General features: G+C 70.7%; 33 protein-coding genes. 2 read left to right on the top strand and 31 right to left on the bottom strand.

Annotated elements, in window-relative coordinates; genetic code table 11:
* The 23 genes from GPA27_RS29375 to GPA27_RS20265 all read right to left on the bottom strand — a co-directional run.
* Positions 1-2,296: eCIS core domain-containing protein (locus GPA27_RS29375; protein WP_169142318.1), on the bottom strand; the 2,296-nt coding region annotated here is incomplete at its 3' end.
* A complete protein-coding gene (locus tag GPA27_RS20370) occupies positions 2,293-4,356 on the bottom strand; it encodes an ATP-binding protein (RefSeq protein ID WP_169142317.1) in 2,064 nt (687 codons plus the stop codon). The genes GPA27_RS20370 and GPA27_RS29375, both read right to left, overlap by 4 nt.
* Before the next feature lie 106 nt (positions 4,357-4,462).
* Positions 4,463-6,142 (bottom strand): hypothetical protein, encoded by a 1,680-nt coding sequence (locus tag GPA27_RS20365; RefSeq protein ID WP_169142316.1) that lies wholly within the window; start codon positions 6,140-6,142, stop codon positions 4,463-4,465.
* A 72-nt stretch (positions 6,143-6,214) separates the two neighbouring features.
* Positions 6,215-8,119: a hypothetical protein gene (locus GPA27_RS20360; protein WP_169142315.1), complete on the bottom strand. Its 1,905-nt coding sequence runs from the start codon at positions 8,117-8,119 to the stop codon at positions 6,215-6,217.
* On the bottom strand, positions 8,116-9,852 hold the full coding sequence (locus tag GPA27_RS20355; RefSeq protein WP_169142314.1) for a hypothetical protein: 1,737 nt from the start codon (positions 9,850-9,852) through the stop codon (positions 8,116-8,118). The genes GPA27_RS20360 and GPA27_RS20355 overlap by 4 nt, the downstream gene beginning before the upstream one ends.
* Positions 9,853-9,870: 18 nt before the next feature.
* Positions 9,871-12,420: a coiled-coil domain-containing protein gene (locus GPA27_RS20350; RefSeq protein ID WP_169142313.1), complete on the bottom strand. Its 2,550-nt coding sequence runs from the start codon at positions 12,418-12,420 to the stop codon at positions 9,871-9,873.
* A gap of 11 nt (positions 12,421-12,431) precedes the next feature.
* Positions 12,432-13,370, bottom strand: coding sequence for a hypothetical protein (locus tag GPA27_RS20345; RefSeq protein WP_169142312.1), 939 nt, complete (start codon positions 13,368-13,370; stop codon positions 12,432-12,434).
* 23 nt (positions 13,371-13,393) lie between these two features.
* The gene (locus GPA27_RS20340; RefSeq protein WP_169142311.1) at positions 13,394-15,862 is read right to left on the bottom strand and encodes a phage tail protein; all 2,469 of its coding nucleotides are present in this window, start codon (positions 15,860-15,862) and stop codon (positions 13,394-13,396) included.
* A 1-nt stretch (position 15,863) separates the two neighbouring features.
* The gene (locus GPA27_RS20335) at positions 15,864-18,065 is read right to left on the bottom strand and encodes a putative baseplate assembly protein (protein WP_169142310.1); all 2,202 of its coding nucleotides are present in this window, start codon (positions 18,063-18,065) and stop codon (positions 15,864-15,866) included.
* A 13-nt stretch (positions 18,066-18,078) separates the two neighbouring features.
* Entirely contained in the window at positions 18,079-18,474 is a 396-nt protein-coding gene (locus GPA27_RS20330) for a GPW/gp25 family protein (RefSeq protein ID WP_246261293.1), read from the bottom strand.
* 16 nt (positions 18,475-18,490) lie between these two features.
* Positions 18,491-20,143 (bottom strand): hypothetical protein, encoded by a 1,653-nt coding sequence (locus tag GPA27_RS20325; protein ID WP_169142309.1) that lies wholly within the window; start codon positions 20,141-20,143, stop codon positions 18,491-18,493.
* On the bottom strand, positions 20,137-20,778 hold the full coding sequence (locus tag GPA27_RS20320; protein ID WP_169142308.1) for a phage baseplate assembly protein V: 642 nt from the start codon (positions 20,776-20,778) through the stop codon (positions 20,137-20,139). The genes GPA27_RS20325 and GPA27_RS20320 overlap by 7 nt, the downstream gene beginning before the upstream one ends.
* Positions 20,775-21,824 carry a phage late control D family protein gene (locus tag GPA27_RS20315; protein WP_169142307.1) on the bottom strand — a complete coding sequence of 350 codons (1,050 nt, stop codon included), beginning with the start codon at positions 21,822-21,824 and terminating at the stop codon, positions 20,775-20,777. The genes GPA27_RS20320 and GPA27_RS20315 overlap by 4 nt, the downstream gene beginning before the upstream one ends.
* On the bottom strand, positions 21,811-21,975 hold the full coding sequence (locus GPA27_RS20310; RefSeq protein WP_018988770.1) for a hypothetical protein: 165 nt from the start codon (positions 21,973-21,975) through the stop codon (positions 21,811-21,813). The genes GPA27_RS20315 and GPA27_RS20310 overlap by 14 nt, the downstream gene beginning before the upstream one ends.
* Positions 21,975-22,694, bottom strand: a complete 720-nt coding sequence (locus tag GPA27_RS20305) for a CIS tube protein (RefSeq protein WP_076604081.1) — start codon at positions 22,692-22,694, stop codon at positions 21,975-21,977. Before GPA27_RS20305 ends, GPA27_RS20310 begins: the two co-directional genes overlap by 1 nt.
* A gap of 11 nt (positions 22,695-22,705) precedes the next feature.
* Positions 22,706-23,170 (bottom strand): phage tail protein, encoded by a 465-nt coding sequence (locus tag GPA27_RS20300; RefSeq protein WP_076604082.1) that lies wholly within the window; start codon positions 23,168-23,170, stop codon positions 22,706-22,708.
* Entirely contained in the window at positions 23,163-24,770 is a 1,608-nt protein-coding gene (locus tag GPA27_RS20295) for a hypothetical protein (RefSeq protein WP_169142306.1), read from the bottom strand. Before GPA27_RS20295 ends, GPA27_RS20300 begins: the two co-directional genes overlap by 8 nt.
* A gap of 4 nt (positions 24,771-24,774) precedes the next feature.
* Entirely contained in the window at positions 24,775-25,233 is a 459-nt protein-coding gene (locus GPA27_RS20290; protein ID WP_169142305.1) for a phage tail protein, read from the bottom strand.
* A gap of 19 nt (positions 25,234-25,252) precedes the next feature.
* Entirely contained in the window at positions 25,253-27,433 is a 2,181-nt protein-coding gene (locus GPA27_RS20285) for a phage tail sheath family protein (protein WP_169142304.1), read from the bottom strand.
* A 30-nt stretch (positions 27,434-27,463) separates the two neighbouring features.
* Complete coding sequence (locus GPA27_RS20280) at positions 27,464-28,231, bottom strand: hypothetical protein (protein ID WP_169142303.1); 768 nt, start codon at positions 28,229-28,231, stop codon at positions 27,464-27,466.
* Entirely contained in the window at positions 28,228-28,824 is a 597-nt protein-coding gene (locus GPA27_RS20275; protein WP_169142302.1) for a Pvc16 family protein, read from the bottom strand. The genes GPA27_RS20280 and GPA27_RS20275 overlap by 4 nt, the downstream gene beginning before the upstream one ends.
* 408 nt (positions 28,825-29,232) lie before the next feature.
* Positions 29,233-29,955, bottom strand: a complete 723-nt coding sequence (locus tag GPA27_RS20270) for a uracil-DNA glycosylase family protein (RefSeq protein ID WP_169142301.1) — start codon at positions 29,953-29,955, stop codon at positions 29,233-29,235.
* A 17-nt stretch (positions 29,956-29,972) separates the two neighbouring features.
* Positions 29,973-31,301 (bottom strand): AmpG family muropeptide MFS transporter, encoded by a 1,329-nt coding sequence (locus tag GPA27_RS20265; RefSeq protein WP_444541845.1) that lies wholly within the window; start codon positions 31,299-31,301, stop codon positions 29,973-29,975.
* 178 nt (positions 31,302-31,479) lie between these two features.
* On the opposite strand from GPA27_RS20265, the gene GPA27_RS20260 reads away from it, so the two are divergent.
* The gene (locus GPA27_RS20260) at positions 31,480-31,797 is read left to right on the top strand and encodes a hypothetical protein (RefSeq protein WP_169142300.1); all 318 of its coding nucleotides are present in this window, start codon (positions 31,480-31,482) and stop codon (positions 31,795-31,797) included.
* Positions 31,798-31,860: 63 nt separating this feature from the next.
* On the opposite strand, the gene metW is transcribed toward GPA27_RS20260, so the two are convergent.
* From metW to GPA27_RS20225, 7 genes are all read right to left on the bottom strand, one after another.
* On the bottom strand, positions 31,861-32,448 hold the full coding sequence (gene metW, locus GPA27_RS20255; protein ID WP_169142299.1) for a methionine biosynthesis protein MetW: 588 nt from the start codon (positions 32,446-32,448) through the stop codon (positions 31,861-31,863).
* A gap of 2 nt (positions 32,449-32,450) precedes the next feature.
* Positions 32,451-33,578: a homoserine O-succinyltransferase MetX gene (metX, locus tag GPA27_RS20250; protein ID WP_169142298.1), complete on the bottom strand. Its 1,128-nt coding sequence runs from the start codon at positions 33,576-33,578 to the stop codon at positions 32,451-32,453.
* A gap of 176 nt (positions 33,579-33,754) precedes the next feature.
* Positions 33,755-35,485 carry a phosphoenolpyruvate--protein phosphotransferase gene (ptsP, locus tag GPA27_RS20245; protein WP_169142297.1) on the bottom strand — a complete coding sequence of 577 codons (1,731 nt, stop codon included), beginning with the start codon at positions 35,483-35,485 and terminating at the stop codon, positions 33,755-33,757.
* Positions 35,486-35,489: 4 nt separating this feature from the next.
* Entirely contained in the window at positions 35,490-35,759 is a 270-nt protein-coding gene (locus GPA27_RS20240; RefSeq protein WP_169142296.1) for an HPr family phosphocarrier protein, read from the bottom strand.
* A 7-nt stretch (positions 35,760-35,766) separates the two neighbouring features.
* Positions 35,767-36,150 carry a PTS sugar transporter subunit IIA gene (locus tag GPA27_RS20235; protein ID WP_169142295.1) on the bottom strand — a complete coding sequence of 128 codons (384 nt, stop codon included), beginning with the start codon at positions 36,148-36,150 and terminating at the stop codon, positions 35,767-35,769.
* A gap of 108 nt (positions 36,151-36,258) precedes the next feature.
* Entirely contained in the window at positions 36,259-36,768 is a 510-nt protein-coding gene (locus GPA27_RS20230; protein ID WP_169142294.1) for a hypothetical protein, read from the bottom strand.
* A gap of 161 nt (positions 36,769-36,929) precedes the next feature.
* A complete protein-coding gene (locus GPA27_RS20225) occupies positions 36,930-38,555 on the bottom strand; it encodes an ABC-F family ATPase (protein ID WP_169142293.1) in 1,626 nt (541 codons plus the stop codon).
* A gap of 301 nt (positions 38,556-38,856) precedes the next feature.
* Between GPA27_RS20225 and GPA27_RS20220 the strand changes: the two genes are divergently transcribed.
* Positions 38,857-40,533, top strand: coding sequence for a diguanylate cyclase domain-containing protein (locus tag GPA27_RS20220; RefSeq protein ID WP_169142292.1), 1,677 nt, complete (start codon positions 38,857-38,859; stop codon positions 40,531-40,533).
* A gap of 36 nt (positions 40,534-40,569) precedes the next feature.
* On the opposite strand, the gene trhP is transcribed toward GPA27_RS20220, so the two are convergent.
* Positions 40,570-41,906, bottom strand: a 1,337-nt coding sequence (gene trhP, locus GPA27_RS20215; protein ID WP_246261291.1) for a prephenate-dependent tRNA uridine(34) hydroxylase TrhP, incomplete at its 5' end; no start/stop codon positions are given.

Raw genomic sequence — 41,906 nt, 5'->3', positions numbered from 1 at the left:
AGAGACAGGTCCCGGGGGTCGGCGGGTTCGGGGTCGGCGTCGGCCAGTCGCCCTTCGGTGAGGGGGTGCCGCATTCCATTGCGACCTGCCACTTGGGCTTGTGCAGGCCCAGCGACCATGGCGACTGCGCGGTGACGGTGGTCAGCGCGTGGTGGAAGGTGGCGTAGTGCTGCGGCCGCACTTCGGTGCCGAAGGACATGATGCCGCCGTTGTGTTCCTTGATCGCGCCGGGCAGATGGACGCCGTTGGCGTCGGTCATCGCCTTGGTCATGGCGTCGTGGTCGACCGGATCGCCGATGCTCGTGCCGCCGGTCACGTACTCGTCGTCCACGCCGAAGGCGTGCCCCCATTCGTGCGCGGCCGTGATCATGCGCTCGCCGCCATCGACGATGAGGTCCGCGCGTTGGTCGGTGGCGCGCTTCGGTTGGGTCTGGTCGGCTTCCGATTCGCCGCGCGGCGTGATGGTCACGCGTGTTGCGGTGTTCGCGAAGCCGTTGTTGGCGAGGTAGTCGCGCACCGCGTTGGCGCGCCGTTCGGAGAGGTCGAGGTTGTACTGCTCGGTGCCGGCGGCGCTGGTGTGGCCGACGATCTCGACACGCACTTCCTGATGCGCGGCATTCCCGACCGCACCGTTGAATCGCGCGATGAAACCGTTGAGCTGGCCAATCGCGGCCCCCGTCAGCACGTCCGAGTTGTAGCCGAACTCGACGGACTGGCGCAGCAGGTCGTACTCCTTCGGCCCGGTGGTCGTGCTGGCGAGCCGCATGGTCTGGTCGGCGGGGTCGGCCTTACTGCCCGACCCGACTTCGTGCGAGATGTCGAAGGTGCGCAGGCTCTCGCCGGGGGGCGTCTTGAAGATCTCCGCCGTCATGTGGTCGCCGGCGGCCTTTGCGCGGCGGCCGATGTCGAGGGCCACCTTCACCTCAGCGCCCAGCCAGGTCCAGCGCGGCTTGTTGAGGAAGAAGCTGTGCTTGCCGCCCCACGTGGATTCGATCAGCGACTTCAGGTTGGCGAGCCAGGGCGCTTGTTCAGCAGGTGTCCACTGGTAGAGCGACAGCAGCGCGTTGCGCACGATCGCGACGGGGATTGCGTTGATGCGGGCGGCGAGCGCGGTGATTTCCGGAGTGGCCGAGAGGTCCGGGTGCGGGGCGACGACGCCCGCGTTCTGCACCAGGGTGTCCTTGAATTCGGCGGCGACGCCCTGCTTGATGTCGAGCACACCCTCGCCTTCGACGGCGTCGGGGCGGTACTGCGCGTCGAAGCCGCCGAAACCCGCCGCGCCGACGATGCCCTTCGGCGCGGCCGGATAGGGGCCGGCCTTGGCCCATTTTTCCGCCTTGTCGAGTTCCTTGTTGCACGCGGCCATCGGGTCGGCGGGGTCGCCGCCGCCGCCGAAAAGGTCGTCCCAGAAGTCGCGCTGCAGCTTCGGCGCGGCGCTCTGCGGGCCGCCGGCTTCGGCCTGCTGGCCGACGTGGGCGAGCTCGTGGGCGAGGAGTTCGAGGCCCGCATCGCTCTCCGGCGCGTAGCTGCCGGCGGAGAAATACACGTCGTTGCCGACGGTGAAGGCGCGCGCGTGCATCTCGACGCACATCGCGTCGGCTTCGGCATCGGTGTGGATGCGCACGGCGGAGAGGTCGCGGCCGAGCTGGGCTTCGAGCTTCGCGCGCAGCTCGGGGTCGAGCGGCGCGCCCTGGCCCTGGCGGGCGGCGACACGCTGTTCGGTGGCGGGGGGCGCGGACTTGCCGGCGAGGGCGTCGGCGCCGCCGGCGGCGGTCTTGGGGGCGTCCGCGGCGGGTTTCGCGCCGGGGGTGGTGCCGGCCTTTTCCGCCTCGCCGGTCGCCGCGGTAGTTTTTTCCCCGTCGCCGGCTGCGGCCGCGCGCAGCAGCTTGGGCGCGAGGACTTCCTTCTTCGGCGGGGTGATCGCGGGTTCGAGGCTGCCGCGCGGGGCGGCGCCGCTGCAGGTGGGGCATGGCGCGCCGGCTGCGGCGTCCTGCGGCGTGCGCAGCGCCCGGCGCACTTCGCCGGCGACCTGGTCGGCCTCGCGCTCCTCGGGATCCTGCGGGTGGCTGACGGCGAGCTTGGCCTGCAGGTAGCCGGGGGCGCCGGGGCGCGTTTCCTGCGGCGTGCCGGCTCCGGTCGCGCCGTCGGGCGATTGCGGCGCCGCGCCGGCGGCCGGATCGGCGGGGGCCTTGCCTGCGGCCGTTGGTTTCCCGGCGGGCTTGGCCTCGGGGGCGCCGCCCGGCGCCTTCCTTTCCGGTGCGCTCTTGCGGCGCAGGCCGGCGGCGAGGCTGCTCATGACGTGCCCCGCGCGTGCATCAATTGCGGCGGCGGGGTGCGGCCGATCTTGCGGTATTCGTCGATCAGCGCGGCGACGAGCTGCTCGGCGGCGATCGGGCGGGTGGCGTCGCCGGCTTGCTTCCCGGCTGCGGCGGGGTCGAGCGCCGCGGCCTGCAGCACGGCGTTGCGGATGTGGCCGCCGGGCAGTGTGCAGTAGCTTGCGAGCTGACGGCACAGGGCGGCGTCGGGGGAGCGCTGCCCCAAGTGCGACTGCCAGATGCGCAGGCGTTCGGCCACGCCCGGCGGAGGAAACTCGATGATCGCATCGAAGCGGCGGGTGAAGGCGCTGTCGATGCGGCCGCGGTTGTTACTCGTTAGGACCACGATGCCGGGGTGCTGTTCGATGCGCGTGAGCAGGAAGTTGGTGAGCATGTTGGCGTAGCGCTCGCCGGTTTCCTTGCCTTCGCCGCGGCGGCCGAAGAGGGCGTCGGCCTCGTCGATGAGGAGCAGCACGTCGAGCGCGGCGGCTTCGTCGAGGAGCCGCCCGAGGTTCTTCTCGGACTCGCCGATGTACTTGTTCATCACCGCGGAGAGGTCGACGCGGAACAGCGGCGCGCCGAGCAGCGTCGCCAGCCGGCTCGCGGCGAGCGTCTTGCCGGCGCCGCTTTCGCCGCAGAACAGCGCGCGCACGCCGGGCGCAGGGTCGGCGAGGCTCGCGCCGAGACCGTCCGAGAGGGATTCGCGCTGGCGGCAGCGGGCGACGAGGGCGTCGAAGCGTTCGAGGAGTTCGTCGGGCAGCACCAGCTCGTCGGGGCCGACTTCACGCGTGACCGGCTGGGCGAGCTGGCGCAGGCGTTCGCTGCCGAAGCCGGCGCGGGCGCGGCGCAGGTGGGCGAGGCCGGGCGTTTCGCCGCGCACCTGGGCGTCGAGGCGCACGCGTTCGGCGAGCGTGTGCACGGTGGGACCGTCGAGGAGCGCGTGGCCGGCGAATTCGCGCAGGCGGGTCTCCAGCTGGGTGTCGCCGGGCCTTTCGCTGGAGGTTTCGTCGGAGGTTTGGTCGTTGGAGGCGAGCGCGCTGCGCCAGGCGTCGCGGCGTTCCTGCGTCGTGAGCGGGGGCAGGTCGATCTCGACCAGCGCGGGGGCTTCGATCGCACCGTCGCGGCCGGTGACGAGGAGCAGCGGCACGGTGAGCGCCGGGTGCTCGGGCAGCACGTGGCGTTCGCCGGGGCCGAGCTCCAGCGCGAGCGCCGGCAGCCAGCCGGCGTAGCGGCACGCGGCGGCGAGCGCGGGCTGGCGCGTCCAGGTGGCGGCCTCCATCTGCAGCGGCGGGCGGCCCACGGCGGCGGCGAGCCGTGCAGCGGCGGCGAGGCCGGCGGCGCGTGCACCGCGGAACACGACATGGCGGGTGGCCCCGGTGCGCAGCATGGTGGCGAGCGAGGGCAGTTGTTCGCAGAAGCTCTGCGGCAGCACCGCATCGCTGACCGGCAGCGGGGCGGTGTCGCGCCACGCGCTGGTGTCGCCGCATAGCAGCGCCCACAGTTCGGGCGTGACGGCCAGCGTGCGCGTGGGCATCGGGCCGTCGCCCACCACGTCGAGCACGCCGGCGCGCACGAGGCGGTGGTTGGGGAGCGCCAGCGGCGGCAACTGGGCGCCGAACAGGGCGTCGCTCGCAGCGGCGACGAGGTGCAGGCCGGGGCGCAGCGCGCCGGGCGATTGCAGTTCGGCGAGCGCGAGGTTGAGGAGGTAGCTCGATTCGTTCTCGCCGCACAGTGCAAGCGCGAACCATTCGTGGAGCTGCAGCTGCAGGTCGGCGAGCAGGCGCCCGAGGGGGCCGCGCAGTTCGGGGGCGACGCGTGCGAGCGCGACGCAGGCTGCATGCCAGTCGTCGCGCGGAGTGTCGAGGAGGGTCGCGAGATCTTCGCCGGCGTGGCTCGCGGCGAGGGCGTCGAACACCGCCGACGGGGCGCCGAGGCTCAGCTTCGCGAAGTGGGCGATGCCGGCATGGACGAAGGCGCGCGACAGGCGGGCGCCGTCGATGTGGGGAGCGGACTGCGGAACTGGCGTCGCGGGTGCGTTCATGACTGGATACCTCCGAACCTGCGAACAAATCTGCTGCGCGTGTCGATTGCTGCGTTGCCCACTCGCTCTCTCCTCGCCTATCTGCCTGATATGTCTCGTCGTTCGCTCATTCGCGCCTTGCACTCGACCCTGCCCGCGACAATTTCTCCGCAAGTTCTCCGCTGTCGTAGTGGAAGCGCACGACGCGGCCGAGCCAGGGCAGCCAGCCGGGGTCGAGGTCGAGGCCGGTGCGGCGGATGTCGAGGTGCACGTCGCGGTGGACGTCACTGAGGCGCAGATGCACGTCGAGATGGCTGCGGGTCGCGCGGACGCGGCCGGGGCGCTCGGCGAGTGCGGCGGCGAGGGCCGTTGCGCCGTAGTGGCGGAAGGCGGCGTCGCGTACCGGGGCAAGGTCGGCCCCTGCGGGAAGGGCCGCGAGCGCGGCGGCGGGGTCGCCGTCCGTTGCGAGGTCGCAGGTCGCGGCGAGAAAGGCGGCGAGCGGGGCGTCGGGGGAAAAATCCAGGCTGCCGGCGAGGCGGACGAGTTCGCGCCATCCGGCCTGGGGCTCGACGAGCGTCGCGCGCCAGTCGCGCAGGGCCGGCAGGTTCAGCACGTTGAGCAGGAAGAAGAAACCGCCGCCGCGGGTGTGGAAGTCCACATCCGCGGCCGGCGGAAGGGTCGCGGGCGAAGCCGCGACGGAGGAGACTCGGGAGGGCGTGGCGGGGGCGCGCGTCGGTGATTTGTCCGGCATATCCCCTGCCGGGGTGTTTCGGGTGACAGCGTTTGCGTCGTGGTCGGGCGGTGCTGTCCCTTGCGGCGGGCTCGTTGGCGGCACCGGCGTTGCGGCGGTGCCGGCCTGCGTCGAGTCGGACGCGGGTTCGCTCGCCTCGCGGGACGCTCCTGCGCTCGGAGTGTGCGGTTCGCGCGGGTCTTTCGTCTTGGGTTCGGTGCGCGGCGCAGCAGGTACGAAGGTTTCGGCCGTGGCACGCAAGATTTCGCCGGCGGTGGCGGCGGCCAATGTAGCGGGGGCATGCGTCCACAGTGCGAGCACGGCCTGCAGGACGACGCGCGGGTCGGACGGGGGCAGGTCGATAGGTAGCGCGGATCGTAGGGCGGATGAGCCGAAGGCCGAGCTTGCCCCATGCCCCACCGCATGCACCGGCGAAGAGCCCAAGGACGCCTCGCCAAATCCATCGCCATCCATGCGGCGGAAGGCGCTTCGCTCTTCCGCCCTGCGTTCATGGGTCGGATCGAGTGCGCTGATGATGGCCTCTTGCCAGCCGGTCGCGGTGCCGATGGCGTGCAGGAGGGTGCGGGCGGCGGGGGCGTCGAGGGTGCGCCAGAGTGCGGGCAGGTGGTCGCGTAGCGCGGGGCGTTCGAGCAGGGCCGGCAGGGCGAGGGCGTCTTCGGCGAACAGGTCGGCGACCGCCTGTGCCGCGGGGCGGGCGAGCAGGCTTGCACGGTGGCGCCATAGCCAGCGCCGCGCGGCGGTGCCGCTAAGGAGGTCGCGCACGAGGCAGGCGCGGTAGTCGAGCGCATCGCGGAAGCGTACGGCCTCGGCGGCGTCGGCGGCGGGGCTCCAGGGGTCGGCGGCGCGGCGGGTAAGGTGTTCGGCCGCGGCGGCGGCGCGGGCGGGCAGTTCGCTCGCGGTGCCGTCGACGGTGAGGCGGCGGACGACGACGATGGCCTCGTCGGCCGGCCAGTGCGTGCGCGCGAGCGCCGCCGGGAGCGTCGCGCGGGCGTGGTCGATCGCGCTGGCGGTGCCGCGCAGCACGACGCGGCCGATGTGGAGGTCGGCGGTGGTCATGGGGAGGGGGCGCCGACGAATGGCGGGATGCGCTGCGCTCCTCCCGCCCTACGGTTCATTGTTCCCATCGCGTCAGCCCCGGTTCAGCCCGCTGATGCGCAGCGCGGTGTTGAGCACCGCGCCCGGATTGCGCTCGACTTCGGGGTCGAGGATGCTCGCGACCGAGGCGACGGTGCCCTGGTCGTCGTGGTCGTCGACGCGCAGGGTGGCGATGACGCGCTGGCCGTCGTCGAAGAGCTGCAGCAGCGTGCCCGGCGCGGCCTCGCGGTTGAGCGTGAGGCGCAGCGCCTCGCCGATGCGGAAGCGGCCGGGAATCGTCTTGAGGGTGCCCTGGATGAGTTGCCGCGGGTCGTCGCTGGCGGCGAGCAGCAGGCAGGCGCGCACAAGGTTGCGCATCGCGGTGCGGGCGACGCCGGAGGCGTCGGTGTCGAGCTGGCGGAACCACCACGCGACGAGTTCGACCAGCGTGCGCACGCCGTTGAAGTCGCGCTCCTCGGCGTCCGCAATGCCGGGCCAGCGTTCGGGGGTCTCGACGGCGAGGCGGTTGGCTTCGGCAAGGGTGGACCACTGCAGGCGGATCGACGGGGCGATGGTGCGCAGGCGCGCGAGCAGGCAGCCGGCGGCGGCGTCGAGGCGCTGGTGCAGCGCGCGCGCGGGATCGCGCAGGAGCGGCGAGGGGATCGCGAGGAGGTCGTCGAGCGCGAGGATCGCGTTGCCCTGGCGCTGCAGTTCGCTGAGCGCGCCGGCATTGAACGGGCGGGCGGCGACTTCGCGCACGAGGGCGTGGTTCTGCTGCACGAGGCTGGTGAGCACGGGTGTTTCTGCCGACACCGCGCGGTTGAGGCGCAGCGCGAGCTTCTGGCGGCGCGTGTCGACGAGGCCGGCGAGGATCGCGCGCCCGGGCAGCAGGTGGCCGAGCGGGCGCAGGCTCGCCCAGTCGCCGGCGGGGATGTCGTAGACGGCTTCGATGAAGGGCGCGAGCGCGGCGGGCAGCGCGGTGTCGCGGTTGGCGCAGCCGGGGACGAGGTCGTCGGGGCTCGCCGGGCGCAGGTCGAGCGGGTCGGGGAGGGTGCGGCCGAGCGGGGTCTCGCGCACCTTCACGTAGAACAGGCCGCGGTGGCTTTCGATGACGCGCTTGCGTTCGGCGTAGGCGGCCTCGACCTCGCGCCAGTGTTCGGCGAGCAGGCGCTGCGCGACCGCGTAGTCGTCGAGCGCCTCGACACGGGCGCGTTCGCGCACGTCGAGGCTCCGGATCTCGTCGGGGATGTCGGTTTCGAGCGCGGCGAGGCGCGCGCGGAGGTCTTCGAGGGCCTGCTGGTGGCGGCGCCTCAGCGTGGTCAGCGCGCCGCGCAGGGCCTCGATCTTGCGGATGTCGTCGGCGACCGCCTTGCCGGCGGAAAAGAGGGCGGATTCGTCGTTGTGCTTGGTGCCGTCCGGCCCGTCGTCGCCGGGGCGCACCAGCGCGAGGTCGAGTTTCGGGCGCAGCAGGAAGCCGTCGGTATTGTGCAGGTCGGGGGCGACCATCAGGCGGAAGGCCGGCGCCTGGTTGTCGCTGTCGATGACCCCCAGGCGGCGCAGCTCCTCCGGCTTCAGGTAGTCGTCGAGGAAGTCGCACAGGCGGTCGATCAGCGACTTTGCCTGGTTCTGGCGCGCGTTGGCCTTGTCGCGCAGGTCGAGGACATCGCGGCGCACGTTCACGAAGCTGTCGCGGATCAGCTCGACGTGCGACAGCATGCCCTTGCCGGTGGTCGGCGCCTTGCTGAAGACCGGGTCGGTGAGCGGCTCCTTCGGCTGCGCCTCGAATTGGAGCGCGCCGAGCGCGGCCAGCGTGCCGGCGGAGATCGTCGGCTCCATTTGCACGGCGCCGGCGAGGTTCAGATTGCCCGCCGTCGCGTTGATCAGGGGCGTGTCGGCGACGAGCTTCACTTCGGTGAATTCCGTGGTGTTCGCCGTGATGCGGTTGAGGAACTCGCTCATGTCGGGTTCTCCGGCGTGGTCGCGATCTTGGGCACGAAGTTCGCCTTGGTGGTCCAGCGCACGAGCTTCGCGCCGAGGCCGTCGCCGGGCACGCCGCCGGCGAGCGCGCTGAAGGACACCGTCAGCGCATCGAGCTGCTGGCGCTGCAGGCCGAGGAAGTCATTGACCTCTTCGAGCAGGCGGAAGCTCTTGTCGAGCGCGGCTTCGAGGTGGCGGATGTCGGCGCGCAGGTCCTCGCGCTGGCGGAAGAGGCCGTTGTCGCCCGGCTGCGTGTCCTCGACGAGGTCGTAGTCTTCGGGCGCGGGATGGGGCTCGGCGAGGTGGCTGGCGTAGGGTTCGGGCAGGTTCGGGGTACCGACCGCGGCGGCGACGTGGGTCAGCACCATGGGCGCCGCGGGTGGCAGCGTCTTCGCGCGGTCCATGACGAGCTTCAGGCGGTACTGCTCGGGGTCGGGCGGGGCGTTCGCGATCAGCAGCGGTGCGCGCAGCGCCTGCAGCTGCTGCGCGCTGAGGCCATGGAAGAGCGCGTACCACTGTGCCTTCCACGCCTGGTAGGCGCGGGTGGCGGCTTCGGCGCGGCGGAAGAGTTCGTCCTCCAGCCGCGTGTCGCGCTGCGGCAGATCGAAGAGGTCGCGGCGGTAGTCTAGGTCGGGGATCGCCAGTAGCAGGCGGATGCGCTCGCCCAGCCCGTGGATGAGGTCCACCGTGCCGCGCGAGAGTTCATCCGCGACGACGCCTTCGATGGTGTTCGCGGGGATCGGCGCGAGTTCGACCTGCAGGTCGGCGGGCAGGAAGGCCAGCGTCGGCGTCTTGCCGGCCGGATCGCGCAGCAGCGCCGCGGGCAGCGGGCCGGCGGCCGGGAGGTAGTCGAGGCCCAGCAGTTCGGCGAGCGTCTGCGTCGCGACGTTCGGCAGCGGCGCGGGGTGCTCGCGCTGCCACGCTTCGAGCGCGGCGACGGTGTGCGCGAGTAGCGTGTGCGCGGCGGCGTCCGGTTCGGCGAGGAGCCGCCCGGCGCGCGGGTCGAACCACACCGGCAGCTTGCCGACGACCTTCACGAGGCCCAGCGGCACGGCGCCGCTATCGGTCCGGAACGGCGACTCGCGCAACAGGCGCGCGCCGATGCGGTTCGCGGCGCGCTGCTGCGGCATCGCCATCAGCCGCGGGCTGCCGGAGATGCGCTGCAGGCCGAGCAGGCACACGGTCTCGATGCGCCGCTCGCGCAGCGGGTCGGGCTCGGTACGGGTGCAGGGCTCCTGGTCGGTCGGATCGTCGATGGGCTCGACGGCACTACGGATCGTGACGAGGAAGAGGCCGTCGCGCAGCGGCGTGTCCTGGTCGCGCTCGGCCTGCGCGGCGAGATCGGTCCAGGCCTGGTCGAGCGGGTAGAAGAGGCGGATCAGCTGCCCCGCCGCCCCTACGGCGAGCCCCGGCTGCACGCGCACGCGGGTGTCGGCGCCGCTGCCGAAGAAGGTGCAGGGCAGGCCCTCGACGATGCCCGGCGCGAGGCTCGCCAGCAGCGGCGCGACGCGGTCATCGACATAGGCCTGCAGGCGTTCGAACTCGCGCTCGCCGAGCGCGCGGCCCGGGAAGAGGTTGAGCCGGCGCGGATCGTCGGGGCGCTTTTCGGGTTCGTGCAGGCGGATCTCGACCGGCACGCGCGGCAGCAGCGTCAGCGCCGGCCGCAGCGCGAGCGCGGCGAGCAGGCTGGGCGAGAGGAAGGACGTGATGGCCATGATGCGCTCCGTGGCGAATTAGCCGGCGACCTGCTTCCAGAGTTCGATGTGCTTGTCGGTGAGGCCGAAATCCTTGCCCTCGGCCATGAAGAACTCGGGCAGATTGATGTTGCCGGCGGCGTCGACGAAGCGGTCGCGCAGCTTCTGGAACAGGACCACGTCCTTGCGGGCGATGGCCATCATGCTCGGCCACAGCGCGGGGTCGAGGCGGCGGTCGGCGAGGCCGACGAGCTGCACCGCGGCGATGCGCGCGGCCTCGTTGCCGGCGATCAGGGTGTCCGCCGCGGTGGCGGACTTGATGCCGGCCGCATCGGCGCCGCGTGCCCGCGCGAGGCGTTCCAGCGTCAGTTCGGCCGCGAGATCGGTGCCCTGTGCGGCTTCGGTCTTGAGCCGCTCGATCGTCGTGTTCGCGCTGCTGAGCTGGGTTTCGAGCGTGCCGACGCGGTTGCGCAGGGTGGTGATTTCGGTGCTGCTGGTGCTGCCCGTGGTCTGCAGTTCGTCGATGCGCCGGAGTGCGTCGGCGAGCGACGCCACCGCGGTGGACTCGCGGGCGACGCTCGCGTCGAGCTTGGTCCGCGTGTCGGCGAGTTCGGCATTCGACGTCGCGAGCGTGCCGCGCGTCGCATCGAGTTCGGCTTTCAGCTTCGCCAGTTCCTCGCGCACTGCCACCAGGTCGGCGTCGGTGCTGCTGACGCTGCCGCTCGCCGCTTCGAGCTTCGCGAGCGCGTCCTTCAGTTCGGCTTCGAGCTGGGTGATGCGCCGCTGCGCGTCGTTGAGCTGCGCGGTGAGCGTGGTCCGTTCCTGCTCCAGCGCGGCGGATTTCGCGCGTTCGGCTTCCAGCGCCGCGGCGAGTTCCTCGATGCGCTGCTTGAGGGTTTCGTCGATCGGCGAGCTGGTCGTCTTCAGGCGCTCGATCTCGGCGCGCGCGGCGTCGAGTTCGGCCTTCAGCTCGTCGATGCGGTCGCTGGAGGCCTCCAGCGCGTTGGCGAGGATGACCGCGTTGCGGTCGTCGGCCTTCAGCGCCTCGATTTCCTTCTGCGCGGCGTCGAGCGCGAGCTTGAGCCGTTCGATCTCGGCCAGCGCGTCGGTCAGGCTCTGGTCGCCGCCGCCGGCCGCGACCGCCTTTTCGAGTTCGGCGATGCGGACCTTCAGGCGCGCGATCTCCGCCTCCAGCGCGGCCTGCGCCTCCTCGGCAGCGTCCACGTCTTCGAGCGCGGCATCGAGTTGCTCTTCGAGGGCCGCGGCGTCGGGCGGCAGCGCGCTGCCCGGGGGCGGCAATGTCATGCCGAGCGCGAGCACGACGGCGCTGACGCCCGTTTCGGCGGTGCGCGGCGGGCGGCGCACGTACATCAGCTCGGCCGGATTCACGTCGGCCCAGATCGTGCGCCACACGTCGGCGTCGGTGTCGATGCGGTGGATTGGCGGCTGCGGCAGGATGCGCAGCGCGAGGCGGTCGAGGCGCGCGAGCCGGCCCAGCGAACGCGGCGTGAAGCTCGCCGGCGCTTCGAGCTGGCGCGCACGCAGCGCGAAGGCGGTGTCGCTCATCGGCACCAGCACCATCACGTCGCAGTCGGCGTCGCGTTCGAGGTCGATCGGTGCGAGGTGGGCGGAATCGGCGAGCACGGCGGCGAGCTCGCTGCGGCGCACCGGCGCGATGCTGACCTCGTAATCCTTGGGGAAGTATTGCTGGCGTCCGCCAATGGGGTCGATCGAGTCCTGCGGCAGCGGCCCCCACGGCGGCAGCACGCGGAAGTACTGGCTCGCCGCGAAGGCGCCGCGCAGCCCCGCGCTCTGGCGCATCGTCAGCACCGTTTGCATCAGCTCCTGGTAGTGCGCCGCGAGGTCCTGCTGGATCGCGTTGGGGGTGTTCAGCGCGCGCTGCGGGCGGCGCAGCAGGCCGCGGTCGATCCACAGGATGCGGCCGCGCTCGACCGCGATCAGGCCCAGCGCGACGGCGTCGTCGGACGGCAGCGCGAGGCGGTCGCCGCCGGACAGGAGCTCACGCGCGAGCGTCGCGCGTACCGCGATCTCGTCCTGGCGCGGCAGGGGCAGCGGCAGCGGCATCAGGCGCAGCTCGACCCCTTCGGCCCACGCGGCGACGTGCGGGACGCGCGGCGCGGCAAGGTCCTTGGGGAAGGCCTCGGCGACGCCGTCGACGACCTGGGCATGCGTGAGCGCGAGCGCGTACAGGCCGCGCGCGTAGCTGCGGAAGCGGCCGTCGTTGAGCGTCGCGATCAGGCCGCTGTTGAGGAGGTCTATCGTCAGCGGCGTGTTCGCGAGCTGCAGCACGCGGCCCGACGGCGCGATCGCGATGCCGGGCTCGACCCGCAGGATATGGCCGGACTGCAGGCTGAGGTCGAGCCCGCGCACGATGCCGGCGCCGAAGACCTGGCCGAGCTCCAGCAGGCGCTCGTCGAGGTAGATCTGGTCGCGGTTGAGGTCGGACGCCTTCAGCAGCTGGCCGTCGAAGTAGTTCGTGCGCGACAGCAGCGGGTCGATGCTGGAAATGCGCTCGCCGGCCGCGTTGGTCGTGCCGATCCGGAGCGGAGTGAAGCGAATGTTGGCCATGGCGGTTCCCTTTATGCGCGGATCAGCCGGGCGAGCGCGGCGGCGTTGAAGAGGAAGGGGCGCACGAGGTTGTCGACCTCGATGCGGCGCGGATTGACGATCAGGTCCGGCTCGGGCGCGGGCGGCGTGAGGCGGATCGCGATGCGTGCGAGGAGCGTGCGGGCAAGCTGGGCGGGGTCGGTTAGGAAGGCCTGACGGGCGACCAGCGCCTGGTTGTCGTCGCCGAGCGAATGCAGCAGACGCGCGCCGAGTTCGAGCTGGGTGCGCGCGGCGCCGGCGGCGGCCTCGACCTGCGCGCGTTCGCGTTCGCCGAGATTCGCCTCGATTTCGTCGTAGGCCTTGATGCGGCTGTGCGCGGCGAAGAGGTGTTCTTCCGCGGGGACGTCGGCGGGGCGTTCGGCGACGAGCTCGAACAGCACGCAGTCGGCGACGCGGCTGGGCTGCACCGGGTCGGTGCCGGCATTCACCTCGGTCGCGAGCACCGGCTGCAGGCCGCTCGGGCAGTCCTGGTAGCGCATCGTGACCTTGAGCCACAGCAGGTTGTCGGCTTCGGCGTAACCGTCGCGGATCAGCGCGCCCCACAGCTCTTCGTCCTCGTGCTGGGCGGTGAGCCAGGCGCCGAGATCGACGCAGTAGGGTTCGGGCACGCCGATCTCGCGCCCGAGGCCGTCGACGCCGACGCCGGGGCTCACCACCAGGCGCACACGCACAGGGTCGGTGTCGTTGCCGGGGTCCTCGGCGCGGATGCTCACGCGCAGGCCCGCGACGGTGCCGGCGCCATGCAGCCAGTAGCCGTGGCGCGTCGCGCGGCGGCGGTGGTAGTCCTGCTCGGCGCGCGTCGCCTCCAGCCCCAGCAGCATGCCGGGTTCGTAGCTGACGCGCTTCAGCGCCTCCTCGAAGCGGCCGTCGCCGGCGAGGCTCGCGTCGCAGTTGTTGTCGGGCTCGCTCATGCCACTTTTCCCCTTATGATCCTTTACTGTCCGTCACTGACGGCCGTATCGATCGGCACGGCGTGCTCGGGATCGAGTGCGACCGGGTTGTGCAGCAGGTCTCCGCGGCCGAGGCGGGTGCGGTCGAGCACCACGGGTCGCGGCGGCGGCTGGGTTTCCAGCCAGGTGTCGATGCCCAGCAGCGGCGACAGGCCCAGCACGAAGGGGTGCTCGCTCGTGCGGATCGCCCATTGCACGGTCGCCGGCACGAGCGACGGCAGCGCGTCGCGCACGACCGCGGCGAGGCGCTTCGCGGGGCCGTGCAGGATCACCGTCATGCGTCGCGCGGCCTCGTCGAAGAAGCGGTCCACGACGGCGGTCTCGCCCGTGCGCTCGGCCACTTCCGGCGCGAACAGCGCGAGGAATTCGCGTGCCTGGTCGTCGGAGAGGATCAGGCTGTCGCCGACGATGCTGTTGCCGGAGAGCCCGGTGCCGAGCGTCAGCGGATGGTCGCGGTCGTCCATGTCGATGCCGAGGATGGTCGCCATCGTGCGGCGCAGGCGGAAATGCTCGACCGGAATCACCGCGCCGCGCGCGACCGCGCCGTCGGTCAGGATGTCGAGCGCGAGGAGCAGGCCGCGGTAGCTGCCGTGCGCCTGCTGCATCGCCCCCTGCGCGGCGAGCCAGCGGCGGCGGCGCGCCTCGGGCCAGTGGCGTGGCAGCGTCGTGCCGAGCAGGCCGGCGAGCCAGGGCAGGCGCGCGGCGGGCGTCGCGGCCGGTTGCAGCAGGATCTCGCTCGCCGCGATGCGGTCTTCGAGCGGCGTCAGCACGCCTTCCAGGCTCGCGAGCAGGCGTTCGCGGAAATCGGCGCCGTTGGCGGGGATAGTGTCGGCGTCTTCCAGCGGCAGCGGACGCTCCTGCTGCTGGAAGTGGTCGGGCAGGTAGTGCGTCTGCCACGAGAAGCGCGGGTAATACACGCGCAGCGCGAAGATCGCCGGGCTGTGGCGGCCGTCGCCGTGCATCGTGATGCGTAGGCGCAGGTAGCGCCCGCGCACTTCGCGCACCGCGCCGTTGCCGCGCTGGATCAGCAGCTCGTACAGCCCGGCGTGGTCGTCGTGTTCCTCGCCCTGCGGCGCGCGGCCGGGTGCAAAGGGGAGCTCGGACGGACGCGGCGTGAGCACCGGCTGCGGCTGCGCGATCCATTCATCGGGCAGCTCGTTGCGGTCGTCGCCCGCCTGCACGGCGAACTCGATGCGGCAGCCGGGCGGGATGCAGGCGTCAAGGCACAGGCGGTCCCACAGCGTGTCGGGCATCGTCGAGTCGAGAATCTCGCTCAGCGTGACCGTGCCGCGCGCGGCGAAGTGCGCCTGGGCGAGGCGGTAGAGGCGGATCGGGCCGTCGGCGGTCAGCGTGCGCGGCGCGCCGTCGCGGTGGCGCACGAAGCGGACGGCGGCTGGGAGCGCGGCTTCGGAGCGCCGCGGCCAGCGTTCGGCGACGAGTTCGGCGGTGGTCTCGTCCTCGTCCTCCGGAATCGACAATAGCGGGCAATCGCGGCGCTTGCCGCGCTCGGCGCCTTCCTCGAAAGGCAGGAGCAGCAGGAAGCGGCCGTCGCCGAGCGCGGCGAGGTCGGTCGCCAGGGGGAGACCATCGGGCAGCGCGTCGGGCAGGCGATGGACGCGGAAACCTTCCGTGGGGCCGGCGGCGAGCGGGCGGCTGAAGACCTGCATGTGCGGCGCGTCGGCCGTGCTGTCGGTCGCTTCGCTCAGCACGTAGAGGCGCTCGTCGTCGGCGGCCAGCCCCAGCAGCCCGCCGTGCGGCGGCAGGGCGATGTCCCACAGGAGGCGCAGCGGGTCGGGGTTCGCCTGCAGCGGGTCGAAGCGCTCGGGGCGGCCGACGTAGGGCTGCGGCAGCGGCGCGCCGACGGCGAGTCCCAGGCGCGTTTCGCCGAGCAGCCAGATCCGGTCGGCGCCGGTCGTTCCCCCGCTTGCAGCCTCCACCCATGCGCGGCGCGGCGCGAAGGGCAGCGTGCAGCGGGTCTGCCAGCGCCGGCGCAGATGCACCGTGGTGAGGCCGTTGCCGACGCCGCCGTCGCTCCACGGCAGCGCGACTAGCCCGCTGCCGCCGAAGGCGAGGTCGGTGAAGCGGCCGGCGGGGGCGTCGACCGGGTCGAGCACCAGCGCTTCGAGGTTCGGCGCACCGGTCTCGGCGTCGTCGAGCGCGGCGAGCACCGGCTGCCAGTCGCTCGCCGCCTCCGCCGGCCAGCGCAGCGCGCATTCGAAGCGCCGCCCGTCGTCGGACAGGCGGCCGAGCTGGCCGTGGTCGTCGAGGATCCAGGGCGTCGCGGCGGCGAGCAGCGCGCGGGCGCGTGCCGGCGGCATCTGCGGCAGGCGCGGGGCGTCCTGGCGCGTGAGCGTGAAGGCGCGCTGCTCGACGTCCCAGCTGCACTGGCGGCTCGCGTTGCGGAAATCCGACGCGCCGTCGAGGAGCAGGAAGCGGGTGCCGTTGCTGTTCATGTCAGCACAGGTCGGGGATCACGGGGACGGGCACGGCGCGCGGGCCGTCTTCGGTCGGACGGCCTGGCCCGAAGCCACGCGGCGGCGCGGGGCGGTCCTCGCCCGGGCGGATCGCGACCGCCATCAGCTCCGGCAGCTGGAAGTCCAGCAGCGGCAGCGCCTGCGCGCCGGTGAGTTCCAGCCACAGCGGCGGGTTCTGCTGCTGGTCCTGGTAGAAGAGGCGCAGCGCGTTGACCGCCTCGACGCCCTCGACGCGGCCTGCCTGCGTGCGCAGTTCGTTGATCTCGACCGCCTTGCCGCGCGGCCAGCCGGCGCCGCGCGGCCCGCCCGGCGGCAGTGCCCACAGGTAGCGCAAGAGCGCCCGCTCGACCTCGGCATGGACCTGCTGCTCGGTCGCCGGATCGACGACTTCGAGCGACGCCGCGACGGCGACCGGCACGAACTGCGGCGACAGCACGTAAAGCTCGGTGCCCAGCATGCAGCGCGCCGCGAGGTAGTCATGCACGTCGGCGAGCAGGCCCGCGTTCGGGCGCGGCGCGGCGGCGAGCGCCTGTGGCGCAGGCGGCATCACGAACACCGCGACGACGCCGGGGATGTTGCGGCGCACCGCGGTGAGGCTCGCGCCGGGGAAGAAGCCCGCGACGGCTTCGGCGCGCGCGACCGGGTTGACCGGGTTGTCGCGTGCGAGCACACCGAAGTCCTCGGCGGTGACCGCGCGGTCGCGGTGGCTGAGGAAGGCCGGGATGCGGCGCTCGGCCTCGTCCAGCGTCTCGGCGTCGACGCCGCCGCGCGTCGGCCATTCGTGGCGCAGCGCGAGGCGGGCGCTGTTGCCGTGGATCTCCTTGATGCTGTCGGGCGGCAGGTTGCCCCGGCTACCGCCGCCGTGGCGATAGAAGGCCGCGCGAATGCGGGCGTTGGCGGGCGGGCGCTTGCCGCGGATGCCGTCGCCGAAGCGCACGCTGCCGCTTGCCGCGTCGACGACGAAGACCGTGTCGTCCGGCCCGCTGCCGGCGAAATGCGCGACCCGGGTCCAGGGCTGGAAGTGGCGCAGGTGCTCGACATCGACCTCGACGCTCGCCGCGTCGACGTCGGCATGTGGCAGCTCGAAACTCTGGTCCGGGCGGCCGGTGCCGGCGCCGAGCACGATGTCGCGCGCAATGCCCTGGCCGCTCACGTCGACGGCGTTCACGCCGATGTAGCCCAGCGTCAGGTTCGGCTCGTCGGCGCACGACAGGCGCAGCCAGAAGAGCAGCTGGCCGGGGCGCAGGTCCGCGGGCGCCTCGGGCGGCGTGTCGCCGAGGCCGGCGAACTGCGGGTCGAGCGCGGCGGTCGCGCGCAGCATGTCGGCGTTGCGCGGCAGGCGCAGGCGCGCGACGCCGGTCTTGCGCCCGCCGGCCGAGCTGTCGGCGACGACTTCGAGCGGCAGGTACTGCACGTTCTGTGGCGCGTCCTCGGGGTCGGGCCACCACGCGAGCTCCCACGCGAGCTTGCGCGGGCGCAGCCCCGTCGCGAGCCGGCCTTCGAGCTCGGTGAGCGGTGCGAGGCCGACGTTCAGCACGATACCGGCGAGCTCGCGGCGCATGAGCTCCGCCTGTGCGACGAAGGCGGGCTTGGCGAGGCAGATCGCGAGGTGGAAGGCGCCGTCGCGCGTGCCGGCGGCGGTGAGCGCGTCGTGGCCGGGCACCAGCGTCAGCGGGCGGAAGGCGGCCGGTTCGACGCCATACTGTGCGCGCAGCTGCTCGAGGCTGATGCCTTCGGCGGCGAGTGCGGCCTCGTCGAGCGTGCGCTTGACGACGACGCGCAGCGCGAGCGGCGTCGGCTGGACTTCGCCGACGGTGCTGAAGCTCGTCGTGCCGGCCTTGAGCAGCGATTCGGTCGCGATCAGCGGCGGCAATGCACGTCCGCTCGCGTCGATGCTGACGATGCCGGCCGCGGGCCGCGCCGGGCGCAGCGGAATCTGCAGCAGGTTCAGGAAGGCGAGGCGCTGGCGTTCCGGGATCTGGTTCGCGCGATAGATGACGGTCTCGGTGAGCCACGCGAAGAGATCGACCAGCGCATGCACCGGGTCGCCCGGCGCGAGCGGCGCCATCTCCGGCACGTGGCGCGCGAGGCGCGCCTGCAGCTCGGCGACCAGCTCGTCGAAGCGGCGGTCGTCGAGGTCGGGGACGGGGAATTGACTGAAAGGCAGGTTGGGCAGCGCCATGTTGATGTTTCCCTCAGCCGAGGTCCAGTGCGAGTTCGAGCGTCTCCCGGCCGCCATCGGCGAGCAGCCGGTAGCGCACCTCGAGATTCACGTGCGACAGGCGTTCGCGGTCGGGCGTGACGCGCACCTCCTCGATCGTCACGCGCGGTTCCCAGCGCGTCAGCGCGCGCAGCGCGGCGTCGGCGATCAGTGCGCGCGTGGTCTCGTTGTTGGGGTGATGGATGAAGTTGCGGATGCCGGCGCCGAACTCGGGGCGCATCAGGCGCTCGCCGGGGCGGGTCAGCAGGATGTTGAGCATCACCTCGCGCACGCTCGGGTTGCCGCGCCGCCACTGCGGGCGGCAGTCGTCGGCGAGGCCGGCGAGCAGCGGAAAGCTCATCAGCAGGGATTCCGGCGTCGGCATCGTCATCTGTCTCCCATGTCCCTCATTTCCCCTTCAGCGCCTTCAGGCACAGCCGCGGCAGCGCGAGGAAGACCCACGGCAGCCAGCCGAGGAAGAGGTTGAGCATGTTGATCACGACCATCAGCATCAGCATCGCGCACAGCGTGATCGCGGGCAGGCTGAAGCTGAAGCTCCAGCACGAACCGCAGTTGTTGCCCGGCCCGTCGCCCTTCATGTCGATGCCGGGGCTGATCTTGCGCAGGACGTCCGCGAGCGACTTCGGCGCGAGCATCGCGACGCCGCGCGGCAGCCCGCGCTTGAGGTCGTCGAGCGAGGGCAGGATCACGGTGGTCGGGCGCTGCGCGTCCGGGTCCAGCGGCGAGGCGACGCGGAACACGCGGCTCGCCGGCCCCCAGGTGACGCGCTCGCAGCCGCAGTCGTCCTGCCAGCGCACGAAAGGCACGGCGATGAAGCGGTCGCCGTCGGTCTGGCTGTAGCGCGGCAGCGGCAGGCCGTCGTCGAAGCGCACCTGCGCCCGCGCCATGCGCAGCGCGACGAGGCTGCGCAGGTCGGCGGCCTGCTGCTCGCTGATGAACAAGCGGTCGTTGCGCGTGCCGCCGAAACCATCGGGCAGGGCGACCGCGCCCGCAATCGCCTCGCGGCGCACGATGCGCGCGAAAAGCTCGACGAGCGCGGGTGCGCTGCGATCGAGCCAGGCGAGCACCGTCTCGCCGGACACCGGCACGAGCTGCGGCAACTCCCCGCCATCGACGATGCGCCACTCCAGCGCGTGGAAGCGGATCTGGCCGAGCAGCGTGCGCAGCCCCGCGCTGTCCGGGTCGCCCGCATCATCGACCCGGAACTGCGCGACCAGGGCCTGCAGCAGCTCGATGAAGCCGAGCGTCGCGATGCCGTTCGCGACGACCAGGCCGTCGGCGTCATTCCACGCCTTCGCGCCGCGCGTGCCGAGCGGCCACGCCTGTTCGAGGCCGAAGTCCGGCACCTCGGTGCCGTTCGCCTGCGGCAACGGCGCGTCGGCGGCTTCGCGCGCGCTGCCGCCCAGCGGCAGATAGCCCCACAGCAGCGTGTGGCTGCGTTCGATCCCGCGCGCATCGCGGCGGCGCACGAGCAGCGGGTGCAGCGGCGCGACCTCCTCGCCCGAATAGGGCGGTTCGGGGAAGCGCGCCGGCAGCAGCCCGCGTGCGGTCAGCCGCCGCACGTCGTCGGGGTCGTGCTCGGGGATCTCGCCGCTGCGCCAGCCGAGCGGCTGGCCGTCGGCGATCATCCAGCGCTGCGGCGTGCCGTCGGCGGGCACGCGGCGCACGACCATGCCAGCCGAGAGGATCTTCTTCGGGTCGAACGCGGGCGCGCCGGGCGCCACGCACTGCACCTCGCCGCACACGAGGTAGAAGCTGCGGTGCATCGGCAGGCGCAGCGTCGGCTCGTCCTTGAAGCGGCCGAAGCGGTCCGCGCGGTACCACGCCTGCGCGGCGGTGCCGCTGAGGCGGCCGGCGTGCGCGTCGTTGAGGAAGCGCGCGACGAAGTCCTCGTCGAAGTAGCGATGCAGCGTCAGCCCGTCGCCCTCGCCGGCGAAGAAGGGCGCGGTGACGCGCGGCTGGTGCGCGAGTGCGGCGCCGACGGACTTCGGCGCGCGCATCGGCCGTTCGGCGAGCAGGGCGGATTCCGTCGTCACCATATGTTTCCCGCCCCGGGCGTGTAGCTCGCCGACACGACCGAATTGCTGATCAGGGTGTCGCACTGCACGACGCCGGAAAACTTGCTCATGCCGGCATCGACCTTCACCATGCCGGCCGACACCGTCACCTGCGCTGCCTCGATCTTGACGATGCCGGAACACGTGATCTTGATGTTGCCGGGCGACATCTCGACCTTCTCGCCGCCCTGCTCGACCGTGACCTTGCCGCCGCCCTGGTCGGTGATCGTCAGATGGTTGCCTGCGGGCGTCTCGATCTTCACCTTGGGTTCCTGGTCGTCGAGCAGCACCTTGATGCCGGCCGGGCTCTGCACGAAGTAGCGCTCCTCGACCGGGCGCCCGTCCGCCGGCTGGCTGCTGCCGCCGCTCCACACCGCCCCGAGCACGATCGGAAGGTCGGGGCTGATGAAGGCGACGACGACCTGTTCGTTCAGGCGCGGCAGCAGGCTCACGCCGTAACCGCTGCCGGCGCTGGGCACCATCACCGCGGCCCACACCTCCAGCCCGGTCGCCGGCAGGCGCAGTTTCACGCGGCCACGGTTGTCCGGGTCGGCGTTGTCGAGCACGACGCCCAGATGCAGATCCTGAAGGGGGCCGGGGCTGTGGCGTCCGCTCATGGGTTCCAGTCCGGACGCTCGACGCGCAGCCGGGTCGACAGGCCCTGCGCGTTGTCGAAGTGATGCCAGCAGTCGGCGATGCGGTAGCGCCCGGCGAGCCGCGGCGACACCCCGGCGAGCTCGACCTCGCGCCCGACGCCCAGCTCGGGCGTGCCGGTGCACACGATCTCGCCGTGCAGGAAGCGCTGCGCGTCGCGGCGGAAGGCCCCCTGCGCGAGCGATTCGGCTTCCGCCTGCGTGCGCGGGAAGGGATGCGGGCGCGGCGAGCGGCCGTCCCAGCCGAGTTCCGCGAGCGTCGCCGCCGCCGTGCGCCCGCCCGGCGCGGGTTTGAGCGACGAGCTGCTGCCGCTCGCGGCGGCATCGGAGGCGAGGTTGTAGCCGTCCGCGAGCACCTCGCGCGGCTGGCGGTTGAGGTCGGCGATGATGCGGATGCGCTGCGCGTTGGCGCCGGAGTCGAGGCGCACCGGGTTGGCGTCCGTCTCCTCGGGGCGCGCGCGCAGCCGCCCACCCTGCATGCGCAGCGGGATGTCGTGGGGACCGAGCACGCGCAGCAGGAAGGCGAGATGGCTCTCGTTGTGCTGCAGCCAGTCCGCGCTGCCGGCAGCGACGCTGACGTCGGCCTGCAGGCCCGCGTCGCTCGCGATCTCGCGCACGACGTCGGCCAGCCCCTTGTTCTCGAACACCCGGCTCGCGCGGCTGCGGGCGAGCTTGTGCAGCGGGTCCTCGGCGAGGATCACGAGCTGCGGCGCGCCGTCGCCGTAGCGTTCCTCGAAGGCGGTAATGTCGCCGGAGAACACCGCGCTGTCGGCCGTCTCGCCGAGCAGGAATTCGATGCGGCTGCCCAGGCGCACGTCCTGGAAGGCGAAGTCCGGCGTGCCGCTACCGCCGGGCGCCCAATTGACGACGCGCAGTTCCGCGCTCGCCATGCCGCTCGCCGGCAGATGCACCGACAGCGCGGCCGCCGCCTCGCCCAGCGCGGGACGGTCGCTGCCATCCACGCGCACGCGCGGACGGGCGCTGACGATGGGCGCGCTAGTCGATGGCAAGGCGCGCCTCCCGCTCGCGGGTCACGGTCAGCAGATCGAGGAGCGTCTCGCCGGGCCGGCCTTCGGGCGGGCGCGGCTCGGCGCCGGCGGTCTGCGCCGGGTTCGGCTCGGGCTGGACTTCGGCGACGAGTTCGTCGATCACGATGGGCATCAGCGGCCTCCGGTGGGAATCAGCAGCGTGCCGAGCACGGTGAAGCGCGGGTTGTCGAGGCGGTTCGCGTCGGCGACGCCGCGCCAGTCGCGCGGGTTCTGCCCGGCCGCCTGCGCGGCGCTGGCGGCATCCTGGCCGTCGCCGCCGGGCGCGAAGCTCGGGCGCGCGCGCTCGGCCGCCTGCACCGAGGGATCCAGCGCGAACTGGTAGCGGTCCTCCTTGAAGGTCAAGGCGAGGGTCGCGCGCAGCGGGATGCCTTCCGGCGCGAAGAAGTCCAGCGTCTCCGAGTAGCTCGACAGCATCCCGGTGAACTGGAAGCTGCCCCACTGGAAGCGGCAGCGCTTGGGCGCCTTGGGCTTCTTCGACTCAGCGTCCTGCGGCTTCATGAAGGCTTCGGCGATGCGCTTCGTCAGCGTGCGCACGTCGGTGTTCGCACTGAGCGTCTCGCGGTCCTCGCGGCTGTCCGAGCCGAGCGTCGCGGCGATGCTGGTGTCGAACACCAGCTCCACCGCGAGCGTCGATTCGCTCTTGTCGACGTACTGCGCGGCCGCGCCGCTGCCGCCGCTGCCGCCCTTGTTGTCGGCCTTCAGCGTGTTCGACAGCGTCACACGCAGCGTCGCGGGGTTGAACTGCACGTCGATGTGCTTCGACTCGTCGGTCTCGACCTGATCCCCGTTCATCGGGATCAGCTTGGCGCGGGCGATCTGCATGGCGGGCATCGTCTTCTCCCTCAACCGCGCTCGAGTTCCAGGCCTTCATGCACCAGCTGCAGCTCCTCGATCGCGACCTGGCTGGCAGTCGAGGACAGGTCCGGCCCCTTGAACTTGGTCGGCAGCGCGTTGGTGATGCGCCAGCGCAGCAGCGGCTTGTCCGGATTCTCGGGGTGGTACACGTCGATCGTGCCGCTCATGCGCAGCGCGTAGTTCGACTGGCGCGTGCTCATGTCGAACCAGCTCCACAGGTCCGCGAGCTCGGTGATGCCGCGCTTGAGGATGATGGGTGCGAAGGTCGTCGGGCCCGCGAGCTGCACCTCGCCCCAGTTGCGCCCGCCTTCCTTGAGCGCCTTGGGCGCCATCGTCGCCTCCAGGCCCGACACCTCGCTGAAGGCGCCGCGGCACAGCAGGTTGCCGCCCTCGCCGTCGTACAGCGCGACGCGGAAGCGGAAGGGGATGAATTCGCGCGGCGCGTCAGCCATCGCCGGCCTCGATGCGGGTTTCCGTCACGGCGACGTGGCGGTCGTGCAGGAAGGTCAGGCGCAGGCGGTCGATCGGGTAGGCCGGCGCGATCTCGATCTCGAACGCGATCGTCGATTCGGCTGACGGAATCTCGCGGATGCGGTACGCGCTCTCGGGCCGCGTGCCGCGCAGCGCCCCGGCTTCGTGCAGGCGGTCGAAGAAGGCGCGCAGCGCCAGCTCCGGGCGCGGGTCGCGCGGATCGGCGTCGAACACCAGCTGCTCGCCCAGCGCCTGCAGCCCGCGCCGCAGCCAGCCCATGAAGCGCATCACCTCGGCCGAGCGCCAGTGCTCCTGCGCGCGCTGCGCGGCACTCATGCGGCGCAGGTCCGCGGCCGGCAGGCAGGGCGCGCACAGTGCCTCGTCGTCGACCTGCAGCTTGCCCCCGCGCGTCAGCAGCACCGTCACGCCGGGCGCCTCGCGCAGCGCGGTCGCCTGCTGCTGCGTCACCGGCGGCCACGGCAGCGCCGCGCCGGGCAGCGGGCGACCGGCGATCGAACGCCACACGCCGTGGCGTTGCGAGACGCGCACCTGCATGCCGGCGACCAGCCCGCAGGGCGACGCGAGCGGGTGCTCCTCGCTGCGCAGGTAGGGCCACAACAGCTGCAGGTGGCGCAGCTTCTCGGCGAGCTCGGCGTGCGGTGACACCGCCGCACCGCCGCCGGCTTCGCTGCCTACCTCGCCGGCGATGCGCGCGATGTGGTCGAGGAACTCGCGCGACGGTGCCGGCAGCTCGTCCTTCGGGCGTTGGTCCAGCGGCAGCGTCAGCAGGCACTGCATGTCCGGGCGCAGGCGCGCGAGCGCGCGCAGGATCGGCGGCACGATGTCGATCGGCTCCAGCGTCGCCTCCGCCGCGGGCATCTCGCCTGAAAGGCGGCGCTCGCGATGCGTGTCGTCGATCTCGGTGCCGCAGGGCAGGAACACCGCCTCGGGGTTTTCCAGCCGCACGCGCGGGATGTCGGGCAGCGCACGCGGCACCAGCAGGCGCTCGAGGTCGGGCAGCGCGAGGATGCCTGCGCGCTCGATCAGCAGTGCGCGCTCGAAGGCGCCCAGTTCCGAAGGGTCGATCAGCGTTGCGTTCGGCTGCGGCAGGAAGGCGCGCACCCCGTCGGATTCGGGCACGCGGATGATCCACAGCGTGCGCGTGTCGCCGAGGCCGTGCTCGTCGCCGGCGAAGAAATCCTGCACCGCCGCCGGCAGCCAGGCCGCGCGGCCGGCCAGCGCGCTGCGGTAGGCGCCGTCGAAGTCGAAGGCCTGCGGGAAGAGCGCCTGGAAGTAGCCCAGCGAGCGGATCGGGATCGGCAGCCGGTACAGCGCGAACAGCGCCCCGTCGCCCGGTTCCGCCTCCACCTCGCCCTCGTCGAGCGCGCGCAGGCGCTCGACCTCGGCGGTGAAGCCCAGCGCCGCGATCTCCGCGAGCACCGCGAGGTCGCGCGCGAGCCGCTTCCACTCGGCGCTGCCGTCGAAGGACGGGCAGTGGCCGATCATCACGACCTCGACCGGCGCGAGCCGCCGCGATGCGGGGCGCGCGTCCAGCTCGATGCGCTTGTCGGCGAGCAGCACGGTCTTACTCCTGCTCGATCGTCTCGACGGAAAGCACCAGCTCCTCGATCGCGACGTCGCCGCCGCCCTTCGCGGTCAGCGTCGGCCCGGTCCACTTGATCGGCATCGCGCCGCGCAGCTTCCAGCTCACGACGGTGTCGGTGCGATCTTCCGACTGCAGCTTCACGACGATGTCGCGCTTGGCCTCCGAGATCTTGCCGGTGCGTCCCTTCTCCAGCCACTCGTAGAGGTTCTGCGCGCCGATCACGCCGCGCTTCAGCGTCACGTCGCCCGCCTTGTGGATGCCCGGCACCTTGCGCACGTAGTTCACGCGGTCGTTGCCGGCGCGGTACTCCGCGACCGTGACCTCGGCGTTGAGGCCCGACACCTCGGAGAAGCCCGCCCGCACCTCGCTGCCCTGGCCTGGTTCGAGGTCGACGAGGAAGTTGAACGCGGAATAGGGGGTTTCACGAAAGATGGCCATGATTCAGTTCTCCACGGGGTCAGGCGTCGGCGGTCTTCTGGCCGATGCGGAAGATCACGAACTCGGCGGGCTTCAGCGCCGCCACGCCCACGAGGCACACCATGCGGCCGTTGTCGATGTCGTTCTGCGTCATCGTCGAGCGGTCGCAGCGCACGAAATAGGCCTCCTTCGGCGTGCCCCCGAGCAGGCGCCCGTTGCGCCACTCGGTGAACAGGAAGTCCTCGACGCTGGTGCGGATGTTGGCCCACAGCGCCTCGCCGTTCGGTTCGAACACCGCCCACTGCGTGGATTTCTCGATTGAGCGCTCCAGGTACAGGAAGTAGCGCCGCACGTTCACGTACTTCCACTCGGGGTCGCTGGAGAGCGTGCGCCCGCCCCACACGCGGTGGCCGCGGCCGGCGAAGGAGCGCAGGCAGTTGATGCCGTTGGGGTTGAGGAGCTCCTGCTGGAAAGTGTTGATCTGCTGCTCGAAGCGCAGCGCTCCCATCACGATCTCGTTGGCCGGCGCCTTGTGCACGCCGCGATCGACGTCGGTGCGCGCATACACGCCGGCGATGAAGCCCGCAGGCGGCACCGCGAGGTCGCGCCGCGTGCCGGTCGGGTCGGGAATCACCACCCACGGGTGGTACAGCGCCAGGCGCGTGTCGTCGAACTGGCCGGCGAAGGCGCGCACCTCGCTAATGCTCTGGCCGAAGCGCGAATCGACGATGCCAACGCGGTAGCGCATGCGCCGACAGTGCTTCTGCACCTCCATCACGACGGCCGTATGCACGTCCTCGTCCGACTCGGCCGCGGCCGGCGTCATCACGATGGACACGTCCTCGACCCCTTCGAGCGCCTTCAGGCCGGTGCTGCCCTTGATCTCGTCGGTCTCGCCGGCGTAGTCGGTCGACGTCGGCTCGGCGCCGTCGCTGCCGCCCGACAGCGCGATCAGGTAGCGCGGTTCGTCGAGCGAGCTCGCGCCGGGGTTCAGCGCCGCCGTGTCGCACATCGCAACGAGCGCCGTCTGGATGTCGTCGCCGGTCGCGCCGTCCGCGAGCACGCAGGCGATCGGCGAACTCAGCGCCTCCGCGCGGCGCTCGGGGTTCGCCGGCAGCGCCGCGGCGAGGCTCGTCGCACCGGTCGGCGCCGTGCTCAGGCCCGCGTAGGTGCGGATCACCTCGCCGTCCTTGCCGCCGTTGCGCACGTCGATGTCGAAGCTGCGCAGCACGATCATCGAGCGCGCCGCGCCCGGCTTGGCCGCGAGGGCGGCGAGCGGCAGCGTGATCGGATTCGCGACGCCGGGGTTGAGCGTCGCGTCGGCAGTGACCGTGAAGGTCTCGCCGGCCGCGTCCAGCGTGCCGCGCAGCACCTTCAGGTCGCCCCAGTTCGCGCCGCCGGTGTAGGCGGCGAGATCCGTCACGTCGGCGAGCTGCAGCTCCGCCGAGGTCCCCGCCGCGAGCGCCCCGGAGGCCGGCGGACGCACGAAGATGCGCGTCAGGCGGGCATTCGCCGGCAGCTCGGCGGATTTCAGCGCGGTCAGCTGGCCCGCGGCGACCGGCGCCGGATTGTCCGGGTCGGTCATCGACACGATCTCGGCGCGATTGCTCTGGATCGCGAGGTTCGCGCCGTCGAGCTTCACCACCGCCTTCACGTCGACGGGGAAGGCTCCGTTGGCGATCGCGCCGGTCGCCTTCGCCGCCACCGCCACGCCGGTCGCCTCGAGGAAATACAGGCTGTCGCCCGTCGCGGTCTTCGGCGTCTCGCTGCGCAGCAGGTTCTCGCTGTCGCGCCAACGCAGCTCCAGCGTGTATTCGCCCATCTTGCCGGGGAAGCGGCTGAAGAACTGCACGTCGCCCGCGCCGTCGGTCTTCGACGCCGCATTCGGCCATTTGCCGTCATCGTCCGGGCCGAGGCCATTCACCCCCGCGACGACGCGCGCGACGAAGAGCTGCTTGCCACCGTTGTCGAAGAAGGCCCGCGCCGCATGCGCCGAATAGTTCGGCACGTTCGCCCCGCCCTCGCCGATCGCGAGATCCTGCGCGTCGCCGTAGATGCGCTCGAACTCGGCATAGCTCGTCAGCACCTCGGGCACGCCGCGCAGCGGCCCGGTGCGGGTCGGCCCGACCAGCGCCGCGACGCTCGTACCGACGCCTTCGATGGACTTGTTGCGGAAACTCGTCTCCTCGACGAAGACACCAGGTGCAAGGTACTCGGGCATGTCGCTTCTCCTTCGGGCGCGTGGTGCGGTTCAGGAAAACCGCAGGACGAGGGCATCCCGTCCCGGGCTGGCAAGGGTGGCGATGCGCCCGGGCGCAATGTCCACCTTGAGTTCGGTCTTGAACGCCGCATTGCCGCTGCCGGTGCCGCGCACGCGCGCCTCGGGCAGCGAGTCGGGATTCGTGCCGCCGGCTGCGGCGCGCAGCTTCAGCGTCGCGGGATAGGTCGTCGCCGGCGCGTCCTTGGTCAGCGCCGGGAGCCGCTCCAGCGACAGGCGGAATTCGCCATGCCCGTCGCTCTGCGCGACGAAGTCGAGCGGCGTCGCGAGCGGCGGCGTCACGCGCAGCTCCAGCAGCGCCCACGGCACCGGCGTGCCGTCTTCCAGCACGGTGCGTCCGTAGAGCCCGCCGGCGCGCCCGAAGCGCGTGCCCAGGGGCGAGCGGAACAGGCGCAGGCGGTGGCCGCTGCGCTGGCCCGCGTCGAAGGCGAAGCGCCGCGGCAGGAAGATCCCGGCGCGATCGCGCACCTCGCCGGCGACGGCAAACAGCGCCTCGTCCGGCGGCACCATGTCGGCGGGCATCGCCTCGCCGTCGATCACCAGGCACAGGCCTTCGGGCTCGCGCCGCCACAGTGCCGTGCCGGCCGACTTGTGGATCAGCTTGAGGTCGGACGGCGCCTGCGTGAGGCGCAGCTCCAGCGCCTGGGCCGGCACCGTGCGCCGTGGCACGGCCTGCACGCCGCTCGCGTCGAGCCACTCGACGAAGTCGCTCGCATGCAGGACCAGCGTCTCGACGATCACTGTCCGGCCCCGCTGCGGTCGTCCATCGGGAACACCAGCGTGCGCACCGGCGGACCCTCGTCCGGGTCGATGTCGGGGCCGAGGCGCACGGTCTTGATCAGGTAGGGCGCCGACAACCGGTAGTCGCCCGGCAGGCTGTCCCACAGGCGCATCAGGTCCTCGGTGCTCATCTCCTCGGGCATCACCTGCACACTGTCCTCCGCCCCCCAAGCCGGGTCGGCGAGGCTCACGTCGGCGCTCGTCAGCGGCAGGCCGCCGCCGATGATCTGGATCGCTGCGGCGAGGTAGCCGATCTCCTCCTCGGTATGCGTGCACCACGCGATCAGCAGCAGGTGCAGGTTGACCGGCAGTTCCGGGCGCGGCGCGCGGCGACCCTCGGCGGGTGGCAGGTGGCGGTTGCGGCTGAAGGGATCAACCGAGACGCGGTGCAGGTACAGCCCGAGGGTGTTCGTGTTCGGCTGCGGGCTGCCGGCGAGCGTCTGCGAGCCGAGGATCTCGACCTGAGGGTTGCCGCCCAGGCGCGCCGCCATGCGGATCGCCAGGCGTTCGCGCAGCGCCTGCAGGACCGACAGAATTCCGAGATGCGACGCCAACGTATCCTCCCCCTCTGAAGCGTGAGCTTGCGAGACAGCGTTGCGACGGACCGACCGCAGACCCTATGAAATTCGGGTTTTCTTGCGAACGGGATAGCAACATGTCACATCGGGCGGAGGCGGCGCAAACCGGAGATGCAACAAGAAATTGCACCTGACCGCTGCGTATGGAGGGGAATACCGTGCGTGCGGTAGGGACTTCTCAAGGGCGTTTTGGCATGCGGCGATGGGGCCGCGAAACGGCCGTGCGCACGCCCCCGAGGGGGCGGAACGGCCTGCCTGTGCGGGAATGGGGGGACTTGTGTGGAACGGAAAAGTCCCTGCCGGCGCGCGGCGACGGCACCGCCGCGCCGGCTGCGGGGCCACTTTGACGCGCGCCGCGCGCCGCCCGCGTGTCCGCGATCCTCGTTACCAGATTCCCAGTTCGGCGAGCTGCCGGCTCGCCGCCGCGGACCAGCCGCGGTTCGCCGCCGGGCTCGCGGGGCTGGGGTGCAGCACGCGGCCGATGCGCAGCGTGCGCCCGTCCAGCGCCGCGGCCGCGCGGGCTTCCGCCCACGCGCCGATGCCGATCACCCAGTCGGGCGCGAGCGCGTCGACCATGCGGCGCAGGTGCTCGTCGCAGGCCGCGAGCAGCGGTTGCGCTTCGGCCGCCGGCAGCTTGTCCGGCGTCACGTTGCGCCCGCCGTCGAAGAAGGCCAGCGGGCAGTAGTTGGCGACGAAATGCTCGGCGGAGAAGGCCTCGGCGGTGCCGAAGCGCTCGCGGAACAGGCCCCACAGGCGGCGCCCGCTCACCTCCGAGCGCGCGCAGTCGAAGCCTTCGACCGGGCGCTTGGGATTCTCCACCGCCGGCTTGCCCACCGGTCCCGCCAGCCCCAGCCAGTCGCGCACCGCGTCGATCTCGCCGAAGGGCACGCCGGTCTGCGCCATGCCGAAGGGGCCCGGATTCATGCCCAGGAACACGATGCGCTTGCGGCCTGCCGCATAACGGCGCAGGTAGTCCGCGTGGATCGGCCAGGCGTAGTCGAGCGGGTTGTACACGTGGCTCACCGGCGCGGCGAAGCGCATCGCGTCCAGGGTGTCCGACAGCGCGCGCGCCGCGGCGATCAGGGAATCGGCAGTAGTCGTGGTCATCGTTGCGGAAAGAGGGGTCAGGCGCGTCCGGGCGCTGCTGCGATCGCCTTCGCCTCGCCGTTCCACGGCGCGACGCGGATCAACAGCAGCATCCCCGGCAGCGCGAGGAAGAAGCACAGCCAGAAGAAGTCGTACCAGCCCATGCGCTCGACCAGCCAGCCGGCCGACGCGTTGATGAAGGTGCGCGGCACCGCCATCAGGCTCGTGAAAAGGGCCAGCTGGGTCGCCGTGTAGGCGGGATGGGTGGTGCGCGCCATGTAGGCGACGAAGGCCGTCGTGCCCAGGCCGACGCCCGCGGCCTCGGCCGAGATCACGATCGCCAGCGCCGCGAGGCGCGCCGCGTCCGAAGGCGCCGGCCCCAGCCACGCCAGCCACACGAAACCGAGGATGCTCGCGACCTGCACCACGCCGAACAGCCACAGCGCGCGGTTGATGCCCAGCTTCAACATCCAGATGCCGCCGAGGATGCCGCCGATCACCGACGGCCACAGGCCTGCGTTCTTCGCGATCAGGCCGATCTCGGTCTTCGTGAAGCCCATGTCGAGGTAGAAGGGCGTCGCCAGCGCCGTGCACAGCGAATCGCCGAGCTTGTAGAAGAACAGGAAGGCCAGCACCAGCAGCGCCGACTGCACGCCGTGGCGGCCGAAGAACTCGCGGAAGGGCTCGACCACCGCGTCGCGCAGCGTGCGCGGCGCGCCCTTGGCGATCGCCGGTTCGTTCACCATCAGCGTCATCGCGACCCCCGGCAGCATGAACAGCGCCGTGATGATGAACACCTCGCCCCACGGCAGGCGATCGGCGAGGATCAGTGCCAGCGAGCCCGGCACGAGTCCCGCGATGCGGTAGGCGTTCACGTGCATCGCGTTGCCCAGCCCCAGCTCCAGGTCGGGCAGGATTTCGCGGCGGAAGGCATCGAGCGCGATGTCCTGCGTCGCCGACAGGAAGGCCAGCGTCGCGGTCAGCGCGACCACCAGCGTCAGGTCGTCGGTCGGCGACAGCTGCCCCAGCCAGGCGATGGCCCCGACCAGTCCCAGCTGCGACACCAGCATCCAGCCACGCCGCCGCCCCAGCCACGGCAGGATGCCGAAGCGGTCCAGCAGCGGCGCCCACACGAACTTCCACGTGTAGGGGAACTGGATCAGCGCGAACGCCCCGATCGCCTTCAGCGACAGCCCCTCGGTCTTCAGCCACGCCGGCACGAGGTTCAGCAGCAGGTACAGCGGCAGGCCCGACGAGAAGCCGGTGAAGATGCAGATCAGCATCCGGCGGTTGAGCAGGGCGTCCATCCAGGCGGGACGGGAAGATGTCGGGCCGGCGGGGGGCGGAGCGGAGGGAATGGACGACACGGGATGCTTTCGGCGAGGGTTCGGCGCATTATCCCAGATTGCCGCAACCGGCGCCGCCACCGCAGCAGCGCCTTACATTCCGGCCCCGCGCGGCCTCGTCCCGCTATGGGCTTGCCTGCCCGCGCGACTCGCCCGAGAATGCACGTTCAACAGCTAAACCAATAAGGAGAGGAGAGGGATGACGCAGCACATCACCGTGGTTTTCGGCGCCGAGCGCGAATACGAGACGATCGTGTCCGACGCCGACGCCGCCAGTCTCGCGAAGGACCAGGCGCGCGCCTGGCTGTCGGGCGAGTTCGAACGGCTCGAATGCACGCCGTCGAACCCGATGGGCAAGATCCTCGTGCTCGACATGGTCCTCAACGTCGCCAAGTACGGCGGCGAGGACCGCTTCAAGGAGCGCGGCGATTGGGCCAGGCAGTTCGCCACCGCGACCGCCGTAGCCTTGGGCCGCCCGACCGTGCGCGTCGACGTCGCGAACTTCGTCGTCGGCTAGGGCACCACGCCCCGATGAAAAAGGCCCGCTGCGTGCGGGCCTTGTCGTCTCTGCGGGCTGGCCTCAGGCGCCGCGGCCGAGCCGGTACACCGCCACGCTGGCGAGGAAGTTCGGCTCGTCGAGGATCAGCTTGCCCTCGTCGAAGGCGAGGCGCTCGCGCACCGCGATGCCGTTCATCTCGCACAGCGCATCGAAGTCCGAAATCGTGAAGAAGCGCACGTTGGGCGTGTTGAACCACTGGTGCGGCAGGCTCTCCGACACCGGCATGCGGCCGTTGAGGATGCTCTGGCGGTGGCGCCAGTAGCCGAAGTTCGGGAAGCTCACGACCGCCTCGCGCGCAACGCGCAGCATCTCGACGAGGATGCCCTGCGTGTTGTGCATTGCCTGCAGCGACAGGCTCATGATCACATGGTCGAAGAAGCCGTCCTCGATCCCCGCGAGCCCCTTCTCCATGTCCATCTGGATCACGTTCACGCCGTTCCTCGTGCACGCGAGCAGCTTGTCCGGGTCGTTCTCGACGCCATATCCCTGCACCTGGCGCACTTCGGCGAGATGCTTGAGCAGGCTGCCGTCGCCGCAGCCGAGGTCGAGCACCTTCTCCCCCGGCGCGATCCACTGGGTGATGACTTCGTAGTCGTAACGGTAGGCCATGGCTAAACCTTGATGCGGTCGAAGTAGGCGGTCAGCAGCGCGTGGTACTGCGCTTCGTCGAGCAGGAAGGAATCGTGCCCCGCGTCGCTCTCGATCTCCGCGTAGCTGACGTTGCGCTGGTTGTGCAGCAGCGCATAGACGATCTCGCGGCTGCGCGCGGGCGAGAAGCGCCAGTCGGTGCTGAAGGACACCACGAGGAAGTCCGCCGTCGCGCGCGCGAGCGCCGCCGGCAGGTTGCCGCCATGCTCGAAGGCCGGGTCGAAGTAATCGAGTGCCTTGGTCGCCAGCAGGTAGGTGTTGGCGTCGAAGAAGCCCGCGAACTTGTCGCCCTGGTAGCGCAGGTAGGATTCGATCTCGAACTCCACGTCGTAGCTGTAGATCGCCTTGCCGTGGCGCAGGCTGCGGCCGAACTTGTCGCCCATCGCGTCATCGGACAGGTAGGTGATGTGCCCGACCATGCGCGCGAGCTTGAGGCCGCGCGTCGGCACGACGCCGTGCGCGTAGTAGTGGCCGCCGTGGAACTCCGGGTCGGACAGGATCGCCTGGCGCGCGACCTCGTTGAACGCGATGTTCTGCGCCGTGAGCTTGGGCGCCGACGCGATCACCACCGCGTTGGCGACGCGATCCGGGTACTGCAGCGACCACGACAGCGCCTGCATGCCGCCCAGGCTGCCGCCGACGACCGCCGCGAAGCGTTCGATGCCCAGCCGGTCGGCGAGCCGCGCCTGCGCCGCGACCCAGTCCTCGACCGTCACGAATGGGAAATCCGCGCCCCACGGCTGACCGGTCGCCGGGTTGGTCGAGATCGGGCCGGTCGAGCCGTGGCAACCGCCGAGGTTGTTCACGCCGATGACGAAGAACCTGCGCGTGTCGAGCGGCTTGCCGGGGCCGACGAGGTTGTCCCACCAGCCGCTGTTGTTCGGCGCGTCGGCATAGTGGCCGGCGACGTGGTGGGAACCCGACAGCGCGTGGCACACCAGCACCGCGTTGCTGTGGTCGGCGTTCAACTCGCCGTAGGTCTCGTAGACCAGCTCGTATTCGGGCAGTGTGCCCCCGCTGCGCAGCGCCAGCGGCTCGGCGAAGTGCGCCCGTTGCGGGACGACGACGCCGACGGATTGGGGTTGGATCATGGCCGTATTCTTGTAAACGAAAAAACCCAGCCGGCTTGGAAAACGCGGACTGGGTCGCCCTCGCTTTAGCCGGATTTATTGAGCGCCCGCAAGCTGTGGTTCAAATCGGCGCTAGGGCTTAAAACTATCGCGGGCCGTCACAATTGTCAAACGCCCGCATGCCCCGTGGGAGCGGCTCAACTCGCCAGCCGCATCACCGCATCCCGCACCTTGGACTGCTCGTCCATCTTCAGGATGCGCTGCACGCGTGGCGCCAGCTCGTTCAGGTCGGCGCGCAGCACCTGCTGCTTGATCTCGAGGATGTGACCCGGATGCATCGAGAAGTTGCGCAGCCCCATGCCCAGCAGCAGCAGCGTGTAGGCCGGATCGCCCGCCATCTCGCCGCACACCGACACCGGCAGGCCGAAGCGCGCGCCCGCCTGGATCGTGCCGGCGATCAGCTTCAGCACCGCCGGGTGCAGCGGGTCGTAGAGATGCACGACCGCCTCGTCGGAGCGGTCGATCGCGAGCGTGTACTGGATCAGGTCGTTGGTGCCGATCGACAGGAAGGACAGGCGGCGGATGAACATGCCGAGCGCCAGCGCGGCCGCGGGCACCTCGATCATCCCGCCGATCTCCACGCGCGGGTCGTACTTCAGGCCCTCGGCGTCGAGCTCCGCCTTCGCCTTTGCGATCAGCTGCAGCGACTGGTCGATCTCGTGCGCGTGCGCGAGCATCGGGATCATGATTTGCAGCTTGCCATGCACCGAAGCGCGCAACAGCGCGCGCAACTGCGTCAGGAACATCTGCGGCTCGGCCAGCGAGTAGCGCACAGCGCGCAGCCCCAGCGCCGGATTCGGCTCGAAGCGGGCGCTGACGCCGTTCAGCGCCTTGTCGGCCCCGACGTCGAAGGTGCGGATCGTCACCGGCTTGCCCGCCAGCGACTTCAGCACCGTGCGGTACGCCTCGTACTGCTCGTCCTCGTCGGGTAGCGCGTCGCGGCCCAGGAACAGGAACTCGGTGCGGTACAGGCCCACGCCGTCGGCGTTGACGGCCTTCACCTGGTTGAGGTCCTTCGGTCCCTCGATGTTCGCCAGCAGGTTCACGTCCTCGCCGTCGAGCGTCGTCGCTCGCGTGTCCTTCAGGCGGTTGAGCTTCGAGCGCTCCAGCTCCAGCTCGCTGCGGCGCAGGCGGTATTCCTCGACGATGCGCTCGTCGGGCGCGACGATCACGACGCCGCGCGTGCCGTCGATGATCAGCAGCTCGTCTTCCTCGACCAGCTGGCGGATGTGGTGCAGGCCCACGACCGCGGGGATGCGCAGGCTGCGCGCGACGATCGCGGTGTGGCTCGTCGGGCCGCCGACATCGGTGACGAAGCCGCCGATGTTGTGGTCGCGGAAGCCGATCGTGTCCGCCGGCGAGAGGTCATGCGCGACGATGATCGTGCCCAGCCCGTCGCGCCGCTTGGGCGGCAGGTGGCCAGGGTGGCCCAGCAGCACCTTCACGATGCGCTCGACCACCTGCACGACGTCCGCCTTGCGCTCGCGCAGGTAGGGGTCCTCGATCTGGTCGAACTGCTCGACGACCAGCTCCATCTGCTGCACCAGCGCCCACTCGGCATTGCAGCGCCGCTCGGAGATCAGGGCGCGCGCGGCCTCGACCAGCATCGGGTCGCCCAGCATCATCAGCTGCAGGTCGACGAAGGCGCCCACCTCGCTGTGCGGCTGGCCGGCGGTCGCGGCGGCCTTCAGCCCCACCAGTTCGCCCTGCACGGTCGCGACGGCCTCGTTCAGGCGCTCCACTTCCTCGGGCAGGTATTTCGCCGCGACGTGGTAGTGGTTCACCTCCAGCATCGCGTGCGACACCAGATGGACGTGGCCGATCGCGATGCCCTGGGAGACGGGGAGCCCGTGGATCGTGAAGGGCATCGGCTTATTCCCCTTCGCCGAAGCGGTCGGCGATGAGCTCGAGGATCGCCTCCAGCGCCTTGTCCTCGTCCTGGCCGGCAGTCTCGATCGCGATCGTCGCGCCGCGTGCGGCGGCGAGCATCATGACGCCCATGATGCTCTTCGCATTGACGCGACGCCCGTTGCGTTCGAGCCAGATGTCGGCCCCGAAGCTGCTCGCGAGTTGCGTCAGTTTGGCCGACGCACGCGCGTGCAGGCCCAGCTTGTTGATGATCTCGGCTTCCGCTCTCGGCATGTCTCTCTCACTTCATATGCAGCACGCCCTCGCAGCCGCCGGTGATGGCGCGCTCGACAAGCGTGTTCATGTCCCTTTCCCGGTAGGTCAGCACCCGCAGCAGCATCGGCAGGTTCACGCCGGCAATGCCCTCCACGCGCCCCGGATCGAGCAGTTTGCGTGCGACGTTCGCCGGCGTGGCGCCGTAGATATCCGTGAGTATCACGACGCCATGCCCCTTGTCGACCGTCGCGAGCAGCCGGCGGGCCTCCGGCAATATGTCGAGAGGATCGTCCTGGCCGGACAAGCCGAGCTGGACGACGTTGTCGGGGCGTTTGTTCAGCACGTGGCAGGCGCACTGGATCAGCGCCTCGCCGAGCGTGCCGTGGGTGATGAGGAAAATGCCGATCATGGTCGCCGACGCCCTTGGGGTGTCGTCGATTGTAGCCGACTCGGCGCGGATGGCCGTGGTGGGTGACGCGCCGGCGCGTTGCGCCCGGGCCGCCGGTCGATCGGGGCGCTACATGTTGTGGCAGGTGATGCACAGCAGGCGGTCGCCGCCTGCGCCGCGCACGTAGTCGGCGGTGTGCTGAGGGTCGGCGGGCGTCAGGCCGTGCTCGATGTGACAGGACGCGCAGTCGATCACCCACGTGTCGGTGGTCACGGTGCTCTTCGGCTTGCCCTTCGAGCGTGTCGTCGTGCCGGTGCCGGTCGTGGCGGACAGCACGCTGCTGCTGAACAACTGGACCTCGTTCGGGTCGGGCGCGCCGTTGCCGTTCACGTCGAAGAACAGGATTCCCGTCGTGGTCGTGGTGGGCGGCAGGTGGTAGTCGGGGCGTATCGGGTAGTTCACCCGTACCGGATGATGCCCCGGGTCGACGAAATAGCCCGTGAGATCGGGGGTGCCGCTGTCGACGTTGGTCGCGTAATGACAGGTGCGACAGTCGGAATAATCGGCACGCGCAGTCCCGGCGCCGTATATCGCCGTTGTTGCCGCCAGCAGCAAGGAAATGCCCCGTGTCGTAACCAAGACCAGCCGCCCATGAAAAATGCTCCCCGAGCGGGGATATGAGCGGCGGAATATACCTGCGGGCTAGGCGGCACGCAACAAAATATGCAAATCGATTCGATTGTAACTCGAATCGACTATGCGTTGGGGAATTTGACCCAGCTTTCGCCGGGTCGTGGGGCTTATCCCAGTCCCTGGCTGGCGAGATATTCCTCGTAGGTGCCGCGGTAATCGACGATGGTCCCGTCGAGCTTGATCTCGATGACGCGGGTTGCCAGCGAGGACACGAACTCGCGGTCGTGCGAGATGAACACGAGCGTGCCGGAGAACTTCTCGAGGCCGGTGTTGAGCGACTCGATCGACTCCATGTCGAGGTGGTTGGTCGGCTCGTCCATCAGCAGCACGTTGGGGCGCGACAGCATCAGCTTGCCGAACAGCATGCGGCCCTGCTCGCCGCCGGAGATCACGTTGACGGGCTTCCTGACTTCGTCGCCGGAGAACAGCAGGCGGCCCAGGGTGCCGCGGATCAGGGTCTCGAGGTCCTCGCCGGTGGCGGAGGCCGTGACGCGCGCGTACTCCGCGATCCATTCGGTGAGCTTCTCGGTGCCGGCGAAGTCGGCCGAGTGGTCCTGCGCGTAGTAGCCGGGCTTGGCCTTCTCGGCCCACTTGACGCTGCCCTTCTGCGGCTCGAGGACGCCGAGCAGCAGCTTCATCAGCGTGGTCTTGCCGACGCCGTTCTCGCCGATGATCGCGACCTTCTCACCCGCCTCGATGGCGATCGAGAACTTGTTGATGAGCGGCTTCTCCATGCCTTCGTAGGCGAAGGACAGGTTGTCGACCTCGCACGCGAGGCGGTGCAGCTTGTCCTTGTCGTCGTAGTCGAAGCGGATCCACGGGTACTGGCGCGACGAGGGCTTGACGTCCTCGGGCTTGAGCTTGTCGATGAGCTTCAAGCGGCTGGTCGCCTGCTTGGCCTTCGACTTGTTGGCCGAGAAGCGGCGCACGAACTCCTGCAGGTCCTGGATCTTTTCCTTGGCGCGGGAATTTGCAGCCTGCTGGCGCTCGCGTGCGAGGGTGGCCGCTTCCATGTAGTCGTCGTAGTTTCCGGCGTACACGGTGATCGTGCCGTAATCCAGGTCGGCCATGTGCGTGCACACCTGGTTCAGGAAGTGGCGGTCGTGCGAGATGATCACCATCGTGCTGTTGCGCTCGTTGAGGACGTCTTCGAGCCAGCGGATGGTGTTGATGTCGAGGTTGTTGGTCGGTTCGTCGAGCAGCAGGATGTCGGGATTCGCGAACAGCGCCTGGCACAGCAGCACGCGCAGCTTCCAGCCCGGCGCCACGTTCTTCATCGGGCCGTTGTGCAGTTCGGTGCCGATGCCCACGCCGAGCAGCAGCTCGCCGGCGCGCGATTCGGCGGTATAGCCGTCGTACTCGGCGAACTTGCCCTCGAGTTCGGCCGCGTGCATGTAGTCTTCTTCGGTCGCTTCGGGGTTCGCGTAGATCGCGTCCTTCTCCGCCATGCAGGCCCACATTTCCGCGTGGCCCATCAGCACGACGTCGAGCACGCGCATGTCCTCGTAGCCGAACTGGTCCTGGCGCAGGTAGGCCATGCGCTCGTGCGGATCCTTCGAGACGTTGCCCGCGCTCGATTCGAGCGCGCCGCACAGGATCTTCATGAAGGTCGACTTGCCCGCGCCGTTCGCGCCGATCAGGCCGTAGCGATTGCCTTCGCCGAACTTGACGGAGACATTCTCGAACAGGGGCTTGGCCCCGAACTGCATGGTGATATTGGCGGCGACGAGCACGGCGAATCCTGATTTTCAGTTAAAACAAAGCTTTGCATTATAGCCCAGATGCTGGCAGGCCGCGCCGGAGGATCCGCCCCGTCTGCGGCCGAAGGGGCGCCGATGCGCCCGCGATGCGCGCCGGGGCGGGCGATCGATTTGCGCAAATGCGCAACAGAATCAGTCGGATAGATACGACCTTTGCCGTATGTACGTCATATCGGGACAGGCATAGAGTGCACCTGTCGGTACCCGATCCCTTTCCGGACGCCCGCGAGCGGGCGCTGCAACGGATCGGGAGAGCGCCGGCAGGGGAGGATTCGTGGATAGCGAGGAACGGCCGCAACTGCGCAGGGGCGACAACCCGCTATACGCGGTGCTGCTTCTGGCGTGGATGCTGTTCAGCGTGTCGTTGTTCGCGCTGGTGCTGCGCGGGGCGTGGGAAGACATCCGCGCAGAGTTCCAGGCCGACGCCGAGGCGGACATCGAGCTGCTGCGCGATCGTCTGCGCACCAACGATGCCCTGCTGTCGGGTTTCGCCGCTTTCCTCGACGTGCTCGGGGCGCCGACGCAGGAGCAGATGGTTGGTTATGCGAGCCGCCTGCTGGGCGAGCACCCGCATATCTACATGCTCGAGGTGGTCGAGAAGGTGCCGGCGCGCGCGCGGGGCGACTTCGAACGGGCGCTCGCGCAGCGCGTCGGCCCGGGCGCCCGGATCGGAAGCTTCAGCTATCAGGATGGCAGGCGGTGGCAGGACGTGCCGGAGAAGGCGGCCTATTTTCCGGTCAGCTTCCTGTGGCCGCAGACGCCCGAATCCCTGCCGGTGCACGGCCTCGATCTCGATTCGGTGCCGCACCTGCGCGACGCCTTGCGCCGCGCCGAGGTGAGCCAGGGGGCCGTATCCACGCGGCCGTTCAAGCTGATCGAGGGACCGCTGGCCTACGTGGTGATGAAGCGCACCGACATGGAGCGCTCCGCCCTGCGGGTTCCGGCGGCCGAGCAGCGCTACGCGCTGCTGGTCGTGAAGGCCGATTCGATGGTTCCGGGCCGCCGCAATGCGCGTACCGCCCACGTCCTGCGCCTGTTGGGGGAGGAGGGGCCGGAGGATCCGCCGCTCTATGCGATGCTGGCGACGCAGCCGGCGAGTGCGCTGGAGCGCCGCCTGCTGCCGAAGTTCACCCTGAACGTGGAGGATGTCAGCACCTCGCAGCCGGTGCGCCTGACAGTGACTCGCCAATTGCGCTTCCTGGACATCCGCAGCGAGCCCCTGTTGCTGGCAATCGGCCTCGCCGGCGCAACGCTCGCCGTGCTGGTGCTGTACTTGCGCCGCCACCGTACGGCGGTGGCGCGCGAGCGCGAGCGCCTCGAGCGCGCGACCCACAGTGCGCTGCACGACCCGCTGACCGGCCTGCCCAACCGGCGCCTGTTCTACGATCGCGTCGGACAGGCGAGCGCGCACTGGCGGCGTACCGGCGAAGGGTTCGCGCTGTTCTTCGTCGATCTCGACCGTTTCAAGGAAGTGAATGACAGTCATGGCCACGACGTCGGCGACGCGGTGCTGGGCACGGTCGCCGCGCGCATGCGCGGCAGCGTGCGCGAGACCGATACGGTCGCGCGCATTGCCGGGGACGAGTTCGTCGTGCTCCTGCCCGGCGTGATGGAGCAGGCGGCCGCGGAGCCGGTCGCGGCGAAGCTGCTCGCCGCAGTGGCGCAGCCGGTCGAGCTGCGCGACGGGTTGGTGCTGCAGCTCACCGCCAGCCTGGGGGTGAGCGTGTGCCCCGAGCACGGCAGCGAGCCGGAGGAGCTGATCCGTCACGCGGATGCGGCGATGTATGGCGAGAAGCGGGCGGGGCGCATCGGTTCGGACGGCGCGTCGCCGGGGGCGGAGGTGCGCGCGGCCGCGCGGGCACCGCGCCTGCGCATCGTCCGCAAGTTCGTGCGCGGGCAGGGTGGCGCCGTCACGCCGGGCGGCAGGAAAAAGGTCTCGCCCGGCGCTTAGTGCGCTGGCACACGCCCGCGCAGCGCGCGGGGCGTATCAGAGCAGGCGGGCGACGAAGCACGGTGCGTCGGCGCGCGCACCTGCGGGTAGCGGCAGGCGTACACGGCGGCCGGCACCGGGGATGCGGCCGAGCGCTTCGCCGTCGAGATTTTCGAGGCGTTCGAGGGGGGCGACGATGTTGCCCTGCGGCTGGACGAATTCGAGCCGGTCGCCGATGCCGAAACCGTTCTTGACCTCGACCTCCGCGAGACCGCTGGCGGCATCGACGCCCAGCACCTCGCCGACGAACAGGCTGCGCCCCGACTCGGAGTGGCCGCGCAGGTAGTTCTGGTGCTCCGGGGTGTGGTGGCGCTGGTAGAAGCCGTCGGTGTAGCCGCGGTTCGCGAGGCCTTCGAGCTCGCCGAGGAGGCGCATGTCGAAGGGGCGGCCGGCCGCCGCGTCGTCGATCGCGCGGCGGTAGCCCTGGCTCGCGCGCGCGACGTAGTAGGGGCTCTTGGTGCGGCCTTCGATCTTCAGCGAATCGACACCGATCGCGACCAGGCGCTCGACGTGCTCGACGGCGCGCAGGTCCCGGGAGTTGAGGATGTAGGTGCCGTGTTCGTCTTCCTCGATCGGCATCAGCTGGCCGGGGCGGGTGCCTTCCTCAAGGAGGTACACGCGCGAGGCCGATTCGTGGCGCGCGCCGCCGCCGAGCGCGGTGCCGGTCGTGTCTGGCGCCCCCTTGCCGCAGGCGTGCAGGTCGCCGGAGCCGTCCTCGTTCGCCTCATGCACCTTGTAGTCCCAGCGGCAGGAATTCGTGCACGTGCCCTGGTTGGGGTCGCGGTGGTTGAAGTAGCCCGACAGCAGGCAGCGGCCCGAGTAGGCGACGCACAGCGCGCCGTGCACGAAGACTTCCAGCTCCATGTCGGGGCAGGCCTGGCGGATGTCCGCGATTTCGTCGAGCGACAGCTCGCGCGACAGGATGATGCGCTTGATGCCGACCGACTGCCAGAAGCGCACCGCGGCGTAGTTCGTCGTGTTGGCCTGCACCGACAGGTGCACCTCGACCTCGGGCCAGCGCTCGCGCACCATCATGATGAGGCCGGGGTCGGCCATGATCAGCGCATCGGGCTTGAGCGCGACGACCGGTTCCATGTCGGCGACGAAGCTGCGCACCTTGCTGTTGTGCGGGTAGATGTTGCTGACGAGGTAAAAGGCCTTGCCCGCGGCGTGCGCCTCGTCGATGCCGGAGGCGAGTGCGTCGAGCTTGTCGAAGCTGTTGTTGCGCACGCGCAGCGAGTAGCGCGGCTGGCCGGCATAGACCGCGTCGGCACCGTAGGCGAAGGCGGTGCGCATCATCTGCAGGGAGCCGGCGGGGGCGAGGAGTTCGGGGG

The sequence above is a fragment of the Aromatoleum toluolicum genome (genome assembly GCF_012911005.2).
Classification (GTDB): Bacteria; Pseudomonadota; Gammaproteobacteria; order Burkholderiales; family Rhodocyclaceae; genus Aromatoleum; species Aromatoleum toluolicum.
The sequence above is the reverse complement of the archived record's forward strand: the minus strand, read 5'-3'. Positions and strand labels throughout refer to the sequence as shown.

Excerpts from the sequence above, each read along its gene's own strand:
- GPA27_RS20310 (WP_018988770.1), bottom strand. The coding sequence starts at position 21,975 with ATGCCCATCGTGATCGACGAACTCGTCGCCGAAGTCCAGCCCGAGCCG.
- GPA27_RS20345 (WP_169142312.1), bottom strand. The coding sequence starts at position 13,370 with ATGAGCGAGCCCGACAACAACTGCGACGCGAGCCTCGCCGGCGACGGC.
- GPA27_RS20235 (WP_169142295.1), bottom strand. The coding sequence starts at position 36,150 with ATGATCGGCATTTTCCTCATCACCCACGGCACGCTCGGCGAGGCGCTG.
- metX (WP_169142298.1), bottom strand. The coding sequence starts at position 33,578 with ATGATCCAACCCCAATCCGTCGGCGTCGTCGTCCCGCAACGGGCGCAC.
- GPA27_RS20325 (WP_169142309.1), bottom strand. The coding sequence starts at position 20,143 with ATGGTGACGACGGAATCCGCCCTGCTCGCCGAACGGCCGATGCGCGCG.
- ptsP (WP_169142297.1), bottom strand. The coding sequence starts at position 35,485 with ATGCCCTTCACGATCCACGGGCTCCCCGTCTCCCAGGGCATCGCGATC.
- GPA27_RS20320 (WP_169142308.1), bottom strand. The coding sequence starts at position 20,778 with ATGAGCGGACGCCACAGCCCCGGCCCCCTTCAGGATCTGCATCTGGGC.
- GPA27_RS20300 (WP_076604082.1), bottom strand. The coding sequence starts at position 23,170 with ATGGCTGACGCGCCGCGCGAATTCATCCCCTTCCGCTTCCGCGTCGCG.
- GPA27_RS20290 (WP_169142305.1), bottom strand. The coding sequence starts at position 25,233 with ATGGCCATCTTTCGTGAAACCCCCTATTCCGCGTTCAACTTCCTCGTC.
- GPA27_RS20365 (WP_169142316.1), bottom strand. The coding sequence starts at position 6,142 with ATGACCACCGCCGACCTCCACATCGGCCGCGTCGTGCTGCGCGGCACC.
- GPA27_RS20340 (WP_169142311.1), bottom strand. The coding sequence starts at position 15,862 with ATGAACAGCAACGGCACCCGCTTCCTGCTCCTCGACGGCGCGTCGGAT.
- GPA27_RS20270 (WP_169142301.1), bottom strand. The coding sequence starts at position 29,955 with ATGACCACGACTACTGCCGATTCCCTGATCGCCGCGGCGCGCGCGCTG.
- GPA27_RS20370 (WP_169142317.1), bottom strand. The coding sequence starts at position 4,356 with ATGAACGCACCCGCGACGCCAGTTCCGCAGTCCGCTCCCCACATCGAC.
- GPA27_RS20285 (WP_169142304.1), bottom strand. The coding sequence starts at position 27,433 with ATGCCCGAGTACCTTGCACCTGGTGTCTTCGTCGAGGAGACGAGTTTC.
- GPA27_RS20360 (WP_169142315.1), bottom strand. The coding sequence starts at position 8,119 with ATGAGCGAGTTCCTCAACCGCATCACGGCGAACACCACGGAATTCACC.
- GPA27_RS20240 (WP_169142296.1), bottom strand. The coding sequence starts at position 35,759 with ATGCCGAGAGCGGAAGCCGAGATCATCAACAAGCTGGGCCTGCACGCG.
- metW (WP_169142299.1), bottom strand. The coding sequence starts at position 32,448 with ATGGCCTACCGTTACGACTACGAAGTCATCACCCAGTGGATCGCGCCG.
- GPA27_RS20350 (WP_169142313.1), bottom strand. The coding sequence starts at position 12,420 with ATGGCCAACATTCGCTTCACTCCGCTCCGGATCGGCACGACCAACGCG.
- GPA27_RS20305 (WP_076604081.1), bottom strand. The coding sequence starts at position 22,694 with ATGCCCGCCATGCAGATCGCCCGCGCCAAGCTGATCCCGATGAACGGG.
- GPA27_RS20260 (WP_169142300.1), top strand. The coding sequence starts at position 31,480 with ATGACGCAGCACATCACCGTGGTTTTCGGCGCCGAGCGCGAATACGAG.
- GPA27_RS20335 (WP_169142310.1), bottom strand. The coding sequence starts at position 18,065 with ATGGCGCTGCCCAACCTGCCTTTCAGTCAATTCCCCGTCCCCGACCTC.
- GPA27_RS20355 (WP_169142314.1), bottom strand. The coding sequence starts at position 9,852 with ATGGCCATCACGTCCTTCCTCTCGCCCAGCCTGCTCGCCGCGCTCGCG.
- GPA27_RS20330 (WP_246261293.1), bottom strand. The coding sequence starts at position 18,474 with ATGACGATGCCGACGCCGGAATCCCTGCTGATGAGCTTTCCGCTGCTC.